We start from the raw sequence: 53,447 nt of genomic DNA on the forward strand, positions 1-53,447 counted from the left end.
CACACCCGCTGAGGTGGGTGTCCCCCGTCACTTCCGGCCCCCGAATCGAAGGAAACGGACGCGTCGAACGCGGCTTTCCGAGTCGCCCGCCGCAGGTCTACGACGAGAGGCGCGGCAGGCCGCTGGTCACGCGGCTCCACAGGGAGCGGGTGGCGCCGAAGCCGCTCTCGTGCGTCCAGACATGGGTGCAGCCGGGGCACTGGAGGTGGAGGAGGCTGCCCTTGTTCGAGAGCAGGTAGCGCCAGTGGCGGGAGCAGGCCCGGCGCTCTCCGCACGGCTCGCAGTCCCGGGTGTCATCGCAGCCGGGGCACGGCACCCATGCCCGGCGGCCGATCTCGGCCTGCGGGTCAAGCGGCAGCACGGCCGCCCCCGCGCACGGGCAGCACGCCGGCCGCCACCAGGTCGTCGTACACGCGCTGCTGCTCGGCGTCGAGGCCGGAGTAGAGCAGGTCGTACGCCTCCTCCTCGCCCCGCAGCACCTCGACCGGATCCCAGTCGGGGCCGAGCGCGGCCATCACCTGGGCGCGCCGGAGCATCTCCTGGGAGGTGAGGTCGACGGTGAAGTCGACCAGCTCGGAGGACCCGTCCGGGCCGGTGGGGGGTGTGGAGCGGTGCGTGGACATGAGGCAGAACTTAGGTATGCCTTTCCTCCCGGGTCAAGGGAGGGTGGGCGGAGTCACATCCCACCCTCCCCGGGTTGATCCGCGCATATCCCACCGGCCGTCAGGGGACGTCGCGGGACGGCCGGCCGGGTCCGGTCAGCCGCGCTGGAAGACCACCTCGGGGTCGGCCGCCGTCGGCCCGTCCAGGCGCGGCGCGGGCAGGCCCTTGAGGTGCCGGTCGAAGAAGTCGCCGGTGTAGGCGCGGGTGATCCGCTGCGAGCGGTCCCCCGAGAGGGGGGTCTCCGGGTGCGGGGCGCCCGCTCCGTCGGCGAGGACGGGCCAGTCGGTGAATCCGGGGTGACCCATGCCCGTGACCGTCAGCCAGCGCTTCCAGCCGTCCAGGCGCGGCCAGGCGTCAGCCCAGCTGGTGTCGTCGACCTCCGGCGGCACCAGGGCCGGATCACCGCCGAGCAGCAGGAACGGGCGTCCGCCGAGGCCGGTTTCGGGCAGCGGGGCGAAGAAGGTGCCGTCCATGTTCACTCCGGCGGCCACCCGGGGGTCGGCGGCCATGGCCGCGGCCGCGGAGGCGCCGCCGATCGAGTGGCCGGCCATGCCGATGCGGCGGGCGTCGATCAGCCGGGAGTGCCGCCAGGCGGGGTGGTCCCCGGTGAGCCAGTCCAGCAGGAACGTCACGTCGCGCGCCCGGGCTTCGGACACCCGGTGCAGCGACCGGTCGGGGAAGACCTGCTCGCAGGCCTTGCAGCCGAGCAGCCTGCCGCCGGGGAAGACGGTGCCGTCGGACTCGTAGGCGTGGTCGAGGGCGGCGACCACGTAGCCGCGCGAGGTCAGGTCCTCGGCGAGCGCGGTGAGCGAGGCGCGGGGCAGGGTGAATCCGGGCGAGAGGACGACGAGCGGGTACCGGCCGCCGCCGACGCGCGGCAGCGCGCCCTCACGGGCGTGGGTGCGGACGGCTGCCACCTGTTCGGGGGTGGCGTAGCGGCCGAGCTCCCCGCGGTCCGCGAGCAGGGCGCGCGCCTCGGCCGGGGTCACGTACGGGGCCGGACGCCCGGTGCCGCGGACGGCGGGGTAGTAGAGGGACACCAGCAGTTCGCGGTCGGCGGCGGGGACCCAGGGGTCCTTGCGCCCGGTGTCGACGAGGTGGAGGGTGTCGCGGCCGACCGCGAAGGCGCCGGTGGGACGCGGCAGTTCGAGTCGGGCGGCACCCGCGGGGGCGTCGGCCCGGTCGCCCGTCACGGCGGGCGCGGCGGTGGCGGCGGTGGTGGTCGCCGGGGCGCCGGCCAGCAGGAGCCCGGCCGCGGCGGTCGCGGCGAGCAGGCGGATGATCTTCGTCATGCCCACACCATAGAGGATATTAGGCAAGGCTCACCTAACCAGCCTGCTCAACTGGGCCTGGAACGGCCGGAATCCGACGCCGGAACCGGCCGGACCGTGCGCGCGGCGTACGACGTCGACGGGGTCCGGCCGCCACACTGACGGACATGAGGATCGCCGTCATGACAGCGGGGTCGCGCGGGGACGTCGCGCCCTACACGGGGCTGGGGGCCGGCCTGGCCCGGGCCGGACACGAGGTCACCCTGGTGACCCATGGCGTGTTCGAATCCCTGGTGGCGGGGTCGGGGGTGCGCTTCGACACCCTTCCCGGGGATCCCAGGGCCGAGTTGCACTCGACGCGCGGGCGCGGGCTGCACCGGAGCCGGACCGGGGCGGCGAAGCTGTTGCGCGCCGTCGCGCTGGCGAGGCGCATCGCGCCCGAGATGACGCACCCGCTGGTCCGTGCCGCGCGCGACGCGGACGTCGTACTGGCCGGCGGCACGGTCGCGCCGCTGGCGTACGCCATCGCCGAGGGCCTCTCCCGGCCCAGCATGGGCCTCTTCCTGCAACCCCTGCACGGCACGCGGGAGTTCCCGCCGCCGATGCTCGGCACCCGCTCCGCGGGCCCGCTGGGCAACCGGCTCGGCGGGCAGGCCGTCGTCACGGCCGTCGACCACGTCTTCACCCGGGCCGCGCGGGTCCTGGCCGCCGAGCACGGCCTGCCCCACAGCCGCCTGTCCGCCGCCCGCCGCGCCCGCGAGCGGCAGGGCTGGCCCGTGTGGCACGGCTTCAGCGAGCTGGTGGTCCCCCGCCCCCGCGACTGGCGCCCGGGGCTGGAGGTCTCCGGATACTGGTGGCCCCACGACAGCACCAGCCGGCTTCCGCCGGAGCTGGAGGACTTCCTGGCGGCCGGCCCCGCCCCGGTCTACGTGGGCCTCGGCAGCGCCACCACACCCGACCCCGGGCGGGTCAGCGCCCATGTCGTCGCCGCGCTGCGCGCCGCCGGCCTGCGGGGCGTGGTCCAGCAGGGGTGGGCCGGGCTGTCCGCCGTCCAGGACGACATGATCACCATCGGCGACGTTCCGCACTCGCTGCTGTTCCCCCGCATGGCGGCCGTCGTCCACCACGCCGGGGCGGGCACCACCGGCGCGGCCCTGCGCGCGGGCGTTCCCTGCGTACCCGTACCCGTGCAGTTCGACGCCCACTTCTGGGCGGCCCGTCTCGTGGAGCTGGGCACCGCCCCGGGGGTGCTGCCCCTGCGCCGGCTCGGCCCGGCCGCCCTCGGCTCCGCCCTCCGGGAGGCCGTGGGCAACCCCTGCTACCGGGAGCGGGCCCGGCACCTCGCGCGCCGGCTGGCGGCGGAGGACGGCGTCGCACCCGTGGCCGCCGCGCTCGAACGGCTGGCGCACTCCTGACGGGTGCTCTCCTCAGCCGCGCGGCTGCTGCTGCCAGGGCTGCTGGTACTGCGCCGGCTGCTGGTACTGGCCAGGCTGCTGGTACTGGCCGGGCTGCTGGTACTGGCCAGGCTGCTGGTACTGGCCGGGCTGCTGGTACTGGCCGGGCTGCTGGTACGGAGCCGGGGCCGGCCGGGCGCCGCGCAGGAGGGCGTCGAAGCGCGCGTACAGGTCGTGGGCCGTGTCGGGCGTCGGCGCGTACGCGGTCACGGATCCGTCGGTGAGCCGGACCGTGATCACGCTGCCGCCGCGAGGGTCGGGCTGGTGCCAGACGCCGGCCAGGGCCGTGGCGGGGACCCAGCCCTGCCCGGTCTCGGCGCCGCCGCTCCCCCAACGGCGGCCCAGGGCCCGCCGGTAGCCCGGAATCAGCAGCAGGGGGAAGCTCACCACGACGAACAGGAAGAGGAAGATGCTCGCCAGCACCCCGCTGGTCCAGTGCAGCAGCGCGATGACCGCCCCGTAGCAGAGGGAGATGATCCCCACCCACAGGCAGGCCATCACGGCGGCCTCCGGTGCTCCGTTCTTCTTGAGCAGGCTGTAGAGGCCTATCGAGGCGAGCATCACCAGCAGGGTGACGCACCCGGCCCCCTCGCCGAAGAGCTTGTCGCCGAGGGAGTCGTCGCTCCCGTCCTGCTTGGCGGCGTAGCCGTGGTCATGGAACTGGAGGGACATCCGCCCGCCCGGCGTGGCGGTCACATCCTTGATCTCGTACATGGTGATCACGCTAGCGCCGGTATCCGGCCAGCCGGGGACCGCCCCCCGGTCCGGGACCGCGCACCGGCTCGGCCGCGCACACCGGGCCGACGTCCCGTCAGACGACGGCGGGTGCTTCCGCCCGGGCGATGACCACGTCCAGCAGGGCCAGCAGGGAGTTCCGGGCGTCCGTACGCGAGCGGGCGTCCAGCAGGAGGACGGGGGTGGCCGGGTCGCGCAGGTGCAGTGCCGCGGCGATCTCCGCGGCGGTGTAGGGCTGTTCGCCGTGGAAGCAGTTCGCGCCGACGACGAAGGGCAGCCCCCGGCTCTCGAAGAAGTCGATCGCCGGGAAGCCTCGGTCCAGGCGCCGCGTGTCGACGAGCACCAGTGCGCCCAGGGCCCCGTTCAGCAGGTCGTCCCACATGAACCAGAACCGCTCCTGGCCGGGTGTGCCGAACAGGTAGAGGACGACTCCGGCGTCGGCGAGGGTGATCCGGCCGAAGTCCATCGCGACGGTGGTCAGCGTCTTGGACTCGATGCCGTCGAGGTCGTCGACGCCCACTCCCGCGCTGGTGAGGCGTTCCTCCGTACGCAGCGGCTCGATCTCGGAGACCGCCTCGACCAGGGTCGTCTTGCCGACTCCGAACCCGCCGGCGACGAGGATCTTGACGGGGGACGCCGCCCGGGCGGTGGAGGCGTCGGAAGTGTCATATCCGGGCAAGGTTGTCCCTGATTTTCATGAGCAGGTGGACATTGGTGGTCGCGGCGCCCTCCAGCGGCGGCCTGTGGTGGATCAGTCCGCGGTCGGCGAGTTCGCCCAGGAGGAGGGTCGTCGGGGTGAGGCGCATGTGCATGCGGGCGGCGATCTCGGCGACCGCCAGCCCGCCCGGTCGCGCGCACATGGTGAGGACGGTCCGCCATTCGGTGGCCAGACCGGCGTGGGCGTCGTCGCCGACGGCCGCCGCCACGATGGTGGTGTCCATGGTGAGGACGGTCTGCGGGGCGGCGGCCGTACGGCCGTCGGTCAGCGCGTACAGCCGTGTCCGGCGGGGGCTTCGGCGCGGCGGCTCGTCGGGCATTACGGCGTCGGCGGGGTGGTGCGCTCGGGGGTTCCCAGCCATTCGCCGAGCGCCTGGGCGGTGCGCACGGCCTCGCCTCCCAGTTCTCCGAGCCGTGCCTTGCGGGAGGTCACGACGATGAGCGTGCTCCCTTCCCCGCAGCCGACGACGCAGAGGTAGCGGTCGTCCATCTCCACGAGCTGGCGGATGACCCTGCCGCCGTCGATCTCCCGGGATATCGCCTTCATGGTGGCGGCGATGCCGGAGGACGCGGCCGCGATGCGCTCCGCCCGGTCCCGCTCCAGCAGGTAGGCGCTGAGCTTGATCCCGTCGTTGGACAGGAGCACGGCTCCCTCGATGCCGGCGATCCTGCTCAGGTTGTTGTCCAGGATGCCGTAGATCATGTCGCTGGCTGTCGTTGTCATGGCTGGTCCGCTCCGAGCTCTGCTTCCACTTTCTTGGTCCCCTCTTCGTAGTCGGCCCAGGCGTCGGCCACCTCTTCGGGTGTCTCCGCGTCCCGGCCGGCGGCCGGCTCCGGGGCGCGGGGGCCTCGGAGTTGCTGGGTGAGGTGGGTCTGCGGGACGCGCTCGGGCAGGGCCGGCCGCGCGTCGGGGCCGGCCGCGGCGGCTGCGGCGGCTGCGGGGCGCGGCGGCGGGACGGGCGCGAGGGCGGGGGCCGGCGGGGCGCCGGCGTCGGGCGCGGGCTCGCGTACGGGTATGCGTACGGGGCCCCGGACGGCGGCGGGGCGCGGAGCCCGCTCGGGCAGCGGCCCCGGCTCCGCCGGTCGCGGCCCCGGGGGCTTCGCCTCGGCGGACAGCAGCAGCCCGCTCGGCAGGATCACCACGGCGGCCGTCCCCCCGTACACCGAGCGGCGCAGCGTGACCCGGGCCTGGAGCTGGTCGGCCAGGTGGCCCACGACGAAGAGGCCGAGGCGGTGCGCGTTCTCCGCGAGGACGGAGAAGGGCGGCGCCGAGTGCAGGCGCTCGTTCATGGCCTCGTAGCCGGCGGCCGATACGCGTGGTCCGCGGTCCTCGATCTCGACCGACAGGCCGTCCGCGACGAGTTCGGCGCGGACCACCACCTTCGACCGCGGCGGCGAGAACCGGGTCGCGTTGTCCAGCAGCTCCGCCAGCAGGTGGCTGATCTGGCTGATCACGTGCGGCCGCACGCTCGCCTCGTCGAGTGCCTGCCGTTCGATGCGCCGGAAGTCCTCGACCTCCGCGGCGGCCTCGCGCAGGAGGTCGGCGACGCGCATGGGTTCGGTGTGCGGGTCCGGGATCTCGCCGCCGGCGAGGATGAGCAGGTTCTCGATCTGGCGCCGCATCCCCACCGTCAACTGGTCGGACCGCATCAACTGGGCCAGGAGCGCCTCGTCGTGGCCGAAGGTGTCCTGGAGGTCCTCGGTCAGGCTCAGCTGCCGGCTGACGAGGTTTCCGGTGCGCGAGGCGATGCCCGAGGCGAACATGCCGAAGCCGTGGCGCTCGGCGGCGAGCTGCCGGTGCCCGTCGACGGACACGGCGACCACGCGGGCGAAGGCGTCGGCGATCTGCCCGACCTCGTCCTCGCGTCCGTGCACGGCCGGCAGTGTCTCCGTGTCGACGGGCTCCCCGCGCTGGAGCCTGGCCACCACCTCGGGCAGCGTCTCCTCGGCCATGGCGACCGTACGGGTGTGCAGGCGGCTGAGCCGGCGCAGGACCGACCGCGTGGTGAGGACGACGACCGCGGTGACCAGCAACAGGGTGCCGCCGCTGGCCCCGACGAGCCAGTAGACCTCGGTCTGGAGCGCGGCGGCCTTCGCGTCGGCGAGCGCGAGCACGTTCTTGGCCCGGGCCGTGTTGAGTTCGGCCAGCCGTGGCGCGAAGGTGTGGTGCGCGGCGGGCCAGTCGTCGACGTCGGCGGGCAGTTTCACGCCGGTCGCGGTGTCCTTGTGGTTGGCGATGACCGCGTTCTCGACGCGGAGCTTGGTCTGCCAGGCGTCGGAGCCGGTGAGCTTGTCGTACGAAGCGAGTTCGGCGGGCGGCAGGTACGGCACGATCCAGGTGTCGTACAGGTAGCGGTGGGTGCCGACGGCGTCGAGGAACTGGGAGAAGCCGGTGGCGGCCAGTTCGCGGGAGGGCCCCGCGAGGGTGAGGGCCGTGTCCTCGCGGGCGACCATCTCGGAGGCGGAGAACAGGGCCACGGCGGGCCTGCTCTCCTGGGCCAGTTCGGCGTCCTCCGCGTGGCTGAATTCATCCTGGTAGGCGCGGATGATGTCGTCGATCACACCGGTGTAGTAGCCGACGGCCTGTTCCGCGCTGCCGCTGTGCGCGTCCACCCGCTTGCGGTACGAGGCGAGCAGGTCGAGCCGCCCGTTCAGGGCGCCGAGGCGCGCCTCGCCCTGGCCCGGGTGCCCCGAGGTGTCGCCGCCGCCCGAGAGCCGCCGGAACTCCGCCGCGGCGCGGTCCGTCGCGGCCCGCCTCTCCCGCAGGGCCTCGTCGGCCACGGAGGATCCCGCCCACCGCGCCGCCGTCACCGCACGCTCGGACTGCAGCTCCGTCATCAGCCTGACCAGCGGCACGCCGATCCGTTCACCGGCCTCCACGTCGGCGTGCAGGTGCTCCGACCGGGCCAGCAACCGCTGGACGGTCACGGTGACCTGGGCCCCCATCGCCACGGTCGGGACGACGGCCAGGCAGACCAGCATCGTACGCAGGCGTACGGTGCGGCGGCGCCGGGCGGGGGGCGGCGGGCTTGGCGGTCCTTCGGGGGCCATCGCAGACATCGGTCCTCGGGAGCGGCGGAGACGGGACGGGCCCGGACGAGGGCATGGGGGAACTGCCGGCACGGCCCTGCTGGGTGGGGATGCCGATCATATCCAGCCAGTCCGATTAAACGGAGACCTTACTTCCATGCCCCCGCGTGGTAAAAGCGTCCGGCCCCGGCCGTCGGCTTCGGGAGGGGGTGCCGGGGGAAGGCTGGTCGCGATCGGTACGGGTCGTCGCCGGAGGAGTTGGACGGGATGCGCACTCTGACCTTTGTCGTGGGTACGGGCCGCAGCGGGTCGACCGCGCTGTCGGGCATCGTCAACCTGCACCCGGACGTGCTCAGTCTGAACGAGCTGCTGTCCTCGGTGCAGAGCCGGGGATTCCCCGAAGGCCCCGTCACGGGCGAGGGATTCTGGCGGCTGCTGGCCGATCCCCATCCGCTGTTCGAGCGGATGATCCGCAGCGGGGCGCCGATGCCGGAGTTCGTCTACACCCGCCGTCCCGGGCGCTTCGCGACCGACACCACCGGCATCCCCGCCCTGTCCCTGATGGTGCTCCCGCATCTGACCGACGACCCGGACGGCCTGTTCGACGAGCTGGAGAAGGAGGTGCGCGGCTGGCCGGTCCGCACCGCCGGCGGCCACTACGAGGCGCTGTTCGGCCTGCTGTGCGCGCGGTTCGGGTCCACGGCGGTGGTGGAACGGTCGGGCTATTCCTCGGACCGGGTGCCATTGCTGCGCCGGACCTTCCCGCAGGCGCGCTTCGTGCACCTGTTCAGGGACGGGCCGGACTGCGCGCTGTCCATGAGCAGGCACACGGGCTACCGGCTGATCTTCCTGATGCGGGAGATCCTCGCCCGGACGGGCGCCGAGCGGGTGGAGGACCTGACCGCGGAACAGGTCCGGTCCCTGCCGCCCGAGCTGTCCCGGCTGCTGGCGGACCGCTTCGATCCCGCGCTGGTGCTGGACCGGGAGCTGCCGGTGGCGGGCTTCGCGGCGCTGTGGTCGGAGATCGTGGTCCGGGGCGTGGCGCACCTCGGCGGGGTTCCCGCGCCGATGCGCACCACGCTCGCCTACGAGGACCTCCTCGACCGGCCCCGCGAGGAGCTCGCGAGGCTGGCCGGCTACATCGGCGTCGAACCCCTCCCCCAGTGGCTCGACGCGGGTGCCGCGCGGCTGGACGCCGGCCGGCGGGGAGCTTCGCTGCGGCTGCCCCCGGCCGAACTCGCCGCGCTGCGGGAGGGATGCGCCGCCGGCGTCCGGGCCCTGGCGGGCGGCCGGGGGTAGGGGCGGCTCTCGGCAGGCGGCTCTCAGCAGGTGACGGTGACCTCGTGGACGACGGGGTTGGCCGCCCAGGGGAACGAGGCCACGCCGAAGGCGGCGCGGACGGTCGACCCGCACGGGACGGAGCTGACCGGGCCGCGCACTTCGAGGCTGGACGAGGCGAAGATGACCGGCCTCGTCTGGGTGACGGGCGCCTCGCCGCCGACGACCTCGACGGACAGCGTCGTGAACAGCTCCCTCGGCTGGGGCGCCGGGCTGCCCGGGGAGGGCGGGCCGGCGAGTCCGACCTTGCCGTAGACCACGACGGTGGTCCCGGTGACGTCGGCGCACACCCGGGTGGTCAGACCTGCCTGGAGGCCGGGGCTGCCGCAGGAGGTGACGGTATCGGTGGCGGCCGCGGGGGCGGCGGCGAAGGCGGGGGTGCCGGTGAGGGCGGTCAGGCCGGCGGCGCCGACTGCCAGAAGGGCCAAGCGGTTCACAGGGGTTCTCCTCGTCGTCATGGGGCACCGCCCGCACGAGCGGAGGATGCCGTATGTCATGTGATATTTCACATGACATACGAACGGATCATGACCAACGGCTGAACCGTTCCCGCCCGGGCCGTGACTCCTCTCCGTCAGTGCCGCCCGGCGCGTCAGGAGGGTGCGGGCGGCGTCCAGGCCGGGTCCCGGCCGCTCAGCCCGACCGTCCGGTCCAGCAGCGGGGCGTCGTCCGGCACCGGCACGACGGGGCCGAAGATGCCCCCGCCGCGGTCGTCCTCCTGGGCGGCCGCGAGCAGGAAGTCGTACGAGACCCTCAGCGCGGCCTGGTCGGGGGCGTAGTCCTGGCCGGTGGCCCGGGCCAGGTCCCAGCCGTGGACGACCAGTTCGTCGGCCGCCACCGCGGCGGCGACGGCACCGGGCAGGTCCACACCGCCCGCGCGGGTCATGCCGGTCCAGGCGGCCGGGTCCCGCCAGGCCCCGGCGAGTTCGCCGAGGAGCTCCGGCAGCCGCTCGCGCCAGTCGTCGGGCAGCCGGGGCGCGGTCGCGCCCGGGGGTGTGTCGGTCGTGGGGCCGAGGTCCTTGCGGGCCGCGTCGCGGAAGGCCGTGGCCAGGCCCGCCAGGTGGCCCAGCAGTTCGCCGACCGGATAGGCGGGACAGGGTGTCGGCCCGGCGAGCCGGGCGTCGGGGACACCGGCGACCAGGCGGGCCACGACGGCCGCCTGTGGTCCGAGGTCGAACCCCGTCGTGCTGTTCATCCACCGCTCCCTCCGCATCGCACCGGGCCGAAGGCTAGACCGGTTCACGGCAGGAGCAGGCCGGACATGCCCGTCCGGAAATAAATCTGATGAGACGTGCGGCCGCCGCTTGCTAGTGTGCGGAACGCCGTGACAGGACGCGAGGAGGTGAGACCCATGAAGGCTGTATCGAGGTGGGTGCTCCCCAACTTCCGTCACGGTGTGCGACTGACCTAGGTGTCGTCGTCGGGAGCGCCCTGCACAACCAGGCACTCCTGAAAGGCGACAACCATGGACCCCGTGACGATCGACCGGGTGGACGAGACCCGGTGGCAGGCGATGGCCGACGGCCGGATCGTCGGCCACGGCGATGTCTCACGACGACCCGACGGGCGGCTCTTCGTCAGCATCGACGTATGGCGGGACACGGCCTTCGACCGGCTCGCCGCCGCCATGCTGGCGGACCTGCCGGCCCCTCTCCACACCCTGGTCGGCGAGACCGACCTCGGCCTGAAGTCCCGCTGGGAGCGGGCCGGTTTCACTCCCGGACGACGCGAGCGGGAGTACGTCCTGTCCACCGACCCGCGCGAGACCGGACTCGACCCGTCGCGGATCCCCGCCGGTGTGCGGATCCTGCCCGGCGCGGAGGCCGACGAAGGGCTGCTGCGCGCCCTGGACCGGACGATCCGCGAGGAGGTCGAGGCCGGAGCCGGATGGCGGACCATGCCGGCCGAGGTCCTGCCCCGCCCGGCCGGGCCGCTGCCGCTGGACCCGTCGAGGTACACGGTCGCGGTCCGGGACGGCGCGTACGTGGGGCTGGTGCGGGTGGCTCCGGTCCCCCGCCGGGCGCGGATCGGGCTGGTGGCCGTACGGGCCGACGAGCAGCGCAAGGGCATCGGCCAGGCGCTGCTGGCGCACGCGCTGGGCTCGCTGCACCGCTCCGGGACCGGCTCGGCCTGGGCCGAGGCCGACGAGTCCGACACCGCCGCGATCACGCTGCTCGAGCGCATCGGGGCCCGCCGGACCGGCGGCAACGTGGAGCTGGTGCGCCGCTGACGCCGCGCCGGCCCACCGGTCCCACACCCACACCCACACCCACACCTGCACCCCCATCCGAGAGACGAGGGACATTGGCAAGAACATCGAAGGGCCTGGAAGTCGAGGGCACCGTCGTCGAGTGCCTGCGCAACGCCACCTTCAAGGTGGAGCTCCAGAACGGGCATCACGTGCTCGCGCACATCAGCGGGAAGATCCGGAAGAACTACATCAGGATCCTCCCGTTCGACCGGGTGCTCGTGGAGGTCAGCACGTATGACCTGACCCGCGGTCGGATCATGTACCGCTACCGGACCTGACCGACGGCGGAGGTGCGCCCGGGACTCCCCGGGCGCACCTCCGGCCGGCGCCGCACGATCCGTCAGCATTGCACCCCAACTCGCTCTGGATGACCGAAAGTTGACGACCCGGGCGCTGGCTGAAGAGGGGGTGCCATGGCTCTTGTCGTGCCGTCGGGGTTCGCGAATGATGCTTGCGGCGCGCCCGCCGGAGGACCGGCCGGGCTCCGCGCCACACCGAACCCCGACCAGCCGGAGGCTGCTTTGCGGACGAGTCATCACATCCGGAGGACTTCGGTCGCCGTCGGCGCCGCCCTCGCCCTGGTCGTCGCCGTACCGCAGGTGGCCTTCGCGGCTCCGCCCCCGGCCCTGCCCGTGAACGCCGAGGCCGTCGAGCTGACCTTCCAGCCGGCGTACGACTACGACACGGACGGCTGCTACCCGACGCCCGCCATAGGCCCGACCGGGGTCCTGAACGGCGGCCTGAACCCGACCGGCGCGCTCAACGGGAACTGCCACGACGCCTCGGACCTGGCCAACACCAACGGCTATTCCCGTGCCACCTGCAACAACGGCTGGTGTGCCGTGGTGTACGCACTGTACTTCGAGAAGGACCAGGCCATCCCCGGCATCAGCCTCGGCGGCCACCGCCACGACTGGGAGCACGTGGTGGTGTGGATCCAGGGCAACGAGGCGAAGTACGTCTCCACCTCCGCCCACGGCGACTTCAGCATCCACAGCCGTGACCAGATCCGCTGGGACGGCACCCACCCCAAGATCGTCTACCACAAGGACGGCGCCGGCACGCACTGCTTCCGTCCGGCCAACACCAATGACGAGCCGCCCGAGAACCACCGCGGCACCTGGCAGTTCCCGGCGCTCGTCGGCTGGTCGGGCTACCCCGCGACGCTCAGGGACAAGCTCAGCCAGGCGGACTTCGGCAGCGCGCACTTCGGCCTGAAGGACGGCTCCTTCGCCTCCCACCTGGCGAAGGCCAAGCCCGCGGACATCCCCTTCGACCCGAACCGGTAGCGGTCAGCGGGGCGGGAAGTCGTCCCGGTCCAGGGCGTAGACGGTGCAGGGGCGGTCCAGCACGGTGTCCTCGCGCAGGCGCGTGAAGCCGAGGCGCGAGGCCACCGCGGTGGAGGCGGTGTTGCCGTGGTGGATCATGGCGGTGATCCGCCGGAGCCGCAGCGTCCCGAAGCCCCACGCGAGCACCGCCTCGGCCGCTTCGGTGGCGTAGCCGCGCCCCCAGTGGGCGCGGGCGAAGGTCCAGCCGATCTCGGTCTCGTCGAACTGTTCCCACCAGTTGAGGCCGCTGCGTCCGATCAACTCGCCGGTGCCGCGCAGTTCGACGGCGCACAGGCCGTGACCGCGCCGGTCCCACTGGTCCTGGATCGCGCGCAGGCGGGCGGTGGCCTGCTCCCGGGTGTAGCCGCCGACGAACCGGTTGACCTCCTCGTCGGCGTGGAGGTCAACCCACCAGTCGGTGTCGGCTTCGGTGAGCGGGCGCAGTCGGAGGCGTTCGGTGGTGATCACTTTCGTACGGTCCTTCATGTCGACGGGACGGCCGGACGGTCGGAGTCCGGACAGTTCGGTTGTAACAGGAATGGTTACGACAACGGCCGAAAAGGAGGCCGGTCCCGGTGGACCGGCCGGATCGGATCACGGGTCGCTCAGGCTCCGGGAACCGCCGCTCTTGCCACGTCGGCGACGGTGACGGCCGCCAGTTCGGCCCTCATCGCCTCCTCCGCGCGGTCGTAGACCCCGCGCAGCACGGCCGGGATGCCCCGCGCGACGGGGCATGCCGGGTTGGGCGGCGAGGAGTGCAGCGGGATCAGCGGCTCCGGTTCGACGGCGAGGTGGACGTCCCTCAGCGTGATCGATTCCGGAGCGCGCGCCAGCCGCCAGCCCGCGCCCTGCCCGCGCTGCGACTCCACCAGCCCGGCGTCACGCAGGCTCCCGAGGGTGCGGCGGATGACCACGGGGTTGGTGTTGACGCTGGAGGCGATCTGCTCGGACGTCACGATGCCGTCGGGCCGCTGGGGGCAGACCCGCGCCATCCAGGTCAGCGTGTGCGTGGCCACGGTCATCCGGCTGCTCGCACTCATGGAACCTCCCGCCCGAACGCCTCCGACCCCTGTCGTAACCAATACTGTTACGACAGGGGGCCGTGTGTCCAGCCGCCGTCGGTCAGCCGAGGCTCTGGTGGTCCACGAGGTCGCAGTCGGTGTAGGCGGTGGGCCTCGTCATCAGCGCCGAGAGCGCCTGGGCCAGCTCGTTGGTCTCGGGCGCGGCACTGTTGGCCATGGCCGCGTCATGGGATGCGAACTCCACCACGGCGAGGTAGCGGTTGGGGTTGGCGCGGTCCTTGAGCAGGGTGCGGGCGACCGGGGTGCCGTTGCGCCCCTGCGAGCGGGCCTGCTCCTCGTAGGCACGCAGCAGGTCGCGCACCTCGTCGATGCGTTCCGTCTCGAAGTCGATGATCTGCGCGAACTTCATGATTCCGGCTCCTCCGTGGTGCGGGGCCGCGCCCTTGGCGGGCGGGCCTGCGCACAGCAAACACCCTCACGGGCGGCGCGCCCGGGCCACACGCTCGGCGGCGCGGCGATTCCACGGGATCGGGCTCGGGGAGGGGATCAGTTCCCCGTCGGGGCCGGCTTCGGAGGGTTGAGGACGCCTTCCGGGGGACCCAGGGTGACGGGGGCGGCGGCGGGCTTGAAGGTGTGCATGACCCGCACCTGGACGCCGGTGCCGCTGATGTGCACGAGCTTCATGGTCGCCTCGTACCAGGTGATCCGCTTCTGCTCGTCCAGACGCAGGTCCACGATGACCTCCTCCGGGCGGTGGTCCGGGAAGGTGCTGGTCAGGATGTCGTAGCTGGCTTGGGGCATGCTCAGGTGGCTCGTGGAGAGGTGCAGTTCGCGCCCGTCGGGCCCGGAGCGGGTCAGGTCGTCCGGGCCTCCGGGGGTGAAGGCCGCCAGCAGCCGTGCGGTCATCAGGGGGTTCGCGGCGCGCGCCCGCTCGGCCACGACGTTCCACTCGTCGCCCTTCCTCGCGAGCTGCCCCTGCGACCGGGCCACCCAGGCCGGCTTTCCCGTCCGGTCGTCGACGGCCTTCCAGTACCGGACGTACGTCTGCCCGCCCGCGTACCGGGCGGCGTCGGTGTGCCCGTCCTCCGTGAACTCCATGTCGTACGAGCCGCCCACGGCGGCCTCCGCCCGGTCCCCCCGGTACCGGCCGGTGCCGGGTATCGGGCTCGGGGAGCCGCCGAGGAGGTCCTTCGGCGGGGTCAGCAGCACCTCGGATTCCAGGCCCGGGGAATCCAGCAGGGCCTGGCCCGCGGCGCGCACGGTGTCCATGTCCTTGACCTCCTGCGTGGTCAGGCAGGCCTTGACGCCCTTGGGCATCTTGCAGGTGGACTCGCCGGAGCAGGCGGTCAGCGTGGCGAGCGTCAGGACGGCCGCCGCCGCGCACACCGAACGCCGGAAGGAGGCAGCAGACATGTGTGTGTTCGGTCCCCGTGTGTGGTCGATACGGGGGACGGTGAAGCAGCCCGGTCCCCCGGCCGGGCCCCGCCAGGCTACCCGACCGGCCATCCGGCGCCGGCCGGGGCGTCGGGGCGCAGCGGCGCCGACACGCCCCGCCGGATGCGGCGGATCGCCGGGCCGGTGGACGAGGATCACACCGCGGTCACCGCCCCTCCCCATCCCGCCGGAGTCACCATGGCCCCCACCTGGGACCCACGTCGCCCCCGCCGTTCCGGAGCGTCGATCCTGCCGGTCCTGCTCCCCATCGCGGTCCTGATCGTGGTGGCGGTGGGGGTGGGGTCGTGGCTGCAGTTCAGCGAACGGCAGGCGCTCGACACGGTCCACACCGTCGGATCGGCGGCCGTCGACCGGGTGGACGTGGAGGCCACCGTGCAACGCGTGGACGCCTCCTCCCGGGAGCTGGTCCTGCGGGTCCGGGTCACCCCGCGCGGGCGCCTGGGCGAGGAGGACGGGACCGCGCCGGTGGCCGATCTCAGCCTCCAGACCTCCGCGGCGACCCTCGGCGACCTGGCGTTCAAGGCGCACGAGCGGATCCCTACCAGGGACGTGCAGGTCGCGATCGGCGACGGGTCGATCAGCGACTACCCGTTCGACACGTACCGGACCGACGTCGAGTTCTGGGCACAGCTGGGCGGCAGGCAGGTGCCGGTGCGGATGCTGTTCTCCGACAACGACCCGCTCTTCTCGGTGTCCGTGACGCCCTCGGACGTCCGGCAGGAGGCCGTCCTGGGGGTGGAACTGGTCCGGTCGGGCAGCCTGCTCGTCTTCGCGGTCTTCATGATGGGCGTGATGTGGGCGCTGGCGGCGTCCGTGCTCATCGGGGCCTGGTACCTGACGACCCGCGGCGAGGGCCTGGTCTGGCCCGCCCTCGCCTGGATGGCCGCCACCCTGTTCGCCCTCGCGGCGTTCCGCAACACCGCGCCCGGCACGCCCCCCATCGGCTGCGTGCTGGACTGGTTCGCCTTCCTGTGGGCCGAGACCGTCATCGCCCTCTGCCTGCTCGCCGTGGTCATCACCGGCGTCCGCGCCGCACTCCGCCCGGACGACACCGCGTAGGCGGAACGACGCACGACCGACGCGTTTTGCGCCCGCCCCGCACCCGGTCCAGGCTCGGAGGGTGCGGGGCCGAGGGAAGGAGCAGTCCATGGCGGGTGACGAGCGGGGACGAGCCGCGCCGGGGGGCCTGTGCCTGGTCACCGGCGCCACCGGCTACATCGGCGGCCGCCTGGTGCCCGAGCTCCTCGACGCCGGCTACCGGGTCCGGGCGCTGGCCCGCTCCCCGGAGCGGCTGCGCGACCACCCCTGGGCCGGCCGCGCCGAGGTGGTGCGCGGGGACGTCACCGATGCGGACTCGCTGGACGCGGCCCTGCGCGGGGTGGACGTGGCCTACTACCTGGTGCACGGCCTCGGCGCGGGTCCCGGCTTCGAGGAGCGCGACCGGGCCGCGGCCCGCCTCTTCGCCGAGCGGGCCCGGCTGGCCGGCGTGCGGCGCATCGTCTACCTCGGCGGGCTCACCCCGGCGGGCCTGCCCCCCGAACGGCTCTCGCCGCACCTGCGTTCCCGGGACGAGGTGGGCCGCATCCTGCTGGCCTCCGGCGTGCCCTGCACCGTGCTGCGGGCGGCGGTGGTGATCGGCTCCGGCTCGGCCTCCTTCGAGATGCTGCGCTACCTGACGGAACGGCTGCCCGTCATGATCACGCCGAGCTGGGTGGGCACCCGGGTGCAGCCCATCGCCGTCCGCGACGTCCTCCGCTACCTCGTCGGCAGCGCGGGCATGCCCCACGCGGTCAGCCGTACCTTCGACATCGGCGGGCCGGACGTCCTCACGTACGAGGAGATGATGCACCGCTACGCCGCGGTCGCCGAGCTTCCGCACCGGCGCATCCTGCGCGTGCCCATGCTCAGCCCGGGGCTCTCCAGCCTCTGGATCGGCCTGGTCACCCCGGTGCCCCGGGCGCTGGCCCGGCCGCTCGCCGAGTCCCTGCGCCACGAGGTGGTGTGCGCGGAGCACGACATCGCCCGCTGGGTGCCCGACCCGCCCGGCGCGCCGCTGGCCTTCGACCGGGCGCTGGCCTTGGCCCTGCAGCGGGTCCGCGAGGCCCAGGTGAGCACCCGGTGGTCCTCCGCCTCCCTGCCCGGCGCCCCCAGCGACCCGCTGCCCACCGACCCCGACTGGGCGGGCGGCAGCCTCTACACCGACCACCGCAGCACCGCGGTGGCGGCCCCGCCGGCTGCGCTGTGGCGGGTGGTGGAAGGCATCGGCGGCGAGCACGGCTGGTACTCCTTCCCGCTGGCGTGGGCCGTCCGGGGCTGGCTGGACCGGCTGGCGGGCGGCGCCGGCATCCGCCGCGGCCGCCGCGACGCCGGCCGGCTGCGGGTGGGCGACGCGCTCGACTTCTGGCGGGTCGAGGAGATCGAGCCGGGCCGGCTGCTGCGGCTGCGCGCCGAGATGCGGGTGCCGGGCCTGGCCTGGCTGGAGATGTACGCCGAACCCGACCCGGCGCACGAGGGCCGGTCGCGCTACCGGCAGCGCGCCCTCTTCCACCCGCGCGGCCTGCTCGGCCACCTGTACTGGTGGGCCGTGAGCCCCTTCCACGCGGCCGTGTTCGGCGGCATGGCCCGCAACATCGCCCACGCCGCCGAGCAGGCCCCGGCCTTCCCCGGGGCGCCGGCCGGCGGCCCGAAGGACGGTCCAGCCGGCTCGAAGGACGGTCTAGCCGGCCCGTAGCGCGGCCAGCCGCTGTTCGAACGGCACCACCGTGAAGCCGCCCTCCGGGTCCACCGACGTGATCGCCCCCGTCAGCGAACGGGGCGCGATCGCGGCACCGGTGTCGACGTCCGGGGCGCCGGCCCCGGCGGCGGGCGCCATGAAGCGCGCCAGCTCCGCGCCGGCCCGGGCGATCCGCCGCTCCAGCCCCTCCTCGCCCCAGTCCTCCGAGGCCGCGTACACGGCGGTCGGCAGGGCGAGGGCGCGCAGGTGGGTGAAGAGCGGGCGCAGGGCGTGCTCGGTGACCAGGGAGTGCCGGGCGGTACCGCCGGTCGCCCCGAGGAGCACCGGCTTCCCGGTCAGGGCGTCCTTGTCGATGAGGTCGAAGAACGACTTGAACAGGCCGCTGTAGGAGGCCGCGAACACCGGTGTCACGGCGATCAGGCCGTCCGCGGCGGCCACCGCGTCGAGTGCGGCGGCCAGCCGGGCGGGCGGGAACCCGGTGACGAAGTGCTGGGCGATCTCCGTCGCCAGGTCCCGCAGCTCGATCACCTCGGGTTCGCCCGCACCCGGACCAGCCGCCACGTGCCCGAGGGTCGCGGCCGCGAGACGGTCGGCGAGCAGCCGGGTCGAGGAGGGCGAGCTCAGCCCCGCCGCTACGACGACGAGCTTCATGCCCGCTCCTCCCGCGTCGTGGTGTCGCCGGCGGCGGCCACGCGGGCCCGGTGGGTCGGCGCGTCCGGCACGCCGGCCGGGCGCAGGTTCGCGAACTCCTTGCGCAGTACCGGCACGACCTCCTCGCCCAGCAGGTCGAGCTGCTCCAGGACGGTCTTCAGGGGCAGGCCCGCGTGGTCCAGCAGGAACAGCTGGCGCTGGTAGTCGCCGGCGTAGTCCCTGAAGGAGAGGGTCCGCTCGATGACCTGCTGCGGCGAGCCCACGGTCAGGGGCGTCTGGGAGGTGAACTCCTCCAGGGACGGTCCGTGGCCGTACACCGGCGCGTTGTCGAAGTACGGGCGGAACTCGCGTACCGCGTCCTGAGAGTTCCTGCGCATGAACACCTGGCCGCCGAGTCCGACGATGGCCTGTTCGGGGGTGCCGTGCCCGTAGTGGGCGTAGCGCTCGCGGTACAGGTTCACCATCTGCCTGGTGTGGGAGGCCGGCCAGAAGATGTTGTTGTGGAAGAAGCCGTCGCCGTAGTAGGCGGCCTGCTCGGCGATCTCCGGCGAGCGGATGGAGCCGTGCCACACGAAGGGCGCGACGCCGTCGAGCGGGCGCGGGGTCGAGGTGAAGGACTGGAGGGGCGTACGGAACTTGCCCTTCCAGGTGACCACGTCCTCGTCCCACAGGCGGCGCAGCAGCGCGTAGTTCTCGATGGCGAGGTCGATGCCGTCGCGGATGTCCTTGCCGAACCAGGGGTAGACCGGTCCGGTGTTGCCCCGGCCCGTCATCAGGTCCACGCGGCCGTCCGCGACGTGCTGGAGCATCGCGAAGTCCTCGGCGATCTTCACCGGGTCGTTCGTGGTGATCAGGGTCGTCGACGTGGAGAGGATCAGGTTCTCGGTGCGCGCGGCGATGTAGCCGAGCATCGTCGTCGGCGAGGAGGGGACGAACGGCGGGTTGTGGTGCTCGCCGGTGGCGAAGACGTCGAGGCCGACCTCCTCCGCCTTCTGCGCGATCGCGAGCATGGCCTTGATCCGCTCGTGCTCGCCGGGCGCGCGTCCGGTCGTCGGATCGGGCGTGACGTCGCCGACGGTGAAGATCCCGAACTGCATGGCTCCCCTTCCAAGATCGTTTACGATTCAACCATACCTGGAACGGAAGGCGCCGCCGCCGTATTCCCCGCGGCGCCGGCCGCCTGCCGCCCGCCCGGGCACCGGACGGAGGGCAGTGGCTCCGGCGGACGGGTCAGCGGTTGTCGTGCAGCTCCTGGTGCATCTGCGGCTGGTCGTCCTCGTTGTGCGTGAGGGCGAACTTCTGGATCTCGTTGAAGCCCTTGGAGGCGACGCCGACGATCTCCTTGTACGGGTTGACGCCGGTGGCCTTCTTCGCTCCCCCGCCCAGCAGCCCGCCGCCGATGCCGCTGATCGCGTCATGGCCGGCCGCGAGGGGCTTGGCGGCCGCGTCGAGGACGCTCTTGGGCAGCCCCGCCATGTCGGCGTACTTGTCGGACAGCGCGTGGCGGACCATCGCGACGAACGCGTCGTGGGTGGGGCCCGGGTAGAACTTCCGGTAGAAGTCGACGGCCTGCTTGGTCATGAAGACGCCGTCGTCGGTCTTCTTCCACTCCTTGTCGCGCTCCTGGTTCCACAGGGCCCCGCCCAGGTCCGGGTCCTTGGGCAGCAGCCACTTGTCGGGGGTGCCGAGGTAGTGGTTGACGTAGTGCCAGGCGCACATGAAGCCCTTGGCGTCGTCCTCGGAGACGTCGATGCCCAGGCGGTCCATGGCCTGGAGGATCTGGGCGGAGAAGACGCAGGCGGCGCCGACGGTGTACTTCTGCGAGACCGGCTCGCCCCACTTGGCGTAGTCCCACTCGCCGCCCTTCTTGTGCAGCTGCCGCACCGAGGCGTGCACGAGGCGGACCTTGGTGACGTTGGCGGCCAGGGTGCCGTCCCGCATGGCGTTCTTGTTGCCCATGTCGATGAACAGCCGGGAGGACTGCGAAAGGCGCCGGCCGGGCCCCTGGACACCGCCGAGCCTGCCGGTGGAGCGGAGGGTGAACGCCCCGGTCGGGGAGAGGTACGTGCCGATCAGGCCGACGGTGCCCTGGAGCATGGACACCTCGCCGTGGTGGTGCGCGAAGAAGCTCTCCGCGGCCTTGGTGTCCGCCTCCGACCAGTCCGTCGGCGGGGCCGCCGCCTCCCGGAGGAACTCGGCCAGCCTGACGGGCAGGCTGGACGTGTCCATCCCGGGCTTGAGCGTTCCGATGGTGCGGAACAGCGCGTTGACCCCGTCGATCTCCTTGTTGTCGATCAGGTCCGACACCAGTTCGTCCGCCTTCGGATCGCCGACCTTGCTCGCCGCTTCCAGCTCGGCGGCGATCGTCGCGGTCGTCAGAGCCACGGTGAACCACTTCCTTCCGGGGATGGGGGCGGGCGCGTACCCGCCGGTCAGCGGCATGCTCCCGCGATCCGCGCCCGCCCCAGAACCCCTTGCCGGCGCCGGATCGTTTGGCCCTCACTCCAACGGCGGACCGCCCCGCGGCGACGGGAACCGGCCGAACGCGTCCGCGCGCGGGCGCATCGCCGGGCGGAGCGCCACCCTCCCCGCCCCGACATGAACACGCCCTATCGGGGCCCCAGCCGTGGCCACACCCCCGCCTCGACCGTCGCGGAGCCGAACGCCACCCCCTGGCCCCCCGGCCCGCCCCCGGACCCGGGCCCTGCCGCCGCCCGGGCGGCGGCAGGGCCCGGTGGCGGTCAGAAGCCGCAGGCCGCCCGCGCGTCCCGGAAGCGGTCGGGGTGCCGGCGCCGGTACTCGACCAGCGACTGCGCGACCGCGGCGCCTTCGCCCACGGCGGCGCCGACCCGCTTGACGGAGCCCGACCGGACGTCGCCCACGGCGAACACCCCGGGCACGCTGGTCTCCATCTGGAGCGCGTCCGGGCCCGCCCCGCGGCTGCCGGTCAGGACGTACCCGCGGTCGTCGAGCTTCAGCGTGCCGCCGAGCCACTCGGTCGACGGGCGGCCGCCGATCAGGACGTACAGGCAGTGTGCGCCGACGGTCCGCTCGCCACCGTCGCGCTCGCGCAGCCTGAGCCCGGTGAGGGTGTCCCCGCCGAGGCATTCGGCGACCTCGGTGCCCAGCAGGACCCGCAGGCCGGGGGTCCGCTCGATGCGCTGCACCAGGTAGCTCGACATGGACGCGCCGAGGTCGGTGCCGCGTACCAGCAGGGTGACGGAGCGGGCGTAGCGCGCGAAGTAGAGGGCGGCCTGTCCGGCGGAGTTGCCCGCGCCGACCATGTACACGTCCTCTCCGGCTGTCGAGGGGGCGTCGGAGAGGCAGGACCCGTAGTACACGCCGGAGTTGAGGAGCCGGTCGACGCCGGGGGCCGTCAGGCGGTTCCAGTCCACCCCGGTGGCGACCACCACGGCCGCCGCGGTCACCGAGGCCGTCTCCTCGGTGCCCGCCTTGACGAACTCGATGCTGTGGTCGCCGGTGCCCGTGGGGGCCACCCGGCTGGCCACCCGGGTGGGCTGCCACTCGACGCGGGCCCGGCGGGCCTGCTGGAGGGCGCGCTGGGCGAGGTCGCCGCCGGTCAGGCCCACGGGGAAGCCGAGGTAGTTCTCGATCCGCGAGGTCGATCCCGCCTGTCCGCCGGGGGCGTCGTCCTCGATCACGACCACGCTCATGCCCTCGGCGGCGGCGTACACCGCCGCGGACAGACCTCCGGGGCCGCCGCCGATCACGGCGACGTCGTAGTGGTCCTGGCCGGCCGGGCGGATGAGGCCGAGCCGTTCGGCCAGTTCGCTGATCGAGGGGTCCGCCATCTCGGTGCCGTCGCCGAGCCGGACGGTCACCGGGGCGTCCCGCGCGTCCTCCTCGGGCAGCCAGCGGAAGATCACGCCGCTGCGGCCGAGGAAGTCCCGTACCGCGTAGGCGGCGGGCGAGAAGCGGCTGCCGCGCACCTCGGCGGTCGGCAGGTCGCCCTGGAAGTCGGCGTTCCAGGTGCACAGAGAGTCGTCGAGCGCCTCCCGGAGGTGCTCGGCCGGGTGCTCCCCGCCCCGGAGCCCGCCCTCGTCGGCGCCGGGCGCGTCGCCGGAGCGCCGGGCCAGGGGCAGCCAGCGCACGCCGGGGTGCGCTGCACCGGGCTCGGGGGCCTCGTCGGCGAGCACGGCGGCGACGGGCACCTTCCGGTCGGCCAGCGAGTTCAGCGCCCGGACCACCTCCGCGGGTCCTCCGACCTGGAGCACGCGGAACGACGTCCGGTACCAGCTTTGCACCAGCTCGGCCGTCTCGTGCCGGCGGAGCGGATCGGAGTCGGACAGAACGATCACCGGCAGTGCGGCATCGGCCATCAAGGGGTCCTCCACAAAATATCGAAAGATCGGCTTCCGCTCCGGTCAACGAGCGGGGAGGCGATACGAATCGGCTGCGGAGGAGCCCTTGCGGGCGGCGGGGCGGCAGCGGGCGCGCGGGCGCCCGCCACCGCCCCGGGCGGCCTTCAGAGGCGGCCGAAGAACTGGTTCCCGAGGGCCGCGTGGTTCTCGCTCGTGTAGTACTCCTTCATCGCGGAGCTGATCTCCTCGCGGCTCAGCTGCCCGTCGCCGTCGACGTCCAGCCGGTCGAAGGCCTCGTCGAAGGTCTGGCGGGGCAGCTGGAACATGCCGTGGAGCAGGGAGGTGTACTCGTCGCGGCTGAGCATGCCGTCGCCGTCGCGGTCGCCGAGCTCGGTCCAGGCGTTGCTCATGTGCCGGATCCGCTCCCAGATCCGGTTCTGGTCGGTGACGATCCGCTTCCGGAACGCCGCCCGGAACTCCTGCCGGTCCACTCCCCCGTCGCCGTCGCGGTCCATCCGCTGGAAGACGGTGTCCCAGAGCTCCGCCAGCGAATCCCGGAGCCCGGCCACGTCGTCCGGGGTGAGGCCGAGCGACTCGGCCAGCCGGTCCGAGAGGCCGATGACGTCCGACTTGTCGAGCCGCCCGTCGCGGTCCGAGTCGAAGACGTCGAACGACCGGTCCAGCTTGATGTCCAGAACGCTCACGACACCATCCCCTTCACTCCAAGTAGCCGCTCCACCACGGTGCGGAGCGGAGCGGGCCCAGGAAACCACACGCCCGGGCCTCCCCGCAGCGAACGCCCGGGACCGCTGGGCGTTCCGGGTGACGGGAGACGGGAGCGGCCGGGTGCCCGACGGGGGTCCGACGGGGGGTCAGCGCGCTCCGGGCCCCGCACCCGGGACCCGACGGTGGCGCAGCCATGCCGTCAGGGCGGCCTGGAGCTCGGCGACTTCTCGGTGGGTGAGGTCCTCGCCCGACGGACCGGCGTGCAGGCGCACTCCCGCTCCCGTGACGCTCCAGCCCGCGCCGCGCCCCGGGCGGGAGGCGAGGGTCCGGCCTTCGGCGAGCGCGCCCAGCGCCTGCCGGACCGCCGGGGGGACGCCGGCCGGGCCGGGCGGGAGGGCGGCGGTGCGCGTCCGCGGGGTGAGGCCGATCGCGGCGTAGAAGGCGGTCAGGGCACCGTCGAGCGTTCCGGGGCCGGAGGGGGCGGCGCCGGTGAATTCGGCGATCAGCTCCGGATGCGCCCGGGGTGCGTGCTCGCCCCACGGGCGGGCGTGGAGGGGGCGTTCGTCGGTGTCGAGCCGGACGCAGACCGGCGGGATCAGCTCCCGGCCGTAGCCCTGGTCGACCAGCCCCGCGTACACCCGTTGCAGGGTGGCGGCCTGACGCGGCACCGGATGCGGATCCGGGGCGGGCGGGGCCTGCGGTCTGGCGGGGCGCGCCGCCAGCCCGAGGAGGCCGCTGCTGTGGTGCAGGACGCCCGCCTGGGTGAGCACCACCGTGGCCTGCCGGCCCTTCCTGTCCCAGCCGAGCCGGAACCCCACCACCGTGGTCCCCATCCGCCCGCTCCTCCCCCGGCCGCCACCGCGCGGGCCCGGCCGTCCAGAGCACGTTAGCCAGAGCCGTGCGCGCCGGGGCGGGCATGCCCGAGGTCCGCCCCCGGCCGGGCCGAGTGTGCTAGGAGGAACCCGACGGATCGTCACACCGCAGATCAAAAGCTCGACTTGTGGCCAACTGGCCTGCGACGATGCCGTCATGACGCAGATCATCAAGGGGGGCAATCTGCCCATGTCCGGCGAGCCCATGCGGGTCGCCGTGGTCCGTCGCGCGGCCGGGCCGGGTGTGCCCGAGATCGACCCGGCGGCACTGCTGCTCGACGACAGCGGAAAGGTGAGGGGCCGCAGCGACCTGATCTTCTACAACCAGCGCTCGCACGCGACCAGCGCCGTGGAGCTCCTGGGCAACGCCCGGAGCGAGGACGGGCGGATGGCGGACTGGCTGGAGATCGACCCGGGCCGGGTCGAGGCGGAGGTGGAGCGCATCGTCATCGCGGCCTCCTCCGAGGGTGCGACCTTCGGTGAGATACCGGGGCTGTACCTGGAGGCGGTCAGCGCGGTGACGGGACGGAGGCTGGTGGTGTACTCGGTCGACGACGACGCGGCGACCGAAACGGCTTACGTGCTGGGTGAGTTCTACCGCCGCGACGGGGGCTGGAAGTTCCGCGCGGTCGGGCAGGGCTACGACTCCGGGCTTCCGGGGCTGGCCGAGGACTACGGGTTCACGGTGGAGGACGAGGCGGAGGCCGAGGCGGAGGAGCCGGATGCCGGTCCGCCGCCCGCACCCGCGCTGCCCGAGGCTCCGCCGCCCGCCCCGCCGCTCCCGGCGACAGCGGCTCCGGCGGGGGCGGTTGCGGCTCCTGCGGTGTCCGTCCCGGCCGAGGGCGGGGCTGCGGCCGCCACGGCCTCCTCCGGCGTACCCGCCGGCGTCCCCGTCTCCAAGTCCGGTGCCCCGCTGCTCGGCACCATCACCCGGCGGATCAACAGCCTCCCGACCGACTTCGGTCCGGACTTCCCCGTCTTCACCCAGGAGGGCAGGGGGGAGGAGGTCGTCCGGGTGGAGGCGGCCACGGCGGCCGGCTTCGCGGTGGTCGACCTGGTCCGCCTGGGGGACGGCTTCGTGGAGGTCCACGCGTTGAACCACCGCAACCGCGAGAAGACCCCCTCCGCCCTCAGCGGCTGGAACGAGGACTTCACCGGGCGCGGGATCGTGGACCACGAGGGGAACGGACCGCTGCGGCTGCGCGTGAAGGCGCGGGGCGAGTGGAAGATCACCGTCAGCCCGGTCTCGGTGCTGCGGGACGCCTCCGAGCGCGTCGAGGGCGTCGGTTCCGACGTCCTGGCCTACTCGGGGCCCGCCGTCGACCTCGCCGTCAGGTACCGCAACAGCAAGGACGACGCCTGGTTCGAGCTGGAGTCCCTCCGGCGCAGCGCCTCGCGCCGCACCCTGCACAGCGGTGACAGGTGGCCGGGGCGGAGCACGGTGGCGCTGACGCGCGGGGCGCGGCTGCTGATCGTCCGGTACGACAGCGCCTGGTCCCTCACCCCCCGCAAGGTCACCCCGCACCCCAACCGGCGGGAGGGCGAGGTCCCGCCCTTCTGGCGGCGCCTGCGCTGACCCGCACGCCCTGCGGGGTCCTCAGCGCGCGCCCACCGCCGTGACGAGCTCCTCCGGCAGGCCCAGCAGGCGCAGGGCGTCCGGTACGGAGGGGCCCAGGGCGGACACCGCCGCGGCCACGCTGTCGTAGTAGGTCCGGGCCGCGGCGCTGTCGCCGCGGGCCTCGGCGGTCCGGCCGAGGCCGCCGAGGCAGCGCAGCCGGTTGCCGAGGCTCTTGACCCAGTGGGGGTCGATCCGGTCGAGGGCGTCCGCGTAGAGCCGCTCCGCCTCCTGCGGACGTCCCTCCAGCAGGGCGATGTCGCCGAGGCCGCGCAGGGCGGCGGCGAGGGCCGCGGGGCCGCCGTTGCCGCGGGCCAGGGCGGCGGCCCGGGCGTAGTCCTCGCGGGCCGCGGCGGGGTCGTGGGGCAGGTGGTGGTCGCCGCGGTTGACCAGGAGGTCGGCGGAGTCCTCCACGGCGCCGAGTTCCGCGGTGAGCGCGAGGGCGCGGTCGGTCAGCCCGATGGCCCGTACGCGGTCGGCGCGGGCGGCGGCGAGGCCCGCGAGGGCGTCGAGGGCCAGCGCGGTGCCCCAGCGGTCGCCGAGCTCGCGGAACCGGCCGGCGGCCGCGTCGAAGGCCCGTTCGGCGCCGTCGGTGTCGCCCTCGCCGAGGGTCGCGTACCCGGACACGTACCGGGCCGCCGCGCGCGCCCACGGGTCGGGGCAGTCGTGCTGGGAGGAGACGAGCGCGAACGCGTCCCGGGCGTGCCGGGTGTCCGGTCCGTCGGTCTCCCCGGCGGTCCGCATCATCCACAGGAAGGGGACCACCGGGTAGCGGCCCGGGCGGTCTCCCGGCCAGGCGGCGGCCAGTGCCCGGAGGGCCGCCGTGCGGTGGCGCTGCCAGAGGGGCCGGCCCGCCGCGGTGGATGCGGCGAGCAGGACGCAGGCGGCGTACTCCTCGCCGAGGTCCTCCCCCACGACGCGGGCGGGTCCGTCGCCGTCCGCCGCGAGCAGGGCGAGCGCGTGCGGGGCCGCGGCGGCGGACGCGCCGCGGATCCACAGCGACGTCGAGGCGGCGGCGAGCAGTTCCAGGGCGGTGCGGGTCTCGCGCGCGCCGACCGCCCAGCGCAGCGCCGTCAGCAGGTTGTCGTGCTCGGCCGCGAGGCGGGGCAGCCATTCCAGCTGCTCGGCCCGCAGCAGGTGCGGGCCGGCGCGGCGGTGCAGCTCCAGCAGGTGCCGGGCGTGGCCGCGGCGGGTGGCCTCGCCCTCGCCCGCCTCCTCCAGACGTTCGGTGCCGTACGCGCGGATCGTCTCCAGCATCCGGTAGCGTCCGGCGCCCACGGCCTCCACGAGGGACTTGTCGGCCAGCGAGTCCAGGGTGTCGGCGTCCGTGCCGCACACCTCCAGCGCGCTGTTCCCTCCGGCGCCGCCCGCGAAGACGGTGAAGCGGCGGGCGGCGCGCTGTTCGGCTTCCGACAGCAGCTCCCAGCTCCACGCCACCACCGAGCGCATCGTGCGGTGCCGTTCGGCGGAGGTGCGGCTGCCGCGGGCGGTGATGCCGAGGAGGTCGTCCAGCCGGCCGGCGAGGTCGTCCGGTTCCAGGGTGCGCAGGCGGGCCGCCGCGAGTTCGATGGCCAGGGGCAGGCCGTCGAGGGCGGCGCAGATCCGGCGTACGAGCTCGGGGTCGCCGGTGGGGCCCCGGCGTACGGCGCGTGCCCGGTCGGTGAACAGCCGTACCGCGGACGCCTCGTCCAGCGGTCTGACCTGCTGGACGTGTTCGCCGATGACCCCGAGGGGTTCGCGGCTCGTGGCCAGCACCCGCAGCCGGGGGCAGGCCGCGAGCAGGCGGGCCGCCAGGGCGGCGGCCTCGTCGACGACGTGCTCGCAGTTGTCCAGGACGAGCAGGAGCGGCCGGTCGGAGAGGGCCGCGGTCAAGCGGTCGAGCGCCGTGCGCGGCGGGCCGTCCCCCATCTGGAGGCCGTTCTCGCGGAGGCCGAGGGCGGCCAGCACGCTCCGGGCGGCCTGCCCCGGCCGGGCGTCCGTCGAGGGCGGTGCGGGCGGGCCGCCGTCCCGGAGCGCCGCCAGTTCGACGAAGCAGACGTCGGCCGCGGCGGTGGTGCCCGCGACCTCCACCGCCAGGCGGGTCTTGCCGACACCGCCGGGACCGGCCAGGGTGACCAGCCGGGACTCCCGCAACAGGGCGACGGCCTCGGCCGCTTCCTCCTCGCGGCCCACGAAGGAGGTCAGCTGGGCGGGCGGTGCGGCAGCGGTGGGGGCGGGGGCGGTGTCGAGCAACTCGGCGTGCAGTGAGGCGAGTTCGGCGCAGGGGTCGGCGCCCAGCTCCTCGGACAGGTGCCGCCTGGTCTGCTCGAACACCACGAGGGCCTCGGCCGGCCGGCCCTGGGCGGACAGTGCGCGCATCAGCAGCCCGGACGGCCGTTCCCGCAGCGGGTGGCGGCCGACGAGCTCGCGCAACTCGGCTACGGCCCCGTGGTGTTCGCCGAGCCGCAGCTCGGCTTCGATCCGGTCCTCCAGGGCGGAGAGGCGGGCCTCCTCCAGCCGCGCCGCCGCGGCCCGGGCCGTTTCGCTTCCGTCGAGCCCGGCCAGGGCGGGGCCGCGCCACAGCTCCAGCGCCCGGCGCAGTACGGCTGCGGCCCGTGCGGGGTCGCCGTCCGCCAGCGCGGCGCGCCCTTCGGCGGCCAGCGCTTCGAACCGGGCCGCGTCCACCGCCTCTTCCGGCACCGTGATGCGGTAGCCCGTGCCGACCCGCTCGATGGGGGCCGCCCGCCCCAGGACGGTGCGCAGCCGGGAGACCTGCGACTGGAGGGCGTGCGCGGAGACGGCTCCGCCCGGTTCGATCTCCTCGGCCAGCCGCTCGGCCGGGACGACACCGCCCGGGCTGATCAGCAGCAGCGCGAGCAGGGCGCGTCGGGCGGGGCCGCCGAGCGGTACCTCGGTCCCGTCGTCGCGCCGTGCCTGGGTCTCACCGAGGATGCCGAACCACATGCCGGCGATTATCCCCCGGGCGGGGCGGGGGAGTTCAGCCGGTGGGGGCGAGGGGGCCGAGCCAGGTGCCGCCCGACACGTCGATGGTCTGGCCGGTGACCCAGCGTCCCTGGGGGCCGGCCAGGAAGCCCACCACGTCGGCGACGTCCTCCGGCTCGCCGATCCGTCCGAGCGCGGTGATCGCCTCCAGGCCCGCGACCACCTCCGGTATCGCGGTGTAGCCGACGGTCAGGTCGGTGCGTACGGCCCCGGGCGCGACCGTGTTCACGGTGATGCCCCGGGGGCCCAGCTCGTTGGCGAGGGAGGGGGCCATGGCCTCCAGGGCCGCCTTGCTGACGGTGTAGCCGATCTGGGTGGAGACCGCGAAGCGGCTGGCCGTCGACCCCATGTTGATGACGCGGCCGCCGTCGGTGAGCAGTGGCAGGGCACGCTGGACGACGAAGAAGGGGGTGCTCACGTTGACGGCCATCAGGGTGGCGAACTCCTCCTCGGTGACCTGCCCGATCGAGTTGCCGGAGATGATGCCGGCGTTGTTGACGAGGATGTCGAGGCCCTTGGCGCCGTACTCCGCCAGCCCCCGGGCCAGCCCCTCGAACAGCCGGTCCACGGCGCCGGCCTCGCCGAACCGGGCCCGGACGGCGAAGGCGCGGCCGCCGGCCTCCTCGATCCGCGCCACGGTCTCCCGGGCGGCGGTCCCGTTCGTTCCGTAGTGCACCGCCACCAGCGCTCCCTCGGCGGCCAGCCGCAGCGCGACGGCCCGTCCGATGCCGCGCGACCCGCCGGTCACCAGTGCGGTCTTGCCGGTCAGCTGCTCGCCCATGTCCGTGCTCCCCTGTCGTGCGTCCGCCCGGTGCCCCTCGGCGGGCCCGGTGACGTCACTCTCGGGGGGAGCGCTCACCGGCGGCTCACCGCGCGCTCACCGGCCGGGGGTTGTGCGTCCGGCCATCTTGGAGTTGCGGTAGGAGTAGCCGAAGTAGACGGCCAGGCCGATGAGGAACCAGACCACGAAGCGCAGCCACGTCTCCACGCGGAGGTAGGTGATGAGCCAGATCGACGCGACGACCCCGACGGCGGGGGTGAAGGGCATCAGCGGGGTGCGGAAGGTACGGGGCAGGTCGGGGCGCTTGTAGCGGAGCACGATGACCGAGGTGCACACGACGGCGAAGGCGAGCAGGATGCCGATGTTGGTGAGCTCCGCCGCCTCGCCGATCGGCACGAAGCCCGCGATGGCGGCCGAGGCCACGCCGACGATCCAGGTGACGCGGGTGGGGACGTGCCGGGTGGGGTGGGTCTTGGCGAACCAGCCGGGCAGCAGTCCGTCACGGCTCATGGAGAACCACACACGGGTCACGCCGAGCATGAAGGTGAACATGACGGTGAGGATGCCGATGATCGCCCCGACCGCGATGATGTCGGCGACGACGGGCAGCCCGGCCGCCTTGAAGGCGCTGGAGAAGCCGCTCTCCGGATCGATCTCGGTGTACTTCTGCATGCCCGTCAGGACCAGGCAGGCGAGGACGTACAGCACCATGGCGATGGCGAGGGAGTAGAGGATCGCGCGGGGCATGTGCCGCTGCGCGTCCTTGGACTCCTCCGCCGCCGTGCTCATGGCGTCGTAGCCGAAGACCGCGAAGAAGACGGTGGCGGCGCCGGTGAAGGCCCCGCCCACGCCGAAGGGGAAGAACGGCGTGTAGTTGTCGGACTTGACGTGGAAGAAGCCGACGACGACCACCAGCAGGACGACCAGCACCTTGAGGACGACCACGACCGTCTCGAAGCGGGCGGCGTTCTTGATGCCGAGGGTGAGCAGGTAGGCCGTGAACAGGCACAGGACGGCCGCGATGAGGTCGAAGCGGTGTCCTTCGCCGGTGCCGGGGGCGCCGAGCATCCAGGTGGGGAGGGAGGCGCCGGTCTCCTCCAGGAGGAAGTTGAAGTAGCCGGAGATGCCGATGGCGACGACCGCGACGATGGCCGTGTACTCCAGCAGGAGGTCCCAGCCGATGAACCAGCCGGCAAGCTCGCCGAGGACGGCGTACCCGTAGGTGTAGGCGGAGCCGGCCTTCGGGATCAGGCCGGCGAACTCGGCGTAGGAGAACGCGGCCGCGGCGCTGGCCACGCCGGCGATGAGGAAGGAGAGCAGCACCGCCGGTCCCGCGACGCCGTTGGCGACGGTCCCGGCAAGGGTGAAGATGCCGGCGCCGATGATGCCGCCGACGCCGATGGCGGTGAGCTGCCAGAGGCCGAGGGTGCGGACGAGCTGTTCGCTGGGCGCACCTTCGGGCTCTTCGATGTGCTCGATCGGCTTGCGGCGCAGTACGCCCTGCACTGACCACAGGCTGGCCATGCTCCGATCCTTTCGGCCGGGGGTGACGGGCGCACATCATCTCGGAAGGACCGACCTTGCGGAACTAGGCGCTCCGGTGGCGTGGGGCCGGCTGGCTCGAACCCGTGGCCGCTCCCTCGGACGGCCGGGGTGTCCGTCAGTTCCAGATCCGCAGTTTCTCCGGGTTGCGCACCGCCCAGATGCGGGTGATCCGGTCGCCCGTCAGGTCGAACGCGGCCACCGTGACGGTGGTGCCGCCGAACCGGGCCACCAGTCCGGGGGTGCCGTTGACCGACCGTTCCAGGAGGGTCATGCCGGGCGTGGACTTCCCGGCGGTCCCGGTGATGTAGTGGGCGATCCGCTCCGCGCCCACGACGGGGTGCAGCACGGCGCTGACCAGGCCGCCGCCGTCGGCGATCATCGCGGCGTCGGGGTCGAGGAGGCCGACGAGGGCCGCGACGTCCTTGGCCTCCCAGGCCCGCTTGAAGTCCCTGACGGCCCGGGCCCGGCCGGCGGGCGGGCCCGCGTGGGGGCGCCCGGTGCCGATGCGGCGGCGGGCCGATGACGCCAGTTGGCGGCAGGCCGCCGGGGAGCGGCCGACGATGTCGGCCACTTCGGCGAAGGGGTAGCGGAAGACGTCGTGGAGGATGAACGCGACCCTTTCCGCCGGGGTCATCGCTTCGAGCACGACGAGGAAGGCCATGTCGACCGACTCGTCGAGGGTGACCCGGTCGGCCGGGTCGGCGCCGGCGTCGCGGTGGGCGTCCATCCACTCCGTACGGTCGGGCAGCGGCTCCGGAACCCATTGGCCGACGTAGCTCTCGCGCCGGGCCCGGGCGGAGCCGAGCACGTCGAGGCAGACGCGGCTCGCCACGGTCGTCAGCCAGGCGCCGGGCGACTCGATGGCCTCCTGCTTCTGCCGCGGCATGGCGTACCAGCGGGTGTACGCCTCCTGTACGGCGTCCTCGGCCTCGGACAGGGAGCCGAGGAAGCGGTAGGCGAGGTTGGTCAGCCGGGTGCGCTCCCCCGTGATGTCACTCAGGCTCAGGTCTGTGGTCATGCCCTCGACGGCTCCCTCGTTCGACTTTCCGTTCGGAGGTCATCCTCGGCGAAACACCGAGGTGAGGGGCGGGTTGGTGCGTCACCTCACATCTGCGGCGGCTGCGTCGTCGTCATGACGAGACGGCGGGGCGATCCCGGAACACCGTCGGGAAACGGAGAGGGGCTCACCATGCCCGAGCAGACGTCGGCAGGGAAGTTCATGCGGATCGCGGCAGGCTTGCAGACCGCGGGCATCTTCTTCCAGGCGGTCACCGCGGGGATGCTGTTGTCGACGGAGTACGGGGAGGCGCTGCACGGGGCGGGGGCGCGGGGCATGTACGCCGCGTCGATGCTGTACGTACTGGCCGCCGTCCTGGGGTGGCGGCCCGGCGGCGGGTCGGTGAGACCGGTCCTGTACGCGGCCGGCATGCTGGCGCTGGCCTCGGTGCAGGTCGTCCTCGGCATCGCGCACGTGGCGTCCCTGCACGTCCCGCTGGGCGTGCTGATGTTCGGCCTGAGCGTCCTCCAGCTGGGACACGCGGTGCTGGGCGGCCGCCTCCGCGCTCCGGCGGCCGGAGCCGCCTGACCGCGGGGCGGCCGCCGCCCCGCGCGCTAGGACGCGGGGTGGGGTCCGGCGGTGGTCGTCCCGTCGCACATCGCTTCGCCGTACAGCTTGCGGAGGGCGTCGTCGATGGGGTGGGGCGGCCGGTCGCCGGTGGGGTCCGGTGCGCTCCAGCGCTGGAGGTTGACGGCCACGGACATCTGGCGCCTGCCGTCGGCGCGGGTCAGGGACATGGTTCCGGCTCCCCAGGCCGAGCCGTCGTGGCCCCAGAAGGTGCCGCAGCCCGGGACGGTGACCTTGTGGAGGCCCAGGCCGTACTGGACCGTCGTGCCGTCCAGCGCGCGGACCGGGACGGTGCGCTGCATCTGTTCCAGTGAGGAGCGGCTGACGATCCTGCCGTCGAGGAGCTCGGCGTAGAAGCGGTTGAGGTCCGCCATGGTCGACACCAGGGCGGCGCCCGTGCCGGCCCAGGACATGTCGTAGACGCTGTAGTCGCGCGGCGGGTCGAGCAGGCCGAACGCGGCCTCGTACATGCGGGGGTGGGGGCCTTCGATGTCCGGGCCGGAAGGGAACCCGGTGTTCCGCAGACCGGCGCGCCGGATGACGTTGCGGGTGATGTATTCCTCCGCGGGGGTGCCGGTGACCCGCTCCAGGAGCTCACCGAGCAGCAGGTAGTTGGTGTTGGAGTACACCCCCGTCGGGCCGCCGGGCTCGCCGGCGGGCGGTGCCGACAGGCCCAGTTCGATCAGTTCTGCCGGGCGGAAGCGCCGGAAGCGGTTGTCGTCGAGGCTGGCGGGCGAGCCGGCCTGGAGGGACGGGAAGGCGTAGGAGACGTAGTCGGGCAGGCCGCTGGTGTGGTTGAGGAGCATCCGCACGGTGATCTTCCTGCCGCGCTCTCCCGGCACCAGGTCGGGGAGGTGGTCGCCGATCGGCGCGTCGAGCCGGATCCGGCCCCGCTCGACCTGCTGCATGACGGCGGCGGCGGTGAAGGTCTTGGTGACGCTGCCGACGCGGTGGCGCATGTCCGGGGTGACGGGGCGTCCGGTCGTGACGTCGGCGACCCCGGAGGCGCCGCGCCAGGTCCGGCCGGCGACGCGTACCTCGCCGTGCACCCCGGGTATGCCCGCCCGGTGGACGGCGTCCATGGCCGCCCGCAGCTGCGCGGGGGTCGCGGGCGTGGTCCCGTGCGGGGCGGGCGTGGTCCCGTGCGGGGCGGGGGCCGCCACCGCGGGTACGGCGGTGGCAGCGGCGGTGGCGAGTGCGGCCGCGCCCGCGCACAGGGCGAGGCGGAGCTTCGGTCGGATCGGCATGGTGCTGTTCCTTTCGGGAGGCGGTGGGCGGTTCAGCCGCCGAGGGCGCGGCGCAGGACGGCGCCGAGTTCGGCGTTCTGGCGCTGGGAGACCTCGGCGGACAGGAGGGCCTGTGAACCGTGGAAGGCGCCGGGCCACTGGTGGATCTCGACCGGTACGCCCGCCCGGAGCAGGCGCAGCCCGTAGTCGAGGCCCTCGTCGCGGTTCGGGTCGAACTCCGCGGTGGAGATGTAGGCCGGGGGCAGGCCGGACAGGTCGGCCGCCCGGGCCGGTGCGGCGTACGGGGTCGCGGGCTGCCCGCCCAGGTAGTGCCGCCAGCCGGCGGTGGCCTTGTCGCGGTAGAACCAGGGCGTGTCGGTGAAGTTCCGGGCCGACCAGCTGTCCTGGCGGTCGTCCAGACCCGGCTGGTTGAGCAACTGGAAGCGGATCGCCGGTCCGTGGTGGTCACGGGCCCGCAGTGCGACCGCGGTCGCGAGGTTCGCGCCGGCGCTGTGGCCGCCGACCGCGATGCGGGCCGGGTCGATGCCGAGGCCTGCGGCGTTCCGCACGGTCCAGGCGAGGACGGCGTACGCGTCGTCCAGGGCGGCGGGGAAGGGGTGTTCGGGGGCGAGTCGGTAGTCCACCGAGATCACCACCGCTCCGGAGCCGGCGGCGATGCGGCTGGCCCAGGGGTGTTCCGTGTCGAGGTCGCCCATGGTGAATCCGCCGCCGTGCATCCACACGACGGCGCCCTCGGCTCCGTGCGGGCGGTAGACGCGTACGGGCACGTCGGGGCCGGCGGCGACGGTGCGGTCCTCAACCTCCATGTCCGCGGCGTCCGGTGCCGGTACGGCGGAGGCCAGTTCGGCGAAGCTCTTGCGGGCGGCCACCGGGTCGCTCAGGTCGGTCCGGGGGAAGAAGGGTACGAATGCTTCGAGTTCGGGGTCCATGGCGGACATCCTGACGGGGCCGGCGGGCCCGGGTCGTCCGCCGTCCGTCGGGGATCCCGGCCCGATCGCGCGCCGATCGGCGCCCCCGGCCGGCCGGTCGGGCCTTCTATGCTTGCGCCATGGAGGCACTCGCCGTACGGCTGTCGGGACTCGATCCGTACGTGGACGGGGCGCTCCGCATCGTCGCGTTCTACGACACGCTGATGCGCAGGCGGGTGGACCTGCCGGCGCTCGCCCGCGCCTCGGCGGGGCTGGCGGAGTGCGTCGCCGGGATCCGCCTGTACGGCACGGGGCGGACGATCCGGGTCTCGTCCGACGGCGGCGAGGCTTCGCAGGTGGCGCCGCCGGCGCCGGTGTCCGGCTCGGTGGCGGTCGTCCTCGACGAGGAGGAGATCGGCTCGGTGTGGCTGGAGCGGCCGGGCCCGGCCGGGCCGCTCGACGAGGTGCTGCTGGAGCGGCTCGCCATCGCCGTCGCGGCCGCCGTCGAACGGTACGGGCCGGCCCGGACCACGATGGCGGATCCGGCCCTCGTCGAGCTGGTGATCGGTGCCGGTACCGACGAGGCGGCCAGGGCCCGGGCGTTGCGGCTGCTGGGTTTCGCCGCCGGTCCGCCGGTCCGGGTCGCCGCCGTGCGGCCGGGGCGGCTGCCGCTCGACCGGGTGGGCGGGCTCGTCTGTCCGGGGCGGCCGGTGAAGGGGGCGGTGGTCGCCGGGGTCGGGGTCATCCTGGCCGCGGCCGTGGAGCCGGACCGGTTTCCGGAGGGCGCGTACGCGGGCATCGGCGCCGCCGAGAGGCCCGACGTGGCGTGGCGGGAGGCCCGTACCGCCCTGCGGTTCGCCACCGCGCGCGAACCCGTCGTCCGCTACGCCGAGCTGGGCGCGCTGGCGCTCCTGGCGGAGGTGCCGCGGGAGGTCCTGCGCGGCAACGCCGACGTCGCGGCGCTGGCCCGGCTGGCCGGCAGCCCGGAGGACCTGGAGACGCTGGACGCCTACTGCGCCACGGGGTCGCTGCGCCGGGCGGCCGACCTGCTCCACCTGCACCACAGCAGCGTGGCCCGCAGGATCGAGCAGATCGGCCGGATCCTGGACCTCGACCTGACGGGGGCTCCGGGGCTGGCCCGGGCCGGGCTGGCGCTGGCCGCGTGGCGGCTGCTGGAAGGGTGAGCGCGTGCGGGGTGCCGGCGCTCGCGCGAACGTCGGCACCCCGTCGGGGTCAGGGGCAGCCGGTGCCCGTCGCGGGGTTGGCGCAGACGTCGGTGCCGGGGCCGCCGTCGTTGGCGTTGGTGCCCGGGCCGCCGTCGAGGTTGTCGTTGCCGACATCGCCGAAGAGGAAGTCGTCGCCGTCTCCGCCGGTCACGGTGTCGTTGCCCGGATTGCCGTGCAGGACGTCGTTGCCCGTGCCGCCGGCGATCCGGTCCGCGCCGGCGCCGCCGGTGACGGAGTCGTCCCCGGGGCCGGCGCAGACGAGGTCGTCGCCGGCGGCGGCGTTGACGGTGTCGTTGCCGCGGCGGGCGAGGATGACGTCGCGGGCGGGGGTGCCGTTGATCAGGTCGTTGCCGGGTGTGCCGGTGATGGTCGGCTGCTCGCCGAAGCAGGTGGTCGCGTCGACGGTGGTGGTCTCCTGCGCGACGTCGTTGGCGGGGGACGGGTCGGAGACCGCGCCGGCCACGGCAGCCGTGTCGGTGACGACGTCCTCCGTCGTGGCCAGTGCGGTGATGGTCCGCGCGGCGCTCGCTCCGGCGGTGAGCGTGCCGATGTCACAGGTCACGACGTCCGGTGCGGACCCGGCCGCGGTGCACCCGGCGGAGGCGGAGACGAACTGGAGTCCGGCGGGCAGGGTGTCCTTGAGGACGACCCCCTCGGCGGTCTGCGGGCCGTTGTTGGACGCGGTGAGCGTGTACGTCACGTTCTGGCCCTCCACGACGGGGTCGGAGCCCGTGTCGGACTTCGTGACGGCGAGATCGGCGTCGGTCAGGGCGATGCGTCCGATGAAGCCGGCGGCCTCGGCGAACCAGATGTTGTCGTCCGGGCCCTTGGTGATGCCCCAGGGGCCGCGCTCCGAGGAGGGCAGGGGGAACTCGGCGATGACGCCGGCGGTGCTGATCCGCCCGATCTGCCCGCTGTTGCGTTCGGTGAACCACAGGCTGTCGTCCGGCCCGGCGACGATGTCCTGCGGCTGGGGAGCGGCGCCGTCCGACGGGACGTCGAACTGGGTGATCATGCCGGCCGGGGTGATCCGGCCGATCCGGTTGCCGCCGAACACGGTGAACCAGAGGTTCCCGTCGGGGCCGGTGGTGATGTCGGTCGGGCCCCCGCCGTCGGGGACCGGGAACTCGGTGACGACGCCGGACGGGGTCATGCGGCCGATCAGGTTGTCGCCGATCTCGGTGAACCAGAGGTTCCCGTCCGGCCCGGTGGTGATGTAGGACGGCTGGCCTGAGCCGGCGGGCAGGGGGAACTCGGTGAGGGCGCCGGTCGTGGTGATCCGGGCGATCCGGTGGGCGTTCTGCTCGGTGAACCACAGGGCGCCGTCCGGGCCCGCGGTGATGCCGGTGGGCTCGACGAACTGTTCGGGCAGGGGGTACACGGTGACCGTGCCGTCCATGGCGATCTTGCCGACCCTGGAGTCGAAGGTCTGCATGGTGAACCAGACGTTCCCGTCGGGTCCGGTGGTGATGTCGTGCACGGTGCTGAACGGGGGCGCGGAGTACTCGGCGATGAGGGTGCCCGTCGGGCTCATGCGGCCGATCTTGTCGGCGGCCGCCTCGGTGAACCACAGGTTGCCGTCCGGGCCGCTGGTGATGCCGACCGGGGTGCTCGGGTTGACGACGGGGTATTCGACGAGGTTCACGGCCGCCTGCACCTGGGGCGCGCCGGCGGCCAGGGGCAGGACGGCGGCGAGCAGGGCGCCGGAGAGCAGCGCCGCGAGGCGGCCGCGGCGGCGGGGTCGGGGCGGCCTGAGGGCCGCCGGTTCCGGCGCGTTGCGGGTGGGGGGCATGGCGGGCACCTTTCGGTCGAACGGGAACGCGCCCGTCGTACCAAGGCCTGATCGTTTCTGCGGATGCGGCGGTGCCCGCGGCGCGCCGGAGCTTCACCCGGACTCCACCCGAACGGAGCCACGGCGCTCCCGCCGGGCCGGGCGCCCGCCGGGTTCCTATGCTCGAAGGAGGACGGCCGAAGGCACCTTACGGACGAGGAGGCGGGTGGCATGACCGAGACGGCGGACGCGCGCGAGGCCGACCGTGTGCTCAAGGCGAAGCACCGGACGATGTGGGCGCTCGGCGATTACCCGGCGGTCGCCACACGGGTCGTGGCGGGGCTCGGGCCCGCGCTGGTGGAGGCCTGCGGGGTGAAGGACGGGGACCGGGTGCTGGACGTCGCCGCGGGGTCGGGCAACGCCGCGATCCCGGCCGCGCTGGCCGGCGGCGACGTGGTGGCCTCCGACCTCACGCCCGAACTGCTGGCCGTGGGGCGCAAGGAGGCCGAGGCGCGCGGTGCCGTGCTGAGCTGGCAGGAGGCGGACGCGGAGGCCCTGCCGTTCGAGGACGGGGCCTTCGACACGGTGATGTCCTGCGTCGGGGTCATGTTCGCCCCGCACCACCAGGCCACCGCCGACGAGCTGGTGCGGGTCTGCCGGCCCGGCGGCACGATCGGGCTGCTCAGCTGGACCCCGGAGGGCTTCATCGGGCAGATGTTCGCCACCATGAAGCCGTACGCGCCGCCGCCCCCGCCGGGAGCGCAGCCGCCGCCGCTGTGGGGCGAGGAGGAGCACGTACGGACGCTGCTGGGCGACCGCGTCACCGGCGTCGAGGCGCAGCGGCGGGCGCTCCGCGTGGACACGTTCCGGGAACCGGAGGACTTCAGGGAGTTCTTCAAGGCCGCCTACGGGCCGACGATCGCGGTCTACCGGAACATCGCCGACGATCCCGAACGGACCGCGGCCCTGGACGCTGCCCTCGCCGACCTGGCGGCCGGCGCGATGCGGGACGGGGCCATGGAGTGGGAGTACCTGCTGCTCACCGCGCGGCGCGCCACCGCCTGAGCGGGGTGGCCCCGGGCTGACGGGGGGCGCGCCGCCGACCGGCCCAATGCCGGTGTCCCGGTGGCCGGCGGGCGATCCTGCAGGCCAGGCGGTACGGCGCCGTCCGGCGGAAGGAGTCGCGGTGGCAGCAGCATCCCCCGAGGAGCGCCCGGTGCACGCGGGACACGCGGGAGGGTACGGCGAGGCGCTGTTCCGTCCCGAGGCGCCCGGTGAGGGCGAGCGCATCGACCACGCCGCCCTCGTCTACGACCCGCTCACCCGGCAGCGGCTGCGCGCGCTCGGCGTGGGTCCCGGCTGGCGCTGCCTGGAGGTGGGCGCGGGTACGGGCACGGTCGCCCGGTGGCTCGCCGAGGAGGCCGGCGTGGACGAGGTCGTCGCCCTGGACCGCGACACCAGCCGGCTGGCCCCGCTCGCGGGACCCCGGCTCCGGGTGCTCACCGACGACCTGACCCGGCTGGACGACGAGGCGGAGCTCGGCTCCTTCGACCTGGTCCACGCCCGGTTCGTCCTGATGCACCTCCCCGAGCGCCGGGCCCTCGTCGACCGGCTCGCGAAGCGCCTGCGGCCCGGCGGGTACCTCGTGCTCAGCGACGCGGCGGAGGTACCCGACCCCGCCGACGCGCGCTCCGCGTACCGGCGCACCCTGGACACCATGTGGCGCACGCTCGCGGAGACCATCGGCACCGACGTCGCGGCCGTGCTCGACTACCCGCACGTCCTGCGCGCCGCCGGTCTGGCCGAGGTCGCCGCCGAGCTGGTCTGCCCGCCCCTGACGCCGGGCACCCCGCTCGCCGCCTTCTGGCGCGAGACGTGGCAGCGGATGCGGACGGACCTGCTCGCGCCGGGCCGGCTCGAACCGGTCGTCTTCGACGAGGCCCTCGCCTACCTGGACTCCCCCGGCCTGGCCGAACTCGGCCCCGGCATGCTCACGGCCTGGGGCCGCCGCCCGGCTCCGCGCGCCTGACCGCCCGTACGGCGATGGTTTCCGGCCGTTCCCCGCCGCCCCGGGGGAACGGGCCGGCATCGGGGGCACCCGCGCAGACGGCGGCGGCGCGCCGCCCCGCGCGGAACCCGCGCCGGCACACAGGAACCGGAGGAACGATCATGCTGATCACGGTCACCCGCACCGGCGGCTTCACCGGAGCCGAGAAGCTCCGCGAGCTCGACACCACGGGCCGGCAGGACGCGGCACGGCTCGAGGAACTCGCCCACCGGGCCGTCTCGTCCGTGGCGGACGGCTACCACTACCGCATCACCGTCGACGGCGAGGTCCTCGACGTGGAGGACCCCTGCCTGTCCGACGACCAGCGGACGCTGATCCGTACCGTCCTCGGCGAAGGGGCCTGACCCCCGGCCGTCCGGCCACGGGCCGGCGGGCGGTGCGGTGCACGGCCCGCGGGCCCGGCCTGATCCGCAAGACACCACCTAGTGCTGTGGCCGGAAAGGTCCACCGGGTCGCGGCGCCCGGCACGGCACCTCGCCGCGTTGTCGGACCGCGCAAGTACGTCCAGTACGAGCCGCGGCCCTCCGCCTTGCGATGCACCGCACCGGACACCGCGACCCGGCAAGCCTTCCCGGCCACAGCACTAGTGGTGGGTCCAGGTGAACTTGCCGCCCCCGACCCAGCGGACCTCGTCGAGGTCGTCGAGGTCGTGGATGGTGATCCCCGCCTCCGCGGCGACCAGCAGCACGTCCGTCATCGACTGGGCCCGGCCGACGACCTCCCCGTCGAGCTCGATGATCCGGAAGGGCGGGGTACCGGGTTGGACGCCCAGGACGGTGATGCGCGCCGGGGAGAGGTGAGGTGTCAAGCCTTCGGTCATGGGGAGACGGTTGCACGCCGTGACCGGTGACGGGCGCGGCGACACGGCCCGGGGAGCCGATCGGCCGCGTACGGGCACCCCGGGCCGTGCCTCCACGCGGCGGCACGGGGCGGCACGAGGCGGCCCCGACCGCGTCACGACCGGAAGGCGGCGGCGCGTGACACGGCGCGGACCTGTTCGTTGACCGGGCATGACTGCATTCCGGAAGATCATCTCTACCGTCGGAGCGGCCGCCGCGGCGGTCGGCGTCGTCTTCGCCTCGGGACCGCCCGCGGCCGCGGCCGGCAAGTGGTGCAACCACTCCGTCTGCATCGAGACGTACGACACGGGGACCTATCTGGGCAGGGTCGAGGTGTCGGTCACCAACACCAACCGGCCCAACAGGATTTCCGCGCGCGTGTGGACCACGAACGGATGGAGCGCCCGGACCAAGGCCGAGGACGTCGCCGCATTCCGCACCTACCGCGATCAGGCCTACCCCCAGCGCCACTTCCCGGCGGGCACCAGGCTGTGCGCGGAGGGCTTCCGCGGCGGAGCCAGCGTGGGCCTTCCCTGCGTGACGCTCACCGGCTGACCCGCACGGGCCGTCCCGGGTCGGGCCCGCCGATCAGACCCGCCGGTCAGACCCGCCGCCAGGCGGCCAGTGCCCACGAGAACAGGCCGAACAGGACCAGGCCCGCCGCCACCACCACCAGCAGCCACGGTCCCGCGGGGGTGTCGGCGAAGGCACGCAGGGTGTCGTCGACGCCCTTGGCCTTGGCCGGGTCGTACCGCAGGGCCGCGTAGAACGCGCAGCCGCCCGCCGCCGCGAACAGGGCGCCCCGGGCGAGGCCGCCCGCCACGCCGAGCACGTCGACGACACCGCTCAGCCATCCCGGCCGGGAGGGCAGCGCGAGGTCGTCGCGGAACTTCCGCCGTACCGCCGAGACCGCGATCACGACTCCGCCCACCACGATGCCGAGTCCCGCCAGGGCCACCAGCCAACGGCCGCCGGGCCACTCCAGGACGCTCGCGGTGGCGTCGCGCGACTGCTCGTCGCTGGACTTCCCGCCGCCCTGCCCGGCCGCGAAGGCGATGACGGACGCGCCGACCACGGCGTAGAACACCGCCCGGCAGGCCGCCGCCAGCCGTTTGCCGGTTTTGCGCCCGTCGGGCCCGGCGCCGCCGAAGACCACCTCCGACAGCCGCCACAAGGTCATCGCGACCAGGCCGGCCCCCACGGCCCAGATCATCACCCGGCCCAGGGGGCCGCCCGCCAGCCCGGCGAGCGCCCCCTGCCGGTCCGCCTGCTGTCCGGGGTCTTCGCCGAAGGCGATGCGCAGGGCGATCGCACCGACCAGGACGTACAGGACCCCGCGCGTGGCCAGTCCCGCCCGGGCCGCGACCACGATCCCGGTACGCGGCGCGCCGTCCTGGACGCGGGTCCCACCAGAAGTCGACTGCATGGCCACCTCTCCGGTCCCGGAGCGCCGGTGCGCTCCCTGTGGGACGTCTGCCCCGAACGGAGCGGTTGTCCCGGGGCAGCCGGAGGGGTGACGCTGTGTGGCGGGCGGCTCTACGGCCGGCGGGGGTCAGCGACCGAGCGCGCCGCGCAGGGTGATCCCGTAGCGGCTGCGCAGGCGCCGCACCTCCCAGACGGAGAGCGCGGTCACCGACAGGGGGCCGCCGAGGAGGAAGGTGTAGAGCACCTCCGGGGGCGCGGCGACGTCCGGGCCGTTGAAGACCTGGAAGGCGAACAGCGACCACACCAGCAGCGGCGAGAGCAGTGCCGGGAGCAGTTGGTGGACGTCCGAGGCGCGGAAGCAGGAGGCCACGCAGACGTAGGCGGCGAGGACCGTGTACGGGATGGAGGCGATCAGCAGGACGATGGCGGCCAGCCAGCCGACGATCAGGACGATGAAGCTGAACAGGGAGCAGAGGATGCCGCGGCCGAAGATCCCGGAGAAGAAGTCCGTCAGGTCGCTTCCGCTGACGAGGTCGCCCTTGACGGTGGTGAGGGACAGCCAGATCAGCGCGGGGCCCAGGGCGAGCGCCAGCATGTACACGATCGGCCCGATCAGGCGCCGGGTGAAGGCCCGGCGGCGGTCCGGGGTGCCGGCGACGAGGAAGGCGGTGATGCCGATGATGCTTCCCAGCAGCAGGATGGCGCAGGCGAGGCCGAGCTCGGCGAGTTTGCCGAGGACGAAATCCTGCCGGCCCGAACTCAGCGGATAGGCCAGGACGATCCACACGGCGGCGATCATGCCGAGGAGGGTGCGGATGACCTGCAGGGCGCCGATGAGGCGGTCGTCCGGCCGTTCGTCGGGTCCGGGGGCGTGGTCGCCCATGAAGGTGCGGAAGAACTCGTTCAGCGCGCCGAAGGGTCCTTCGGACGCGTCGCTGCCCACCTGTGGTCTGGTCGTGCTCACTTCTCGTCCCCCGGGTACCCGCGCGTGCTTCCCGCGGCGGGTGCACCCCGCCGCGAACGTCGAACACCCTAGCGGATCTTGAACTGTTGTCCGATCGCGGCCGGACGGCGGCTCATCGGGGCGCGGACGGTTCCGCCGGGGCCTCGGTCCTGGCCAGGGCCAGCACCCCGGCGCAGATCAGCGCCAGTCCCAGGAGCTGCGGGAGCAGCCACCAGTGGGCCCGCAGGTGCTCCTCGTACAGCAGGACCCCCAGCGCGATGCTGACGCCGGCGTCGCCGAGTGTCAGTGCCGGCTGCGAGGCGACCAAGGGGCCGCCCTGCACGGCGTGTTCGAGGAGCAGCAGGGCGCAGACGCCGCTCGCGCCGAAGGCGTACGTCTCCCAGGCCGTCAGGAACGCGCCGATGCCGCCGCCCTGGAGCAGGTGCACGGCGGACTTCATCAGCGCGGCCGTGAGCGCGTAGCAGACGGCGGTGGCGGCGCCGAGACACCCGGCCCGCATCCGGCCGGGCGGCCGCCGCAGCCCGGCGGCGGCCAGTACGGCCACCGCCGCCGCGCAGGCCGCCAGGGCCAGGACCCAGCGGTCGAACGGGACGTGGGTCCGGTTCCCGGCGGGCGCGGCGGCCACCAGCACGATCCCGAGTCCGGTCACGACCGCCGCCACGGCGAGCCAGAGCGCGCCCGGCAGCGGGCTGCGGGCCAGGAGCGAGGCGATCAGCAGGGCGAGCGGCAGCTCCAGCACGAACAGGGGCTGTACGAGGGCCAGGGCGCCCGTGGCGAGCGCGAGGGCCTGGCCGGCTCCGGCCGCGATCACCGCCAGGATCCCGCCGATCCACAGCGGCCGCCGCAGCAGGTCGAGGACGAGCCCGAACCGGAAGCCGTCACTCTGCGGCACGGTGAGCGAGGCCCGCCGCTGGAGGACCGTCGCGAGCGCGTTGCTGAACGCCGCGAACACCGCGAAGAGGACCGGCAGGAGGAAGCCCATGCTCCGATCCTCACCGCGCGGGAGCCTCCCCGCGCCGCCCGTTCCCCCGTACGGGGCCGCGGCCGCCCACCACGCCCCCACTCAAGTCAGCTGGCCGACTGACTATGGACGCGGCGCCCGGACATGGGTTACGTTTTTCTCAGTCAGCCAACTAACTCTTCCAGGAGTTCTCATGATCGTCGTAACGGGTGCCACGGGGAACGTCGGCCAGGAGCTCGTGCGGATCCTCGTCGACTCCGGCGAGCAGGTCACCGCCGTCTCCCGGCGGCCGGGTCGGCTTCCCGACGGCGTGCGGCACGTACGGGCCGACCTGGGCGATCCGCAGGCCCTCGGCCCCGCCCTCGCCGGGGCCGGGGCACTGTTCCTGCTCGTCGCCGGCGAGGACCCGCAGGGGATCCTCGGTCTCGCCCGGGCCGCCGGCGTGCGGCGCGTCGTACTCCTCTCCTCCCAGGGCGCCGGGACGCGGCCGGAGGTCTACCGCCACCCGGTGGCCTTCGAGGAGGCCGTACGGGGCTCGGGCCTCGAATGGACGGTCCTGCGGTCCGGCGGGCTGAACTCGAACGCCTTCGCCTGGGCCGGGTCCGTCCGGGCCGAGCGGACGGCCTCCGCGCCGTTCGGCGATGTCGGACTGCCCATGGTCGACCCGGCGGACGTCGCCGAGGTCGCGGCGGCCGTACTGCGCCACGGTGGCCACGCGGGCCGGACGTACGACCTCACCGGCCCCGCGCCGGTCACCCCGCGCGAGCGGGCCGCGGCGATCGGCGACGCCCTCGGCGCCCCCGTGCGGTTCATCGAGCAGACCCCCGCCGAGGCCCGCGCGCAGATGCTGGCCTTCATGCCCGAGCCGGTGGTGGAGGGCACCCTCGCCATCCTCGGCCGGCCGCTGCCCGCCGAGCTCGGGACGAGCCCGGACGTCGAGCGGGTCCTGGGCCGGGCGCCGCGCACCTTCGCACAGTGGGCCGCCCGCACCGCCCCCGCCTTCCGCTGACCCCGCCCCGCGGCCCCGTCACCGGGTACCTCGTCGTGACCCTGGCCGCCTTCTCCGCCGCGCTCTTCGCGGCGCGCGAGGCGGCGGTGATGGTGACGGTGCGTCAACCTTCCGTGGGCGCACGCGAGAAGGCCGGGCCGGCGGAGATCGGAACGTCGGGGACCGGTCGCCGTCGGCGGGGGTCGTCGGCGATGCTGTAGCCGCACAGCGCCGAGCTCCACCACCGACGTCCGAGGAGATCCATGGCCGACACCGTCAACTCACTTGCCGCCCGTCTTCACGAGCTGCTGGTGGCGCACCTGACCGGCAGTGCCGCATCAATGGCGCCGGAGCCGGACCTCCTCGCCTCCCTCGGGAGCCGGTTCCCCGGACTCCCCCCGCGCGTCGACGTCGCCGCGGGGCTTCAGGACGTCATCGCGCGCGCCACGGCGCTCGGCCCCGCCGGCGCCTGGCTCGTGGCCGCCGGCCACGCGAGCCTCGCCGGCATGGCCCTCGCACGCGGACAGGCGGAGCCGGTCCTCTTCCACCTCGACGCCGCGGTGACGGCCGGCTTCAACGACTGCGTGGCACTCCACGCCGGCCCCGTGCTCCCGCTGCACCACGATCCCCGCTTCCAGGCCCTGTACCGGCGGATACGCGTCACCGAGGGCGACCTCGACGAGTTCTTCTGGCTGCACCGGGAGATGCAGACCATGGTGAGGGACGCCCAGGACGCGACGGTCGACAACCTCGACCGCCTCGACACGGGGGTGTCGCTGCTCCCCCAGGCGCCCTTGCCGACCCGGGAACCCCACACCCCGGGCGTCCTGATCACCCGCATCGACCTCGCCGCGATCCAGACCGCGCTCCAGCAGGCCGCCGTGAAGGCGGAGTTCCAGCGCAGCTCCGGCAACACCGCCCTCAGCCTCATCGACGACACGTGGGACTACTCCCGCGCCCGGCGCGACGCCCGGCACGCCGACGACCTGGACTACCGGCGCCAGCGGTCCGCCGAGGCCCGGGCCTTCACCGAACGCCCCGGCGCCGGCGCCGCGCTCGTCCCCGGCCCGCCGCTGGGCTCCCTCGCCTACCCGGCCTGAGTCGGTCCCCGCCGGCGGGTGTACACCCGTACGCGGTGGAGTTTCCGACCGGACGGGTCCTGAGGCGGGTTCAGGTTCCGGGGCCGCCGGGCGGCGGCGCGAGGAGGAGTCGGGGCAGGGCCTCCGGGTGCTTCTCCGAGAGCCAGCCGATCAGCTGCTCCCGTACCGCGCAGCGGACCGTCCACAGGTCGTCGGCGTCCTTGGCCGTGACGATCGCGCGCACCACCATGGTCGAGGGCGTCGTCTCGGTGACGGCGACGTCCCAGCCGCGCCCGTCCCACTCCGGGCACCGGTCCAGGATCTCGTGCACCTTGCCGCGTATGAGGTCCACGGGGGCGGCGTGGTCGCAGTGGAGGAGGACCGTGCCGGTCATCTGGACGCCGCCCCGGGACCAGTTCTCGAAGGGGCGGGTGGTGAAGTACGAGACGGGCATGGTGATCCGGCGCTCGTCCCAGGTCCGGACGGCGAGGAAGGTCAGAGTGATGTCCTCCACCACACCCCATTCGCCGGCGACCACGACGGTGTCCCCGATGCGCACCATGTCTCCGAAGGCGATCTGGAACCCGGCGAAGAGGTTGCCCAGCGTCGACTGCGCGGCCACGCCCGCGACGATGCCGATGATCCCGGCGGAGGCGAGCACGGAGGTGCCCAGTGCGCGGAAGCTCGGGAAGGTCAGGAGCATCGCCGCGGCCGCGACGACGGCGACGACGGCGGTCACGACCCGCATGATCAGGGACACCTGGGTGCGGACCCGGCGGACCCTGGCCGGGTCGCGGGTGCCGGTCGCGTAGCGGGCGTAACCGGATTCGACGACGGCCGACGTCACGCCCACGACGAGCCAGGCACCGGCCCCGATCAGGGCGAGCGAGAGGGCCCGGCCGACGACGGCCTCGTTCTCCTGGAGCGGGCGCCACGCGGTCTGCCGGTGGGCCCCTCTGAGCAGCGCCGCCAGGAGCACGATCTGGAGGGCCGGCCGGCAGCGGCGCAGCGAGTTCCACAGGGGTGTCTCGGGGTGCCGCGCGGCGGCCCGGCGCAGCAGCAGGTCGACGGCCCAGCCGGCCGCACCGGTCAGCAGTATCGCGGCTCCCAGGACGGTCAGCGGGCGGACGGCGGCGTTCAATTCGGCTCCTCGGCGGTGTGGACGGGGCGGACGGCGACGGCCCGGATCTCCACGCCCCTGCCCCGACGAGGACGGCCGACACCCTCACGCTGCCGGGCCGGGGGTGCCGCATGGGTACCGCGAAGGGGGGTAGCCGGGCCCGTGGACGTCCTGACGGAGCGACCGGCACCGAGGGGTGCGGGGCTGCCGGGGACGGGGAAGGGGTGCACATGTCGCACGTCGAGGAGTACGTCGAGGTCAACGTCCCCCTGCGTACGGCCTACAACCAGTGGACGCAGTTCGAGGACTTCCCCGCCTTCATGGAGGGCGTCGAACGCGTCGAGCAGCGGACGGACACCCTCACGCACTGGGTGACGAACGTCAACGGTGTGCAGCGCGAGTTCGACGCGCGGATCACCGAGCAGCTCCCGGACCGGCGCGTCGCGTGGATGACGGTGGACGGGGAGGCCCGCCAGGCCGGGCTGGTCACCTTCCAGCCCATCGACGCGAGCACCACCAAGGTCGTGCTGCACATGAACTGGGTGCCCGACGGGCTGGCCGAGACCGCGGCCGACAAGCTCGGCTTCGTCAAGCGCCAGGTCGCCGGCGACCTGAAGCGGTTCAAGCTGTTCATCGAGGCGCGCGGCTTCGAGACGGGCGCCTGGCGGGGAGAGGTCTGACCGCGGCCGACACAAAGGCCCCGGTCTCCGTGAGGAGGCCGGGGCCTTGATCGAGCGCTGGGCAGGCCTTGCACCTGCATTCCCCCACGGGAAGTGGGGTGTCTTTCCTTGGACCACCAACGCATCGTCCCGTCCCCGCGTTCCGCGGCGGCGAGCTCGAGATCAACTATACGGCACGCGGCCGGGCGGTACGAACGGCCCGGCCGCGTGGCCGGACAGGGCCTAGCCGGCGCGTACGAGGTCCAGGACCTTGATGCCGAGCTCCAGCGCCTCGTCCGGTTCGCGGACGCACTGCTGGAGGTCGATGAAGCAGCTGTCGGCGCCCGTGTCCCGGATGCCGGCGAGGACCGCCGCGATCTCCTCGTACGGCATGCCCGGCTTGGCGTTGAAGCGGATGTTGCGGCGCAGGGCGTCGGGGTCGCGTCCGGCTTCCTCGGCGGCCCGCCGGGCGACGGCCCACAGTCCGGCGAGTGCCGCGGACGGAAGGACGGCGCCGACCCAGCCGTCCGCGCGGCGGCCCACCCTGCGCATCGCGGCGGGTGAGAAGCCGCCCAAGTAGAGGGGCGGGTGCGGGCGCTGGGCCGGTCGCAGGCCGACGTGGGCGCGCGGGATGCGCCAGTGCGGGCCCTCGTGCTCGAACTCCTCCTGGGTCCAGATGCCCTGGAGGATGTCGAGGATCTCGTCGAGCCGTTCGCCGCGCCGGCCGAAGTCGGCGTTGACGGCGGTGTATTCGTCGCGCAGCCAGCCGATCCCGAAGCCGGCGTCCAGTCTGCCGCCGCTCACCTGGTCCAGCGAGGTGAGGCTGCGCGCGAGCAACAGGGGCGGGTACCAGGGCGCGTTGAGGGTGCTCGTGCCGAGGCGGGCGCGGTGGGTCGCGGTGGCGGCGACGGTCAGGACGGTGAGCGGGTCGAGGAAGGTCCGGTACTCGGGCGGGTACGGGTTCTCGGGCGTGTGGCCCGGGTAGATGTCGCTGGGCTCGACCGGGGTCAGCGAGCGGTCCCCCACCCAGAGCGAGTCGAACCCGGCGTGCTCCGCGTCGCGCGCGAAGCCCGCGATGCGGGCGGCCTGCGCGTGGGTGCCGTACTGGGGCAGTGCGATGCCTATCTCCATGGCCCCATCGTCGACGCGGGGCGGGCGCGGGACCCAAGGGCGCCACACGTGACACGTGACACAACGGCCTTGGCCCGAGGTGGCCGTTCCCCGCCGCCACGGCACCCGATCGGGCGGCTCCGGTCACCCTGGGCGCCGTAACACGCCGTTGGTCAGGTGAATGCCGGGCATGAAGGCCCTGGAGGCGGTGTGATCCTGCTTCGACGTTCCGTCATCGACCTTGGAGTGACATGCGTATTCGAACTGCGATCGCCGCCACCGTCCTGGCCGCGGCCGGCATCCTCGGCGCCGGCGGTTCCGCCGTCGCCGACTCCCACGCCGAGGGCTACGCCGTCGGCTCGCCGGGCGTGCTGTCCGGCAACGTCGTCCAGGTGCCGATCCACGCCCAGCTCAACGTGTGCGGCAACTCCATCAACATCATCGGCCTGCTCAACCCGGCGGCCGCCAACACCTGCATCAACGCCTGACCAGGGCGCGGCGCCGGCCGCGTCGCCGCCTGCGGGCGGCCCCCTCGCACCCCGCCCGGGGTGCGAGGGGATACCTTGTTCCTCCAGGTCAAGAGGGGGAACAGTGATGTCGCACAACGCGGGCTGGGGACAGCACCCGCAGCCGCCCGTGCCCCAGTGGGGAGGCGGCTGGATCCAGCCGCCCCCGCAGCCGGGGGTCATACCCCTGCGGCCGCTCGGCGCGGGTGAGATGGTCGGCGGCGCCTTCAGGGCCTTCCGCCAGTACTGGAAGCCGCTGGTCGGCGTCATGCTCGCGGTGCAGGGCGCCGGATTCCTGCTGGTGACGGCGGCGATCGTGATCGGCGTCGTGGCGGCGAGCGCCAGCTTCTCCGAGGTCTTCGACATCGACCCGGGGTCGCAGCCCGACAGCGCGGACGTGGCGACCGTGTTCCTGGCCCTGCTGCCGGGGGGCGTGATCCTGCTGCTCGTGATGCTGTTGGGCACCGCCGCGATCGGCGCCCTGTGCCCCGCGGTGGTGCAGGAGGCCGTGCTCGGCCGCTCCGCGACCTTCCGTGCCATGTGGCGCCGCAGCTGGTCCCGGCTGCCTTCGGTGCTCGGCGCCGTCTCGCTGATCGGGCTGATCGCGGGCGGGCCGATCCTCCTGATCTACGCGATCGGCTTCCCGTTGGCGATCATGTCCTGGGACGGTTCCGGCCCGCCGGCCGGCGTGTTCCTGCTGATCCCGGCGGTCTTCGCGTGGATGCCCGTGGCGGCCTGGCTCGCGACCCGGTTCAGCCTCGCGCCCGCCGCGGTGGTGTTCGAGGGTCTGCGCCCCGTGGCCGCGCTGCGGCGGTCGGCCCGCCTGGTCAGTGGCAGCTGGTGGCGCGTCTTCGGCGTCACGCTGCTCGCGTACGTCGTGGGGATGGCCGGGGGTTACGCCATCCAGCTGCCGTTCGGCTTCGTCGGCGTCCTCGCGCTCTTCCCCGCCCTGCTGGACTCGGGATCGGGCGACGCGGCGCCCGCCACGATGGTCCTCGGGGTCGTCGTGTACGCGGTCTGCCTGCTGGCCGGCGTCGTGGTCAGCGCCCTCTTCCAGCTGGGGTACCCGCAGCTGGTGGTCTCCCTGCTCTACGTCGACCAGCGGATGCGCAACGAGAACCTCGCGCCGGCGCTGATCACGGCCGCCTACCCCGACCGGACGCCGGGCCCGGACCCCACGTCACCCTGACGGGCGCCCCGGGCCGACGGCGTGCGAGCCGGGTCAGCGCGCCGCGCCGAAGTCCTGCGTCCAGTACTGGCCCGGCTGGGCGAGGCCGATGCCGATCTCCTTGTACGAGCAGTCGAGGATGTTCCGCTTGTGGCCCGGGCTGTTCATCCAGCCCTCCATGACCTTTTCGGGGGTGCTGTACCCGTAGGCGACGTTCTCGCCGTACGTCCGCCACTCGTAGCCCGCGCGGGTGATGCGCTGGCCGGCGTCGGACCCGTCGGACCCGGTGTGGGACATGTTGCTGTGCGCGGCCATGTCGGCGCTGTGGTCCTGCGCTGCCTTGGTGAGCTTCTCGTTGACGGTGAGAGCCGGGCAGCCGGCGGCGGCACGCGCCTGGTTGACGAGTTCGAGGACCTTGGTCTGCGCGTCGGAGAGCGCCCCGGAGGCCTGCGGCGCGGCGGGGGCGGCGGGCTCGACGGAGGACTCCACCGGCTCCCGCCGGGGCTGCTGCGGCTGCGGGCGCGCGGGCGGCGCGGCCTCCAGGACCGGCTCGGCCGGCTGTTCGGCGGGCTGTTCCGCGGCGGGCTCTACGGGCGCCGCCGCATCGGCGTCGGGCAGCGCGGGCGCGCCGGCCGGGACCGGGGCCTGCTCCGGGAGGGGGGCCCCGGACGCGTCGAAGGGGACCTCCAGCTGGGCCGCGGCGGGGCGGGCCCGGCCGGTGTCCTGGGTGTCCAGGCAGGCCATGGCGGCGGTGGGGAGGCCCACGACGGCCAGCGCGCCGACGGCGACCGCTATTTTCCTGTAGTGCGTCTTCTTACGGTGCTTCTTCATGCGGGACCTCACTCGGTGATCGCGAAGCTCCCGGCGCCGGACCGCTGGGGCGCCGGAGGAGTCGCCATTCTTAGAAGGGCCGCAGGGGCATGGCAAGCCGGCGCGGGCCGGATGCACGAGTGCCCCGGGCTCCGGCTTGAAAGGGCGGGAAGATCGTGCATGACCTCCGCACGGGCCCGTCCCGGCGCAGCTGACGCGCCGCTAGAACCGCCTCTCATCAGGAACGTTGGCGGCGATGAAATGGGAGCCCCAAATTCCGTTTCTGGCGGAGTGCGGCATGTCAACGCCAAACAGGGACAAATAGCGAAATGTGCGCCCGCTGTCCGTGGCGGTGGGGCCCGCCGGGCCGGCGAGGACCGTGTGTCGCATGTCACGAAACCGCGGAGCCCCGCACACCGTCGGCAGGACGGTGTGCGGGGCTCCGCGGTGAGCGGTCCGTGGTGCGTCAGAAGGAGCTCTTCGACGCGCTGACGACGACGCACTCCTTGTACTCGCTGCCGTTGCCCTTGCCCGTGTAAAGGGTGGTGGCCTCGGCCGGCTGGGACGCGCCCGCCTTGACCTTCAGGCTGCTCACCATGGCCGTGGCGGGGATCGCGTTCGAGGTCGCGTCGCCGCGGAACTTCATGGTGATGTTGTACGTGTAGTCCAGGGAACTGCTGTTGGTGACGGTGAGCTTGGCGACCAGGTTCTTGCCGGAGCTGTCCAGCTTGCACCCGTCGATACGGATGTCGCGCTCGGCCTTGTCCCTCGAACCGCCCGTGACGGAGCCGGTGGTGGTGCTGGAGTTCGTTCCGCTGCTGGTGCCGGTGCTGGTGCTGCCGGTGGTGCCGCTGCTGTCGGTGCTGCCGCTGGTGCTGCCGCCACTGGTGCTGCTGGAGCCCGAGTGGGAGCTGGAGCCGTGGCTGCTGCCACCGCCGCAGCTGGCACCGTGCGAGCCACGGGCTCCGGTCAGTGCGACGACGGCGATACCGAATACTGCGACCGCGCGGACATGGCGAAGTTTCACGTTCGAACCCCGTTGAAATATCAGTGAGCAGGAGGGCCCGCCTTGACGGGCGCACGTCACCCTACAGCGGAGGGGAGGGTGGTCCGGACACCCTTCGGCACCGTGGCGCGTCCGCGCGGGGTGCCGGTCCCCAAGTCGGAGCGGGGGTCCGCACTTTGACGGTCACGGAATGGACACGCCGCGCACGGCACATCCGCACCGGAGGAACACATCACCCCCACGCCACGCTCCTCGCCCCGACGGGGCGCGGCCCGCGGCGATGCGTGTCAGGGTGAACACGAGGAATCCGCATCCCCGGCCCCGAGGAGTCACCCGTCATGGGCGGTACGAAGGACAAGCGCCAGGAGCCCGGCGAACCGCGCGAGGAACGCGGGCGCCCGCAGCCGCCCAGCCAGGACCCCGTACACCCCGAGCCCATCACTCCGGCCCGCAGCAGGCGGGCCGAGCAGAAGGGG

56 protein-coding genes (1 of these 56 running past the window's edge) are annotated in these 53,447 nt (G+C 73.7%); 21 read left to right on the forward strand and 35 right to left on the reverse strand.

The window, feature by feature from the left end:
* Positions 1 to 97: 97 nt before the first annotated feature.
* From ACZ518_RS36680 to ACZ518_RS36690, 3 genes are all read right to left on the reverse strand, one after another.
* Positions 98 to 361: a hypothetical protein gene (locus ACZ518_RS36680; protein WP_469117366.1), complete on the reverse strand. Its 264-nt coding sequence runs from the start codon at positions 359 to 361 to the stop codon at positions 98 to 100.
* A complete protein-coding gene (locus tag ACZ518_RS36685; protein WP_469117367.1) occupies positions 348 to 623 on the reverse strand; it encodes a DUF6400 family protein in 276 nt (91 codons plus the stop codon). The genes ACZ518_RS36680 and ACZ518_RS36685 overlap by 14 nt, the downstream gene beginning before the upstream one ends.
* A gap of 135 nt (positions 624 to 758) precedes the next feature.
* A complete protein-coding gene (locus ACZ518_RS36690) occupies positions 759 to 1,955 on the reverse strand; it encodes an alpha/beta hydrolase family protein (RefSeq protein ID WP_469117368.1) in 1,197 nt (398 codons plus the stop codon).
* A gap of 146 nt (positions 1,956 to 2,101) precedes the next feature.
* On the opposite strand from ACZ518_RS36690, the gene ACZ518_RS36695 reads away from it, so the two are divergent.
* On the forward strand, positions 2,102 to 3,349 hold the full coding sequence (locus ACZ518_RS36695; protein WP_469117369.1) for a glycosyltransferase: 1,248 nt from the start codon (positions 2,102 to 2,104) through the stop codon (positions 3,347 to 3,349).
* Positions 3,350 to 3,361: 12 nt separating this feature from the next.
* Here ACZ518_RS36695 and ACZ518_RS36700 read toward each other — a convergent pair whose 3' ends face one another.
* The 5 genes from ACZ518_RS36700 to ACZ518_RS36720 form a co-directional block, all read right to left on the reverse strand.
* The gene (locus tag ACZ518_RS36700) at positions 3,362 to 4,102 is read right to left on the reverse strand and encodes a hypothetical protein (protein WP_469117370.1); all 741 of its coding nucleotides are present in this window, start codon (positions 4,100 to 4,102) and stop codon (positions 3,362 to 3,364) included.
* A gap of 97 nt (positions 4,103 to 4,199) precedes the next feature.
* Complete coding sequence (locus ACZ518_RS36705; protein WP_469117371.1) at positions 4,200 to 4,802, reverse strand: GTP-binding protein; 603 nt, start codon at positions 4,800 to 4,802, stop codon at positions 4,200 to 4,202.
* Complete coding sequence (locus tag ACZ518_RS36710) at positions 4,789 to 5,160, reverse strand: DUF742 domain-containing protein (protein WP_469117372.1); 372 nt, start codon at positions 5,158 to 5,160, stop codon at positions 4,789 to 4,791. The genes ACZ518_RS36705 and ACZ518_RS36710 overlap by 14 nt, the downstream gene beginning before the upstream one ends.
* Positions 5,160 to 5,564, reverse strand: coding sequence for a roadblock/LC7 domain-containing protein (locus ACZ518_RS36715; RefSeq protein WP_469117373.1), 405 nt, complete (start codon positions 5,562 to 5,564; stop codon positions 5,160 to 5,162). Before ACZ518_RS36715 ends, ACZ518_RS36710 begins: the two co-directional genes overlap by 1 nt.
* The gene (locus ACZ518_RS36720; RefSeq protein WP_469117374.1) at positions 5,561 to 7,891 is read right to left on the reverse strand and encodes a sensor histidine kinase; all 2,331 of its coding nucleotides are present in this window, start codon (positions 7,889 to 7,891) and stop codon (positions 5,561 to 5,563) included. Before ACZ518_RS36720 ends, ACZ518_RS36715 begins: the two co-directional genes overlap by 4 nt.
* 246 nt (positions 7,892 to 8,137) lie before the next feature.
* Between ACZ518_RS36720 and ACZ518_RS36725 the strand changes: the two genes are divergently transcribed.
* Positions 8,138 to 9,169 (forward strand): sulfotransferase, encoded by a 1,032-nt coding sequence (locus ACZ518_RS36725; RefSeq protein ID WP_469117375.1) that lies wholly within the window; start codon positions 8,138 to 8,140, stop codon positions 9,167 to 9,169.
* 23 nt (positions 9,170 to 9,192) lie between these two features.
* On the opposite strand, the gene ACZ518_RS36730 is transcribed toward ACZ518_RS36725, so the two are convergent.
* Positions 9,193 to 9,645: a hypothetical protein gene (locus ACZ518_RS36730; protein WP_469117376.1), complete on the reverse strand. Its 453-nt coding sequence runs from the start codon at positions 9,643 to 9,645 to the stop codon at positions 9,193 to 9,195.
* A gap of 155 nt (positions 9,646 to 9,800) precedes the next feature.
* Complete coding sequence (locus tag ACZ518_RS36735) at positions 9,801 to 10,403, reverse strand: TIGR03086 family metal-binding protein (protein ID WP_469117377.1); 603 nt, start codon at positions 10,401 to 10,403, stop codon at positions 9,801 to 9,803.
* A 270-nt stretch (positions 10,404 to 10,673) separates the two neighbouring features.
* Here ACZ518_RS36735 and ACZ518_RS36740 point away from each other — a divergent pair, with 270 nt between their 5' ends.
* The 3 genes from ACZ518_RS36740 to ACZ518_RS36750 all read left to right on the forward strand — a co-directional run bounded on the left by ACZ518_RS36740 (position 10,674) and on the right by ACZ518_RS36750 (position 12,748).
* Entirely contained in the window at positions 10,674 to 11,438 is a 765-nt protein-coding gene (locus ACZ518_RS36740) for a GNAT family N-acetyltransferase (RefSeq protein ID WP_469117378.1), read from the forward strand.
* 74 nt (positions 11,439 to 11,512) lie between these two features.
* Entirely contained in the window at positions 11,513 to 11,737 is a 225-nt protein-coding gene (infA, locus tag ACZ518_RS36745) for a translation initiation factor IF-1 (RefSeq protein WP_007261968.1), read from the forward strand.
* Positions 11,738 to 11,980: 243 nt separating this feature from the next.
* The gene (locus ACZ518_RS36750) at positions 11,981 to 12,748 is read left to right on the forward strand and encodes an NPP1 family protein (RefSeq protein WP_469117379.1); all 768 of its coding nucleotides are present in this window, start codon (positions 11,981 to 11,983) and stop codon (positions 12,746 to 12,748) included.
* Between the two features lie 3 nt (positions 12,749 to 12,751).
* On the opposite strand, the gene ACZ518_RS36755 is transcribed toward ACZ518_RS36750, so the two are convergent.
* The 4 genes from ACZ518_RS36755 to ACZ518_RS36770 all read right to left on the reverse strand — a co-directional run bounded on the left by ACZ518_RS36755 (position 12,752) and on the right by ACZ518_RS36770 (position 15,222).
* Positions 12,752 to 13,255, reverse strand: a complete 504-nt coding sequence (locus ACZ518_RS36755) for a GNAT family N-acetyltransferase (RefSeq protein WP_469117380.1) — start codon at positions 13,253 to 13,255, stop codon at positions 12,752 to 12,754.
* 137 nt (positions 13,256 to 13,392) lie between these two features.
* Positions 13,393 to 13,827, reverse strand: coding sequence for an Rrf2 family transcriptional regulator (locus ACZ518_RS36760; protein WP_469117381.1), 435 nt, complete (start codon positions 13,825 to 13,827; stop codon positions 13,393 to 13,395).
* A gap of 82 nt (positions 13,828 to 13,909) precedes the next feature.
* Positions 13,910 to 14,218, reverse strand: a complete 309-nt coding sequence (locus tag ACZ518_RS36765; RefSeq protein ID WP_469117382.1) for a hypothetical protein — start codon at positions 14,216 to 14,218, stop codon at positions 13,910 to 13,912.
* Between the two features lie 137 nt (positions 14,219 to 14,355).
* Positions 14,356 to 15,222 carry a hypothetical protein gene (locus tag ACZ518_RS36770; RefSeq protein ID WP_469117383.1) on the reverse strand — a complete coding sequence of 289 codons (867 nt, stop codon included), beginning with the start codon at positions 15,220 to 15,222 and terminating at the stop codon, positions 14,356 to 14,358.
* A gap of 219 nt (positions 15,223 to 15,441) precedes the next feature.
* Here ACZ518_RS36770 and ACZ518_RS36775 point away from each other — a divergent pair, with 219 nt between their 5' ends.
* Together ACZ518_RS36775 and ACZ518_RS36780 are read left to right on the forward strand one after the other, a co-directional pair.
* Positions 15,442 to 16,323: a DUF4436 family protein gene (locus ACZ518_RS36775; RefSeq protein ID WP_469117420.1), complete on the forward strand. Its 882-nt coding sequence runs from the start codon at positions 15,442 to 15,444 to the stop codon at positions 16,321 to 16,323.
* An 88-nt stretch (positions 16,324 to 16,411) separates the two neighbouring features.
* Positions 16,412 to 17,995 carry an SDR family oxidoreductase gene (locus ACZ518_RS36780; protein WP_469117384.1) on the forward strand — a complete coding sequence of 528 codons (1,584 nt, stop codon included), beginning with the start codon at positions 16,412 to 16,414 and terminating at the stop codon, positions 17,993 to 17,995.
* On the opposite strand, the gene ACZ518_RS36785 is transcribed toward ACZ518_RS36780, so the two are convergent.
* The 6 genes from ACZ518_RS36785 to ACZ518_RS36810 all read right to left on the reverse strand — a co-directional run bounded on the left by ACZ518_RS36785 (position 17,981) and on the right by ACZ518_RS36810 (position 24,530).
* Complete coding sequence (locus ACZ518_RS36785) at positions 17,981 to 18,649, reverse strand: CE1759 family FMN reductase (protein ID WP_469117385.1); 669 nt, start codon at positions 18,647 to 18,649, stop codon at positions 17,981 to 17,983. The two genes, ACZ518_RS36780 and ACZ518_RS36785, sit on opposite strands and share 15 nt — an antisense overlap.
* Positions 18,646 to 19,746: an LLM class flavin-dependent oxidoreductase gene (locus ACZ518_RS36790; protein ID WP_469117386.1), complete on the reverse strand. Its 1,101-nt coding sequence runs from the start codon at positions 19,744 to 19,746 to the stop codon at positions 18,646 to 18,648. The genes ACZ518_RS36785 and ACZ518_RS36790 overlap by 4 nt, the downstream gene beginning before the upstream one ends.
* Before the next feature lie 133 nt (positions 19,747 to 19,879).
* Positions 19,880 to 21,034 (reverse strand): oxygenase MpaB family protein, encoded by a 1,155-nt coding sequence (locus ACZ518_RS36795; protein WP_469117387.1) that lies wholly within the window; start codon positions 21,032 to 21,034, stop codon positions 19,880 to 19,882.
* Positions 21,035 to 21,390: 356 nt separating this feature from the next.
* Complete coding sequence (locus ACZ518_RS36800; protein WP_469117388.1) at positions 21,391 to 22,989, reverse strand: NAD(P)/FAD-dependent oxidoreductase; 1,599 nt, start codon at positions 22,987 to 22,989, stop codon at positions 21,391 to 21,393.
* A 146-nt stretch (positions 22,990 to 23,135) separates the two neighbouring features.
* Positions 23,136 to 23,675: an EF-hand domain-containing protein gene (locus tag ACZ518_RS36805; protein WP_469117389.1), complete on the reverse strand. Its 540-nt coding sequence runs from the start codon at positions 23,673 to 23,675 to the stop codon at positions 23,136 to 23,138.
* 168 nt (positions 23,676 to 23,843) lie between these two features.
* Positions 23,844 to 24,530 (reverse strand): hypothetical protein, encoded by a 687-nt coding sequence (locus ACZ518_RS36810; RefSeq protein WP_469117390.1) that lies wholly within the window; start codon positions 24,528 to 24,530, stop codon positions 23,844 to 23,846.
* Positions 24,531 to 24,726: 196 nt separating this feature from the next.
* Here ACZ518_RS36810 and ACZ518_RS36815 point away from each other — a divergent pair, with 196 nt between their 5' ends.
* Positions 24,727 to 26,145 carry a TerD family protein gene (locus ACZ518_RS36815; RefSeq protein ID WP_469117391.1) on the forward strand — a complete coding sequence of 473 codons (1,419 nt, stop codon included), beginning with the start codon at positions 24,727 to 24,729 and terminating at the stop codon, positions 26,143 to 26,145.
* Between the two features lie 21 nt (positions 26,146 to 26,166).
* On the opposite strand, the gene ACZ518_RS36820 is transcribed toward ACZ518_RS36815, so the two are convergent.
* The 4 genes from ACZ518_RS36820 to sigJ form a co-directional block, all read right to left on the reverse strand.
* Complete coding sequence (locus tag ACZ518_RS36820; protein ID WP_469117392.1) at positions 26,167 to 29,127, reverse strand: BTAD domain-containing putative transcriptional regulator; 2,961 nt, start codon at positions 29,125 to 29,127, stop codon at positions 26,167 to 26,169.
* Positions 29,128 to 29,161: 34 nt separating this feature from the next.
* A complete protein-coding gene (locus ACZ518_RS36825) occupies positions 29,162 to 29,947 on the reverse strand; it encodes an SDR family oxidoreductase (RefSeq protein ID WP_469117393.1) in 786 nt (261 codons plus the stop codon).
* Between the two features lie 96 nt (positions 29,948 to 30,043).
* Positions 30,044 to 31,471, reverse strand: coding sequence for an amino acid permease (locus tag ACZ518_RS36830; protein ID WP_469117394.1), 1,428 nt, complete (start codon positions 31,469 to 31,471; stop codon positions 30,044 to 30,046).
* A 136-nt stretch (positions 31,472 to 31,607) separates the two neighbouring features.
* The gene (gene sigJ, locus ACZ518_RS36835) at positions 31,608 to 32,510 is read right to left on the reverse strand and encodes an RNA polymerase sigma factor SigJ (protein WP_469117395.1); all 903 of its coding nucleotides are present in this window, start codon (positions 32,508 to 32,510) and stop codon (positions 31,608 to 31,610) included.
* 171 nt (positions 32,511 to 32,681) lie between these two features.
* Here sigJ and ACZ518_RS36840 point away from each other — a divergent pair, with 171 nt between their 5' ends.
* Positions 32,682 to 33,077: a hypothetical protein gene (locus tag ACZ518_RS36840; protein WP_469117396.1), complete on the forward strand. Its 396-nt coding sequence runs from the start codon at positions 32,682 to 32,684 to the stop codon at positions 33,075 to 33,077.
* A 26-nt stretch (positions 33,078 to 33,103) separates the two neighbouring features.
* Here the strand turns inward: ACZ518_RS36840 and ACZ518_RS36845 are convergent, their stop codons facing one another.
* Entirely contained in the window at positions 33,104 to 34,198 is a 1,095-nt protein-coding gene (locus ACZ518_RS36845; RefSeq protein ID WP_469117421.1) for a serine hydrolase domain-containing protein, read from the reverse strand.
* Between the two features lie 197 nt (positions 34,199 to 34,395).
* Positions 34,396 to 35,292, reverse strand: coding sequence for an alpha/beta hydrolase (locus tag ACZ518_RS36850; protein ID WP_469117397.1), 897 nt, complete (start codon positions 35,290 to 35,292; stop codon positions 34,396 to 34,398).
* Between the two features lie 119 nt (positions 35,293 to 35,411).
* Here ACZ518_RS36850 and ACZ518_RS36855 point away from each other — a divergent pair, with 119 nt between their 5' ends.
* Entirely contained in the window at positions 35,412 to 36,455 is a 1,044-nt protein-coding gene (locus tag ACZ518_RS36855; protein ID WP_469117398.1) for a helix-turn-helix domain-containing protein, read from the forward strand.
* Between the two features lie 49 nt (positions 36,456 to 36,504).
* On the opposite strand, the gene ACZ518_RS36860 is transcribed toward ACZ518_RS36855, so the two are convergent.
* Complete coding sequence (locus tag ACZ518_RS36860) at positions 36,505 to 38,289, reverse strand: virginiamycin B lyase family protein (protein ID WP_469117399.1); 1,785 nt, start codon at positions 38,287 to 38,289, stop codon at positions 36,505 to 36,507.
* Positions 38,290 to 38,499: 210 nt separating this feature from the next.
* Between ACZ518_RS36860 and ACZ518_RS36865 the strand changes: the two genes are divergently transcribed.
* From ACZ518_RS36865 to ACZ518_RS36875, 3 genes are all read left to right on the forward strand, one after another.
* Positions 38,500 to 39,333 carry a class I SAM-dependent methyltransferase gene (locus tag ACZ518_RS36865; protein ID WP_469117400.1) on the forward strand — a complete coding sequence of 278 codons (834 nt, stop codon included), beginning with the start codon at positions 38,500 to 38,502 and terminating at the stop codon, positions 39,331 to 39,333.
* A 121-nt stretch (positions 39,334 to 39,454) separates the two neighbouring features.
* On the forward strand, positions 39,455 to 40,297 hold the full coding sequence (locus tag ACZ518_RS36870; RefSeq protein ID WP_469117401.1) for a class I SAM-dependent methyltransferase: 843 nt from the start codon (positions 39,455 to 39,457) through the stop codon (positions 40,295 to 40,297).
* Positions 40,298 to 40,437: 140 nt separating this feature from the next.
* Entirely contained in the window at positions 40,438 to 40,680 is a 243-nt protein-coding gene (locus ACZ518_RS36875; RefSeq protein WP_469117402.1) for a protealysin inhibitor emfourin, read from the forward strand.
* Positions 40,681 to 40,919: 239 nt separating this feature from the next.
* On the opposite strand, the gene ACZ518_RS36880 is transcribed toward ACZ518_RS36875, so the two are convergent.
* Entirely contained in the window at positions 40,920 to 41,156 is a 237-nt protein-coding gene (locus ACZ518_RS36880) for a hypothetical protein (RefSeq protein WP_469117403.1), read from the reverse strand.
* 190 nt (positions 41,157 to 41,346) lie between these two features.
* Between ACZ518_RS36880 and ACZ518_RS36885 the strand changes: the two genes are divergently transcribed.
* A complete protein-coding gene (locus ACZ518_RS36885) occupies positions 41,347 to 41,730 on the forward strand; it encodes a hypothetical protein (protein WP_469117404.1) in 384 nt (127 codons plus the stop codon).
* Positions 41,731 to 41,776: 46 nt separating this feature from the next.
* Here the strand turns inward: ACZ518_RS36885 and ACZ518_RS36890 are convergent, their stop codons facing one another.
* From ACZ518_RS36890 to ACZ518_RS36900, 3 genes are all read right to left on the reverse strand, one after another.
* Positions 41,777 to 42,601: a DUF1206 domain-containing protein gene (locus ACZ518_RS36890; protein ID WP_469117405.1), complete on the reverse strand. Its 825-nt coding sequence runs from the start codon at positions 42,599 to 42,601 to the stop codon at positions 41,777 to 41,779.
* 126 nt (positions 42,602 to 42,727) lie between these two features.
* Complete coding sequence (locus tag ACZ518_RS36895; RefSeq protein WP_469117406.1) at positions 42,728 to 43,564, reverse strand: hypothetical protein; 837 nt, start codon at positions 43,562 to 43,564, stop codon at positions 42,728 to 42,730.
* Between the two features lie 112 nt (positions 43,565 to 43,676).
* The gene (locus ACZ518_RS36900) at positions 43,677 to 44,546 is read right to left on the reverse strand and encodes a DMT family transporter (protein WP_469117407.1); all 870 of its coding nucleotides are present in this window, start codon (positions 44,544 to 44,546) and stop codon (positions 43,677 to 43,679) included.
* Between the two features lie 172 nt (positions 44,547 to 44,718).
* On the opposite strand from ACZ518_RS36900, the gene ACZ518_RS36905 reads away from it, so the two are divergent.
* The 3 genes from ACZ518_RS36905 to ACZ518_RS36915 are packed head-to-tail and all read left to right on the forward strand — an operon-like array spanning position 44,719 to position 46,613.
* Complete coding sequence (locus ACZ518_RS36905) at positions 44,719 to 45,534, forward strand: NAD(P)H-binding protein (RefSeq protein WP_469117408.1); 816 nt, start codon at positions 44,719 to 44,721, stop codon at positions 45,532 to 45,534.
* 35 nt (positions 45,535 to 45,569) lie between these two features.
* Positions 45,570 to 45,734 carry a hypothetical protein gene (locus tag ACZ518_RS36910; protein WP_469117409.1) on the forward strand — a complete coding sequence of 55 codons (165 nt, stop codon included), beginning with the start codon at positions 45,570 to 45,572 and terminating at the stop codon, positions 45,732 to 45,734.
* Positions 45,735 to 45,776: 42 nt separating this feature from the next.
* Positions 45,777 to 46,613 (forward strand): hypothetical protein, encoded by an 837-nt coding sequence (locus ACZ518_RS36915; protein ID WP_469117410.1) that lies wholly within the window; start codon positions 45,777 to 45,779, stop codon positions 46,611 to 46,613.
* 70 nt (positions 46,614 to 46,683) lie between these two features.
* Here the strand turns inward: ACZ518_RS36915 and ACZ518_RS36920 are convergent, their stop codons facing one another.
* Positions 46,684 to 47,733, reverse strand: coding sequence for a mechanosensitive ion channel family protein (locus tag ACZ518_RS36920; protein WP_469117411.1), 1,050 nt, complete (start codon positions 47,731 to 47,733; stop codon positions 46,684 to 46,686).
* Between the two features lie 209 nt (positions 47,734 to 47,942).
* On the opposite strand from ACZ518_RS36920, the gene ACZ518_RS36925 reads away from it, so the two are divergent.
* Positions 47,943 to 48,392 carry an SRPBCC family protein gene (locus ACZ518_RS36925; protein ID WP_469117412.1) on the forward strand — a complete coding sequence of 150 codons (450 nt, stop codon included), beginning with the start codon at positions 47,943 to 47,945 and terminating at the stop codon, positions 48,390 to 48,392.
* A 222-nt stretch (positions 48,393 to 48,614) separates the two neighbouring features.
* Here the strand turns inward: ACZ518_RS36925 and ACZ518_RS36930 are convergent, their stop codons facing one another.
* Positions 48,615 to 49,502, reverse strand: a complete 888-nt coding sequence (locus ACZ518_RS36930) for a TIGR03619 family F420-dependent LLM class oxidoreductase (RefSeq protein ID WP_469117413.1) — start codon at positions 49,500 to 49,502, stop codon at positions 48,615 to 48,617.
* 230 nt (positions 49,503 to 49,732) lie between these two features.
* Here ACZ518_RS36930 and ACZ518_RS36935 point away from each other — a divergent pair, with 230 nt between their 5' ends.
* Together ACZ518_RS36935 and ACZ518_RS36940 are read left to right on the forward strand one after the other, a co-directional pair.
* Positions 49,733 to 49,969, forward strand: a complete 237-nt coding sequence (locus tag ACZ518_RS36935; protein ID WP_469117414.1) for a chaplin — start codon at positions 49,733 to 49,735, stop codon at positions 49,967 to 49,969.
* Between the two features lie 106 nt (positions 49,970 to 50,075).
* Entirely contained in the window at positions 50,076 to 51,176 is a 1,101-nt protein-coding gene (locus ACZ518_RS36940) for a hypothetical protein (RefSeq protein WP_469117415.1), read from the forward strand.
* 33 nt (positions 51,177 to 51,209) lie between these two features.
* Here ACZ518_RS36940 and ACZ518_RS36945 read toward each other — a convergent pair whose 3' ends face one another.
* Complete coding sequence (locus ACZ518_RS36945; RefSeq protein WP_469117416.1) at positions 51,210 to 51,986, reverse strand: CAP domain-containing protein; 777 nt, start codon at positions 51,984 to 51,986, stop codon at positions 51,210 to 51,212.
* 445 nt (positions 51,987 to 52,431) lie between these two features.
* A complete protein-coding gene (locus tag ACZ518_RS36950) occupies positions 52,432 to 52,992 on the reverse strand; it encodes a hypothetical protein (protein ID WP_469117417.1) in 561 nt (186 codons plus the stop codon).
* A gap of 317 nt (positions 52,993 to 53,309) precedes the next feature.
* Between ACZ518_RS36950 and ACZ518_RS36955 the strand changes: the two genes are divergently transcribed.
* Positions 53,310 to 53,447, forward strand: partial view of a hypothetical protein gene (locus ACZ518_RS36955; protein WP_469117418.1) — the 5' portion only. The gene runs 45 nt beyond the window's last position; only the first 138 of its 183 coding nucleotides appear in the window; it begins with the start codon at positions 53,310 to 53,312; the stop codon falls past the right edge of the window.

This window comes from Streptomyces sp. NPDC033966 (genome assembly GCF_055575955.1).

Bases quoted from the DNA above. Each gene is read 5' to 3' on its own strand.
- ACZ518_RS36915 (WP_469117410.1), top strand. From the start codon at position 45,777: ATGGCCGACACCGTCAACTCACTTGCCGCCCGTCTTCACGAGCTGCTG.
- ACZ518_RS36700 (WP_469117370.1), bottom strand. From the start codon at position 4,102: ATGTACGAGATCAAGGATGTGACCGCCACGCCGGGCGGGCGGATGTCC.
- ACZ518_RS36760 (WP_469117381.1), bottom strand. From the start codon at position 13,827: ATGAGTGCGAGCAGCCGGATGACCGTGGCCACGCACACGCTGACCTGG.
- ACZ518_RS36780 (WP_469117384.1), top strand. From the start codon at position 16,412: ATGGCGGGTGACGAGCGGGGACGAGCCGCGCCGGGGGGCCTGTGCCTG.
- ACZ518_RS36935 (WP_469117414.1), top strand. From the start codon at position 49,733: ATGCGTATTCGAACTGCGATCGCCGCCACCGTCCTGGCCGCGGCCGGC.
- ACZ518_RS36695 (WP_469117369.1), top strand. From the start codon at position 2,102: ATGAGGATCGCCGTCATGACAGCGGGGTCGCGCGGGGACGTCGCGCCC.
- ACZ518_RS36820 (WP_469117392.1), bottom strand. From the start codon at position 29,127: ATGTGGTTCGGCATCCTCGGTGAGACCCAGGCACGGCGCGACGACGGG.
- ACZ518_RS36890 (WP_469117405.1), bottom strand. From the start codon at position 42,601: ATGCAGTCGACTTCTGGTGGGACCCGCGTCCAGGACGGCGCGCCGCGT.
- ACZ518_RS36815 (WP_469117391.1), top strand. From the start codon at position 24,727: ATGACGCAGATCATCAAGGGGGGCAATCTGCCCATGTCCGGCGAGCCC.
- ACZ518_RS36940 (WP_469117415.1), top strand. From the start codon at position 50,076: ATGTCGCACAACGCGGGCTGGGGACAGCACCCGCAGCCGCCCGTGCCC.
- ACZ518_RS36790 (WP_469117386.1), bottom strand. From the start codon at position 19,746: ATGCAGTTCGGGATCTTCACCGTCGGCGACGTCACGCCCGATCCGACG.
- ACZ518_RS36770 (WP_469117383.1), bottom strand. From the start codon at position 15,222: ATGTCTGCTGCCTCCTTCCGGCGTTCGGTGTGCGCGGCGGCGGCCGTC.
- ACZ518_RS36945 (WP_469117416.1), bottom strand. From the start codon at position 51,986: ATGAAGAAGCACCGTAAGAAGACGCACTACAGGAAAATAGCGGTCGCC.
- ACZ518_RS36875 (WP_469117402.1), top strand. From the start codon at position 40,438: ATGCTGATCACGGTCACCCGCACCGGCGGCTTCACCGGAGCCGAGAAG.
- ACZ518_RS36865 (WP_469117400.1), top strand. From the start codon at position 38,500: ATGACCGAGACGGCGGACGCGCGCGAGGCCGACCGTGTGCTCAAGGCG.
- ACZ518_RS36855 (WP_469117398.1), top strand. From the start codon at position 35,412: ATGGAGGCACTCGCCGTACGGCTGTCGGGACTCGATCCGTACGTGGAC.
- ACZ518_RS36930 (WP_469117413.1), bottom strand. From the start codon at position 49,502: ATGGAGATAGGCATCGCACTGCCCCAGTACGGCACCCACGCGCAGGCC.
- ACZ518_RS36825 (WP_469117393.1), bottom strand. From the start codon at position 29,947: ATGGGCGAGCAGCTGACCGGCAAGACCGCACTGGTGACCGGCGGGTCG.
- ACZ518_RS36845 (WP_469117421.1), bottom strand. From the start codon at position 34,198: ATGGACGCCGTCCACCGGGCGGGCATACCCGGGGTGCACGGCGAGGTA.
- ACZ518_RS36810 (WP_469117390.1), bottom strand. From the start codon at position 24,530: ATGGGGACCACGGTGGTGGGGTTCCGGCTCGGCTGGGACAGGAAGGGC.
- ACZ518_RS36860 (WP_469117399.1), bottom strand. From the start codon at position 38,289: ATGCCCCCCACCCGCAACGCGCCGGAACCGGCGGCCCTCAGGCCGCCC.
- ACZ518_RS36685 (WP_469117367.1), bottom strand. From the start codon at position 623: ATGTCCACGCACCGCTCCACACCCCCCACCGGCCCGGACGGGTCCTCC.
- ACZ518_RS36800 (WP_469117388.1), bottom strand. From the start codon at position 22,989: ATGGCCGATGCCGCACTGCCGGTGATCGTTCTGTCCGACTCCGATCCG.
- ACZ518_RS36720 (WP_469117374.1), bottom strand. From the start codon at position 7,891: ATGGCCCCCGAAGGACCGCCAAGCCCGCCGCCCCCCGCCCGGCGCCGC.
- ACZ518_RS36925 (WP_469117412.1), top strand. From the start codon at position 47,943: ATGTCGCACGTCGAGGAGTACGTCGAGGTCAACGTCCCCCTGCGTACG.
- ACZ518_RS36880 (WP_469117403.1), bottom strand. From the start codon at position 41,156: ATGACCGAAGGCTTGACACCTCACCTCTCCCCGGCGCGCATCACCGTC.
- ACZ518_RS36840 (WP_469117396.1), top strand. From the start codon at position 32,682: ATGCCCGAGCAGACGTCGGCAGGGAAGTTCATGCGGATCGCGGCAGGC.
- ACZ518_RS36775 (WP_469117420.1), top strand. From the start codon at position 15,442: ATGGCCCCCACCTGGGACCCACGTCGCCCCCGCCGTTCCGGAGCGTCG.
- ACZ518_RS36725 (WP_469117375.1), top strand. From the start codon at position 8,138: ATGCGCACTCTGACCTTTGTCGTGGGTACGGGCCGCAGCGGGTCGACC.
- ACZ518_RS36830 (WP_469117394.1), bottom strand. From the start codon at position 31,471: ATGGCCAGCCTGTGGTCAGTGCAGGGCGTACTGCGCCGCAAGCCGATC.
- ACZ518_RS36900 (WP_469117407.1), bottom strand. From the start codon at position 44,546: ATGGGCTTCCTCCTGCCGGTCCTCTTCGCGGTGTTCGCGGCGTTCAGC.
- ACZ518_RS36710 (WP_469117372.1), bottom strand. From the start codon at position 5,160: ATGCCCGACGAGCCGCCGCGCCGAAGCCCCCGCCGGACACGGCTGTAC.
- ACZ518_RS36740 (WP_469117378.1), top strand. From the start codon at position 10,674: ATGGACCCCGTGACGATCGACCGGGTGGACGAGACCCGGTGGCAGGCG.
- ACZ518_RS36885 (WP_469117404.1), top strand. From the start codon at position 41,347: ATGACTGCATTCCGGAAGATCATCTCTACCGTCGGAGCGGCCGCCGCG.
- ACZ518_RS36765 (WP_469117382.1), bottom strand. From the start codon at position 14,218: ATGAAGTTCGCGCAGATCATCGACTTCGAGACGGAACGCATCGACGAG.
- sigJ (WP_469117395.1), bottom strand. From the start codon at position 32,510: ATGACCACAGACCTGAGCCTGAGTGACATCACGGGGGAGCGCACCCGG.
- ACZ518_RS36785 (WP_469117385.1), bottom strand. From the start codon at position 18,649: ATGAAGCTCGTCGTCGTAGCGGCGGGGCTGAGCTCGCCCTCCTCGACC.
- ACZ518_RS36715 (WP_469117373.1), bottom strand. From the start codon at position 5,564: ATGACAACGACAGCCAGCGACATGATCTACGGCATCCTGGACAACAAC.
- ACZ518_RS36735 (WP_469117377.1), bottom strand. From the start codon at position 10,403: ATGAACAGCACGACGGGGTTCGACCTCGGACCACAGGCGGCCGTCGTG.
- ACZ518_RS36690 (WP_469117368.1), bottom strand. From the start codon at position 1,955: ATGACGAAGATCATCCGCCTGCTCGCCGCGACCGCCGCGGCCGGGCTC.
- ACZ518_RS36905 (WP_469117408.1), top strand. From the start codon at position 44,719: ATGATCGTCGTAACGGGTGCCACGGGGAACGTCGGCCAGGAGCTCGTG.
- ACZ518_RS36850 (WP_469117397.1), bottom strand. From the start codon at position 35,292: ATGGACCCCGAACTCGAAGCATTCGTACCCTTCTTCCCCCGGACCGAC.